Source organism: Calditrichota bacterium, assembly GCA_013112635.1.
Taxonomy (GTDB): Bacteria; Calditrichota; Calditrichia; order Calditrichales; family J004; genus JABFGF01.
On sequence record JABFGF010000002.1, the window covers coordinates 519042 to 576712 of the forward strand.

General features: G+C 36.7%; 47 protein-coding genes and 1 tRNA gene (2 of these 48 cut by a window edge). 21 read left to right on the plus strand and 27 right to left on the minus strand.

Annotation, left to right across the window (positions count from 1 at the left end; all coding sequences use genetic code 11):
- Positions 1-952 carry the 3' portion of a Gfo/Idh/MocA family oxidoreductase gene (locus tag HND50_07420; GenBank protein ID NOG45043.1) on the plus strand. Its footprint begins 305 nt before the window's first position, so only the last 952 of its 1257 coding nucleotides appear in the window; its start codon lies beyond the left edge, outside the window; it ends in the stop codon at positions 950-952.
- A 67-nt stretch (positions 953-1019) separates the two neighbouring features.
- Here the strand turns inward: HND50_07420 and HND50_07425 are convergent, their stop codons facing one another.
- The 6 genes from HND50_07425 to HND50_07450 all read right to left on the minus strand — a co-directional run bounded on the left by HND50_07425 (position 1020) and on the right by HND50_07450 (position 7985).
- Positions 1020-3188, minus strand: coding sequence for a TonB-dependent receptor (locus tag HND50_07425; protein NOG45044.1), 2169 nt, complete (start codon positions 3186-3188; stop codon positions 1020-1022).
- 637 nt (positions 3189-3825) lie between these two features.
- On the minus strand, positions 3826-4014 hold the full coding sequence (locus HND50_07430; protein ID NOG45045.1) for a hypothetical protein: 189 nt from the start codon (positions 4012-4014) through the stop codon (positions 3826-3828).
- A gap of 580 nt (positions 4015-4594) precedes the next feature.
- Complete coding sequence (locus HND50_07435) at positions 4595-5011, minus strand: hypothetical protein (GenBank protein NOG45046.1); 417 nt, start codon at positions 5009-5011, stop codon at positions 4595-4597.
- A gap of 13 nt (positions 5012-5024) precedes the next feature.
- Positions 5025-6407 (minus strand): sigma-54-dependent Fis family transcriptional regulator, encoded by a 1383-nt coding sequence (locus HND50_07440; protein NOG45047.1) that lies wholly within the window; start codon positions 6405-6407, stop codon positions 5025-5027.
- 30 nt (positions 6408-6437) lie between these two features.
- Complete coding sequence (locus HND50_07445; protein NOG45048.1) at positions 6438-7613, minus strand: hypothetical protein; 1176 nt, start codon at positions 7611-7613, stop codon at positions 6438-6440.
- A 213-nt stretch (positions 7614-7826) separates the two neighbouring features.
- Positions 7827-7985, minus strand: coding sequence for a DUF2202 domain-containing protein (locus HND50_07450; protein ID NOG45049.1), 159 nt, complete (start codon positions 7983-7985; stop codon positions 7827-7829).
- Between the two features lie 215 nt (positions 7986-8200).
- On the opposite strand from HND50_07450, the gene HND50_07455 reads away from it, so the two are divergent.
- On the plus strand, positions 8201-8986 hold the full coding sequence (locus HND50_07455; protein NOG45050.1) for a hypothetical protein: 786 nt from the start codon (positions 8201-8203) through the stop codon (positions 8984-8986).
- Between the two features lie 56 nt (positions 8987-9042).
- Here HND50_07455 and HND50_07460 read toward each other — a convergent pair whose 3' ends face one another.
- A complete protein-coding gene (locus HND50_07460; protein ID NOG45051.1) occupies positions 9043-9570 on the minus strand; it encodes a hypothetical protein in 528 nt (175 codons plus the stop codon).
- Positions 9571-9937: 367 nt separating this feature from the next.
- On the opposite strand from HND50_07460, the gene HND50_07465 reads away from it, so the two are divergent.
- The 5 genes from HND50_07465 to HND50_07485 all read left to right on the plus strand — a co-directional run bounded on the left by HND50_07465 (position 9938) and on the right by HND50_07485 (position 15397).
- Positions 9938-10519, plus strand: coding sequence for a TetR/AcrR family transcriptional regulator (locus tag HND50_07465; GenBank protein NOG45052.1), 582 nt, complete (start codon positions 9938-9940; stop codon positions 10517-10519).
- A gap of 65 nt (positions 10520-10584) precedes the next feature.
- Positions 10585-12879 carry an MMPL family transporter gene (locus tag HND50_07470; GenBank protein NOG45053.1) on the plus strand — a complete coding sequence of 765 codons (2295 nt, stop codon included), beginning with the start codon at positions 10585-10587 and terminating at the stop codon, positions 12877-12879.
- Between the two features lie 10 nt (positions 12880-12889).
- The gene (locus HND50_07475; GenBank protein NOG45054.1) at positions 12890-13678 is read left to right on the plus strand and encodes an outer membrane lipoprotein-sorting protein; all 789 of its coding nucleotides are present in this window, start codon (positions 12890-12892) and stop codon (positions 13676-13678) included.
- Positions 13675-15012: a hypothetical protein gene (locus tag HND50_07480; GenBank protein NOG45055.1), complete on the plus strand. Its 1338-nt coding sequence runs from the start codon at positions 13675-13677 to the stop codon at positions 15010-15012. The genes HND50_07475 and HND50_07480 overlap by 4 nt, the downstream gene beginning before the upstream one ends.
- Before the next feature lie 13 nt (positions 15013-15025).
- On the plus strand, positions 15026-15397 hold the full coding sequence (locus HND50_07485) for a hypothetical protein (protein NOG45056.1): 372 nt from the start codon (positions 15026-15028) through the stop codon (positions 15395-15397).
- 53 nt (positions 15398-15450) lie between these two features.
- On the opposite strand, the gene HND50_07490 is transcribed toward HND50_07485, so the two are convergent.
- From HND50_07490 to HND50_07515, 6 genes are all read right to left on the minus strand, one after another.
- Positions 15451-17493 carry a GHKL domain-containing protein gene (locus HND50_07490; protein NOG45057.1) on the minus strand — a complete coding sequence of 681 codons (2043 nt, stop codon included), beginning with the start codon at positions 17491-17493 and terminating at the stop codon, positions 15451-15453.
- Positions 17494-18045: 552 nt separating this feature from the next.
- On the minus strand, positions 18046-18855 hold the full coding sequence (locus HND50_07495) for a hypothetical protein (GenBank protein ID NOG45058.1): 810 nt from the start codon (positions 18853-18855) through the stop codon (positions 18046-18048).
- Positions 18856-19151: 296 nt separating this feature from the next.
- Positions 19152-20681 (minus strand): sigma-54-dependent Fis family transcriptional regulator, encoded by a 1530-nt coding sequence (locus HND50_07500; protein NOG45059.1) that lies wholly within the window; start codon positions 20679-20681, stop codon positions 19152-19154.
- Between the two features lie 35 nt (positions 20682-20716).
- On the minus strand, positions 20717-23311 hold the full coding sequence (locus tag HND50_07505) for a serine/threonine-protein kinase (protein NOG45060.1): 2595 nt from the start codon (positions 23309-23311) through the stop codon (positions 20717-20719).
- 399 nt (positions 23312-23710) lie between these two features.
- Positions 23711-24439 (minus strand): response regulator transcription factor, encoded by a 729-nt coding sequence (locus HND50_07510; protein NOG45061.1) that lies wholly within the window; start codon positions 24437-24439, stop codon positions 23711-23713.
- Positions 24432-25490, minus strand: a complete 1059-nt coding sequence (locus HND50_07515; protein NOG45062.1) for a histidine kinase — start codon at positions 25488-25490, stop codon at positions 24432-24434. Before HND50_07515 ends, HND50_07510 begins: the two co-directional genes overlap by 8 nt.
- A gap of 229 nt (positions 25491-25719) precedes the next feature.
- Here HND50_07515 and HND50_07520 point away from each other — a divergent pair, with 229 nt between their 5' ends.
- Positions 25720-26100, plus strand: coding sequence for a hypothetical protein (locus tag HND50_07520; GenBank protein NOG45063.1), 381 nt, complete (start codon positions 25720-25722; stop codon positions 26098-26100).
- Positions 26085-27965 (plus strand): hypothetical protein, encoded by a 1881-nt coding sequence (locus HND50_07525; GenBank protein NOG45064.1) that lies wholly within the window; start codon positions 26085-26087, stop codon positions 27963-27965. The genes HND50_07520 and HND50_07525 overlap by 16 nt, the downstream gene beginning before the upstream one ends.
- 146 nt (positions 27966-28111) lie before the next feature.
- Here HND50_07525 and HND50_07530 read toward each other — a convergent pair.
- A tRNA-Asp gene (locus HND50_07530) sits at positions 28112-28185 on the minus strand.
- Positions 28186-28341: 156 nt separating this feature from the next.
- On the opposite strand from HND50_07530, the gene HND50_07535 reads away from it, so the two are divergent.
- Both HND50_07535 and HND50_07540 read left to right on the plus strand, forming a co-directional pair.
- Complete coding sequence (locus tag HND50_07535) at positions 28342-29325, plus strand: hypothetical protein (GenBank protein NOG45065.1); 984 nt, start codon at positions 28342-28344, stop codon at positions 29323-29325.
- A gap of 39 nt (positions 29326-29364) precedes the next feature.
- A complete protein-coding gene (locus HND50_07540; GenBank protein ID NOG45066.1) occupies positions 29365-34875 on the plus strand; it encodes an aminotransferase class I/II-fold pyridoxal phosphate-dependent enzyme in 5511 nt (1836 codons plus the stop codon).
- On the opposite strand, the gene HND50_07545 is transcribed toward HND50_07540, so the two are convergent.
- Positions 34872-35093: a hypothetical protein gene (locus tag HND50_07545; protein NOG45067.1), complete on the minus strand. Its 222-nt coding sequence runs from the start codon at positions 35091-35093 to the stop codon at positions 34872-34874. The two genes, HND50_07540 and HND50_07545, sit on opposite strands and share 4 nt — an antisense overlap.
- A 265-nt stretch (positions 35094-35358) precedes the next feature.
- On the opposite strand from HND50_07545, the gene HND50_07550 reads away from it, so the two are divergent.
- Complete coding sequence (locus HND50_07550; GenBank protein ID NOG45068.1) at positions 35359-35508, plus strand: hypothetical protein; 150 nt, start codon at positions 35359-35361, stop codon at positions 35506-35508.
- Between the two features lie 36 nt (positions 35509-35544).
- Here HND50_07550 and HND50_07555 read toward each other — a convergent pair whose 3' ends face one another.
- On the minus strand, positions 35545-38031 hold the full coding sequence (locus tag HND50_07555) for a T9SS type A sorting domain-containing protein (GenBank protein ID NOG45069.1): 2487 nt from the start codon (positions 38029-38031) through the stop codon (positions 35545-35547).
- 235 nt (positions 38032-38266) lie between these two features.
- Here HND50_07555 and lexA point away from each other — a divergent pair, with 235 nt between their 5' ends.
- The 4 genes from lexA (at position 38267) to dinB (ending at position 41110) form a co-directional block, all read left to right on the plus strand.
- Entirely contained in the window at positions 38267-38887 is a 621-nt protein-coding gene (lexA, locus tag HND50_07560; protein NOG45070.1) for a transcriptional repressor LexA, read from the plus strand.
- Positions 38888-38890: 3 nt separating this feature from the next.
- Positions 38891-39328, plus strand: a complete 438-nt coding sequence (locus HND50_07565) for a hypothetical protein (GenBank protein ID NOG45071.1) — start codon at positions 38891-38893, stop codon at positions 39326-39328.
- A 151-nt stretch (positions 39329-39479) separates the two neighbouring features.
- A complete protein-coding gene (locus tag HND50_07570) occupies positions 39480-39734 on the plus strand; it encodes a hypothetical protein (GenBank protein ID NOG45072.1) in 255 nt (84 codons plus the stop codon).
- A gap of 155 nt (positions 39735-39889) precedes the next feature.
- The gene (dinB, locus tag HND50_07575) at positions 39890-41110 is read left to right on the plus strand and encodes a DNA polymerase IV (GenBank protein ID NOG45073.1); all 1221 of its coding nucleotides are present in this window, start codon (positions 39890-39892) and stop codon (positions 41108-41110) included.
- Between the two features lie 54 nt (positions 41111-41164).
- Here dinB and HND50_07580 read toward each other — a convergent pair whose 3' ends face one another.
- The 3 genes from HND50_07580 to HND50_07590 form a co-directional block, all read right to left on the minus strand.
- The gene (locus tag HND50_07580; GenBank protein ID NOG45074.1) at positions 41165-41521 is read right to left on the minus strand and encodes a hypothetical protein; all 357 of its coding nucleotides are present in this window, start codon (positions 41519-41521) and stop codon (positions 41165-41167) included.
- 92 nt (positions 41522-41613) lie between these two features.
- Positions 41614-42159: a metal-dependent hydrolase gene (locus HND50_07585; protein NOG45075.1), complete on the minus strand. Its 546-nt coding sequence runs from the start codon at positions 42157-42159 to the stop codon at positions 41614-41616.
- Between the two features lie 79 nt (positions 42160-42238).
- Positions 42239-42841 carry a peroxiredoxin gene (locus HND50_07590; GenBank protein ID NOG45076.1) on the minus strand — a complete coding sequence of 201 codons (603 nt, stop codon included), beginning with the start codon at positions 42839-42841 and terminating at the stop codon, positions 42239-42241.
- Between the two features lie 177 nt (positions 42842-43018).
- Here HND50_07590 and HND50_07595 point away from each other — a divergent pair, with 177 nt between their 5' ends.
- Together HND50_07595 and HND50_07600 are read left to right on the plus strand one after the other, a co-directional pair.
- Complete coding sequence (locus HND50_07595) at positions 43019-43819, plus strand: MOSC domain-containing protein (GenBank protein NOG45077.1); 801 nt, start codon at positions 43019-43021, stop codon at positions 43817-43819.
- 131 nt (positions 43820-43950) lie between these two features.
- Complete coding sequence (locus HND50_07600; GenBank protein ID NOG45078.1) at positions 43951-44670, plus strand: cytidylate kinase-like family protein; 720 nt, start codon at positions 43951-43953, stop codon at positions 44668-44670.
- A gap of 2 nt (positions 44671-44672) precedes the next feature.
- Here HND50_07600 and HND50_07605 read toward each other — a convergent pair whose 3' ends face one another.
- Positions 44673-45008, minus strand: a complete 336-nt coding sequence (locus HND50_07605) for a hypothetical protein (GenBank protein ID NOG45079.1) — start codon at positions 45006-45008, stop codon at positions 44673-44675.
- Positions 45009-45022: 14 nt separating this feature from the next.
- Complete coding sequence (locus tag HND50_07610) at positions 45023-46432, minus strand: U32 family peptidase (protein ID NOG45080.1); 1410 nt, start codon at positions 46430-46432, stop codon at positions 45023-45025.
- A 164-nt stretch (positions 46433-46596) separates the two neighbouring features.
- On the opposite strand from HND50_07610, the gene HND50_07615 reads away from it, so the two are divergent.
- The 3 genes from HND50_07615 (at position 46597) to HND50_07625 (ending at position 51313) form a co-directional block, all read left to right on the plus strand.
- Complete coding sequence (locus HND50_07615; protein NOG45081.1) at positions 46597-47436, plus strand: DUF4037 domain-containing protein; 840 nt, start codon at positions 46597-46599, stop codon at positions 47434-47436.
- 349 nt (positions 47437-47785) lie between these two features.
- Positions 47786-49888 carry a hypothetical protein gene (locus HND50_07620; protein ID NOG45082.1) on the plus strand — a complete coding sequence of 701 codons (2103 nt, stop codon included), beginning with the start codon at positions 47786-47788 and terminating at the stop codon, positions 49886-49888.
- 120 nt (positions 49889-50008) lie between these two features.
- Entirely contained in the window at positions 50009-51313 is a 1305-nt protein-coding gene (locus tag HND50_07625; protein NOG45083.1) for a hypothetical protein, read from the plus strand.
- Here HND50_07625 and HND50_07630 read toward each other — a convergent pair.
- The 6 genes from HND50_07630 to HND50_07655 all read right to left on the minus strand — a co-directional run.
- Positions 51310-52614, minus strand: coding sequence for an MFS transporter (locus HND50_07630; GenBank protein NOG45084.1), 1305 nt, complete (start codon positions 52612-52614; stop codon positions 51310-51312). The two genes, HND50_07625 and HND50_07630, sit on opposite strands and share 4 nt — an antisense overlap.
- Positions 52615-52633: 19 nt before the next feature.
- Positions 52634-53269 (minus strand): hypothetical protein, encoded by a 636-nt coding sequence (locus HND50_07635; protein NOG45085.1) that lies wholly within the window; start codon positions 53267-53269, stop codon positions 52634-52636.
- Between the two features lie 43 nt (positions 53270-53312).
- The gene (locus HND50_07640) at positions 53313-53744 is read right to left on the minus strand and encodes a hypothetical protein (GenBank protein ID NOG45086.1); all 432 of its coding nucleotides are present in this window, start codon (positions 53742-53744) and stop codon (positions 53313-53315) included.
- 38 nt (positions 53745-53782) lie between these two features.
- A complete protein-coding gene (locus tag HND50_07645; GenBank protein ID NOG45087.1) occupies positions 53783-55138 on the minus strand; it encodes a DUF3380 domain-containing protein in 1356 nt (451 codons plus the stop codon).
- Positions 55139-55356: 218 nt separating this feature from the next.
- Positions 55357-56835, minus strand: coding sequence for a nicotinate phosphoribosyltransferase (locus HND50_07650; protein ID NOG45088.1), 1479 nt, complete (start codon positions 56833-56835; stop codon positions 55357-55359).
- An 11-nt stretch (positions 56836-56846) separates the two neighbouring features.
- A protein-coding gene (locus tag HND50_07655) for an acyl-CoA desaturase (GenBank protein NOG45089.1) crosses the window boundary here: on the minus strand, positions 56847-57671 show its 3' portion. The gene runs 264 nt beyond the window's last position; only the last 825 of its 1089 coding nucleotides appear in the window; its start codon lies off the right edge, out of view; it ends in the stop codon at positions 56847-56849.

The window sequence follows — 57671 nt, forward strand, 5'->3', positions numbered from 1 at the left end:
GATTTGTGAAAAACCTCTGGGGCGAAACATGAAAGAAGCCCGAAGGCTGGTCTCTCTTGCCAAAGAAGTAAATCTAAAAACATCCTATTTTGAAAATCAGATTTTCATGAAACCCATTCGCGCTCAATTGGATCAGCTTCAGCCTCAGGTTAAAACCATGGGCCCATTAACTTTAACACGATCGGCGGAAGAACACGGCGGGCCACATAGTGGTTGGTTTTGGGATCCAACAAAACAGGGTGGCGGCGTTCTCTCCGATATGGGTTGCCATAGTATTGCTGTTGGCTGGTATGCTTTAACACCATTCGGAAAGCAACCTACTTTTTTGGAACCGGTTTCTATCACAACCGAAACTGCGCTTCTAAAATGGGGATTACCTGAGTGGCGTGAAAAACTTAAAAATGAGATGGGTGTGGATTATACTAAAACTCCGGCCGAAGATTTTACAACTGGGATTGTTTCGTTCAGAAATCCTGAAAGCGGGCAAATTGTAAAAGCGCAGTTTACAGATTCCTGGATGTTTGAAAAACAAGGGTTACGTCTTTTTATGGATGGAACCGGGCCGGGATATGCATTTGAAATAAATACACTTGTATCATCTCTCCAGATTTTTATTGGTGATGTGGCGGCTGAAGCAACAGCGAATTCAGAGCTTGCCCTTGAAAAATCCACTGCTTCCCGAGGGTTGCTGGCGGTTCAGCATAATGAAGCTGATTTATACGGCTATACCGATGAAAATGAAGATGCCGCAAAGGCATTCTTATCAGGAAATGATGCTTTGCTAAATTGGGATTATGGTTTGGAAATTACAAAACTGGTGATGGCCGGCTATATGTCTGCAGAGAGAAAACAAACTATTGACCTGACTGATAAAAAAATACTGGAAGAATTAGAAACTTATATTCCACTCATTCAGCAAGGAAAAGGCAGAGAAGTACTTCATGTGCTTTGATGTTAATTTCTGATTTATGAAAATTAAATCTTAAAAAGGGAAACAGTTCTGTTTCCCTTTTTTTCTTCTAAAGCTTTATTTTTATACCACCATTTATAACAAATCCATCTACCGGTGCATAAATATCATTAAAGACTGGGTTTGTTTTTGATCCGCTATAAATTGTTTCGAATTTTGTTTGCCTCGTATCCAGAAAATTTTCAAAGTTTAAGAATAAAGAAAAGCCTTCCCACATTTTTTCAGTCATTAGTCCCATAATCCAATATTCTTTGCCTGTCCTTCCATCGTTTAGTTTTTGCGGACTGAAATAGTAGGCTTCTAACCCAATTCTCAGCTCATCATGAACTTCATACATTAACACATTATTCAATCTGTGTTTGGCGACTAAAGGAAATGAACTTGTTTTTCCGTTGTTATCTTTGTTTACATCAGCATGTGTATAACCGATAAATAATTTATAATGATCGTATGTAAGCTTAATATTTGTTTCAAGTCCTTTGGTGTCGATATAACCATCAATTTGCTGGAACTCGTTTAGTCCGGATATAGCAGACATTAGCTCAATTGGGTCTTTCACTTGTGTATAAAACAGCAGTGTGTTTATGCTAAATGTAACCTCGTCAGAAAGCAAAGTGCGGAAGTTGATATCGAAGTTTGTCCCAATGGACTCTTCGGCCTTCGTTTCGCTTACATCTATTGGCAAAACATTTTTAAATTGCAGTCGCTCTGCATCTTCTGTAAAAACCGTTGGTGTTTTATAACCCATTCCTCCACCAAGCCTGAAAGTTAAGTTTGAACTGGATTTATAAAGAAGTGCAATTCTGGGTAAAACAAAATCACCATATTCATTTTGATGATCAAAACGTAAACCGGATTCCAAGCTGATTTTATCCGTTGCAGTCCAAGTGTTTTGTACAAAAGCACCCAATGTGATATGTTCATAATCGACCGGTTGTGAAGTTCCAAACTTTCTTTGGCTGAATTTATCTGTCCAGAGATTTAGCCCTATAATCCATTCAAACTTGGGGCCGAAATGATTGAAAGCTGCTTCGCTAAATGAAGATAGCTGTTCCCCGGAAAATTCAAAGTCAGGAATTTTTACGCTTCGGTCATAGTAGCTGTAACTATTTTTAAATGATAATTTTGATTTTTCAGATATTTTATAATCTAACCCGGATTGTGCACTAAATCGTGTTGTATTGTTTTTTTCAAAATAGGAATGAAGGCTGTCCGCGTTCCCTTCAATGTAATCAATATCCCCTCCTGTCCGGTCTTCAATTGTTGTATTAAATCCCACGTTTAGAGTTGTGTTTTCATTTAGATAATAAAACAACTTTGGGTTGATTGTATATCTTCTAAATTCAGGGATTGCAGTCAGGCCGATATCTGCCGGATCATATGGTGAGCCCAAATTGTACGAAAGAAAAATCGTTGTCCCGATTTTATCAAATTTTTGAGAGTAAAAGCTGCTTGCGTCAAGTCCCAATGCAGACGTTCCATTAAGCAAAAAGCTTAACTCGCGTTTTTCAGTTGGTACTTTGGAAACAAGATTCACCAATCCGGCTATTGCACCACCGCCATAAAGTGTTGATGAAGCGCCTTTGATAACCTCAACTTGTTTAAGATCGAGCGGAACAATCTGCAACAAACTTAAACCACCGGAAAAGCCTGAATAGAGCGGATAGCCATCTTTTTGGATTTGTGTATACTTTCCATCCAGTCCTTGAATGCGGATACTTGAATTGTATGATGTTGCTGATGTTTGCTGAGTTTGGATCCCGGTACTTTCATTGAGAAGCATCCTGATATCGCCAGGCTTCATGTTTCCTTTTTCATCAAGTTCTTCTCCGGCAATTGCTTCAACCCGGGTCGGATTATCGGCTATTGTGCGGCTGGAACGGGTAGCTGAAATAATTACTGATTCCGTCTCTTCTTCATGATGTTCTAAAAATATTTCTTCTGCAGATTTCTGATTGAGCGGAAAAATATAGTTGACGGTTTTAGCTTCATAACCTATATAACTGAATGTGATTTGTTGTTCACCATCCTGGATATTATCGATTATTATTAAACCATTTTGATCGGCACTACCGCCGATTGTAGTACCAGCCAAAACTGCATTGGCTCCAACAAGCGGTTGATCTGTGTCATGGTCTTTGACAATTGCCTTAAAACTGTTTTGGCTCCATGCTATTGTAACCATTAACAGCAAAAATAATAAAATATACTTCTGCATAATTGCATCTTCCTATTATGTTAATAAAATGTATTATAATTATTGAAACACCAAAAAGAGGATTATTTTCTAAATAGGAGGCTGCCAGATCCGGGCAATAAAATCATTTGGTGTGTAATAAAGATATGGGGATGAAAGGTCGGTTGGAGATTGATACATTCTTGAAATATTGGTATAGGATATTGTAAAACCACTACAACTCCCACAGTTAAAAAATTGAGTGCAATTCTTGTTTGTATCTTCCTTCTCATGTTGATCAGATTTGGATGTTTGCTCCGTATTAGATTCTCCTGGGCAATTTTCTTCATAGCAACAAGGAACAGACGAAATACTAAAGATATAAAAAATTAATAATAGAATTGTTGTCCTTTTCATAGAGCGAAGGTTACAAAAAAAGGAAATCCAAATCCATAATTTGTTTAAGGGAATAGTTGAATACTTTGCAGTTATTGAAGTCCAATTATTCAGAATTGGTCATTAGAAAGAAATAGCCCAAACTAACTTTATATTAGAAAGGGCATACTTTATAGTAATTCGTTCTAAAATATCTAAAAGAAAAATTGTATGTTAGCATACATAACTGTGATAACTGAACCAACAAAACTATTTAGAATGACAATAATATTGAAAGACGTTGTTATACCTCTAACGAAGCATTTACATAATAGTCGTACTGAACTGTTTCATCGTTAAGAGTGCTAACCCTTCCACAACTAAACATAATATCTTGTACCCAAATATCAGTATCATCATGGAATTTGTTTAAAAGTTTTGCGATGCTTGATTCTAGTTCTTCACGTTTTTCAATGAGTTCTTGAACTTTCATTTATCATCTCCATATTAGTTTTTTCGTAATCCTTAGATTCATTCTATTAGATGCTTAAATGTGCAAAATTCCATAAAATTTGTACACGAAAAATTTCTACAAAAAAATGAGATAGTATTTTGAGCAAAATAAATGAGCTTTGACTATAGCAGGAGATTATTAAGACCGATTTTTACGCATTGCTGGTCAAAAGGCATCAATATTTTAGATATTTGATTCTAATTCAATTTGGATTTTTCTATGTGAACTTCTGCCATGATCATCAACAGGCGTTATTATGAAAGTGAAAAAAAGGAATTGATGTGCCAACACTCTGGGAATTTATCAAGAAAAAAAACAGATGGCTTTTAGAGTATGCGGGAATATTATTAAAGTCTTGTTCACTTTTGGGGAAAAGTGTTACTATTCTGTTTACCACAACAAAAAAAGCCCTTGCTAAATTTCATATTAACAAGGACTTAGGGCGACTGGACGAACTTTATTAGTTGATAGGTTTAAACCCAATGACTAACTGGGGACACAACCTTTATAACAAAGTTATCATTAATGGTTTCTATGAAGCGAAGGTTACAAAGGAAGATTAATTATCTTTTCCCTGCCTTTTTTGCTTTGTGCCTTTTGAATTTTTATTATTATTGCCTTCCAGTGCTGATCCGTTTTTATTTAATTGGTTATCCATTTTTTGCATAGTCTTGACATCGCTTTCAAGGTTATCATCAACTCCATCTCCATCAAGGTCAACAAACCGGCGTTTGCCTTTTTGATTACTTTTTTCTTTCTTCAGCTTCTGCCAATCGGGATCTAAGCCATTTGGAATGCCATCCCCGTCATGATCCGGAGCATTATCGTTGTAACCATCTCCATCCTTATCAACAAAAGATGAATTGTGCTGAACCTTTTTTTCTTTGCTTTTGGTCGAATCCTGGGCATATATATTATTTGAAAAACAAATACAGCAAATAAACAGAGAAAAAACCAATTTTCGTTTTGCTTTCATTTTTACCTTCAATCTAATTCAGGCGTTTGTTATTTATAATTTCCAATTTTTGCATTCTTGATCTTAAATGTCTTTCAGAAATCCCAAGTAATTCCGCAGCCCTGCTTTGATTGCCTTGCTTTAACTCAAGTGTTTTTTCAATCATTGCCCTTTCAAAAGCAGCTACTTTATCAGAATAAGACGCGGAAAAATTAAATGGATCAAGAATTTCATTTTCAGTCGAAGAAGCCAATCCCGCCGGTAAATCCCCAGTTGTAATGATTTCTTCCCGGGCCATAACAACAGCCCGTTCTATAATATTTTCCAACTCCCTGACATTTCCCGGAAAATGATAGCGCATTAAATAGTCAGAAGCTTCTTTGCTCAACCCTTCAATATTTTTGTTGTTCTCCGCAGAATATTTACTCAAAAAATGACGTACGAGAACAGGGACATCAGTTTTCCTTTCCCGAAGGGAAGGCAGCATAATCGTAACAACATTGATGCGATAAAACAGATCTTCACGGAATATATTTTTCTGAATCATTTTTTCAAGATCACGATTTGTAGCAGTAATAACGCGGACATCTGTTTTAATTGTCTGTTGACCACCAACTCTTTCAAATTCACCAAATTGAAGGGCGCGTAATAACTTAACCTGGGTTTGCATTGGAATATCGCCAACTTCATCTATAAACAATGTTCCACCATTTGCCTGTTCAAACCGCCCTGTTCGTTGGCTTATCGCCCCGGTAAAAGAGCCTTTTTCGTGACCAAACAATTCGCTTTCCAGTAAACTTTCTGACAAGGCTGCACAGTTTACCGTAATAAGTGGTTTGTCTTTTCGGTCACTTCCATAATGGATCGCCTTTGCAATAAGCTCCTTTCCTGTGCCGCTTTCCCCGCGAACCAAAACCGTTGCTTTACTCTTTGCCACCCTTCCAGCCGTATTCAGTACTTCTTCCATTTCACCACTTTGGGAAATAATGGAGTCAAATTTATACTTTCCTTTAAGCTGTTCTTTTAGCAATTTATTTTCAGATACTAAATAGTTATGCTCTTTTGCTTTGTTTACAAGAGCCTCTAATTCGTCCAGGTTTACAGGTTTAGATAGATAATCAAAGGCTCCCTCTTTCATAACTTTTACAGCATCTTCTGTATCACTAAAGGCTGTCATAACCACTACCGGAATTTCAGGATTTAGACTTTTTACTTCTTTTACAACTTCAAGACCATTTAACCCCGGCATACGAAAATCGGTAAAAACTAAATCAGCTCCGATATTTTGAATAATAGATATTCCCTCCTGCCCGGAACTGGCGGTTAATACTGTAAACTTACGTCTCTTTAGAAAAGATTTGATTGAAATAATCTGTGAAGGTTCATCATCTATTAAAAGTATTCTAAATTCGGACATCTTCTTTCCTTAATTCATTTTGTCCATTTGCTAAAAATTCCATTGGATTCCGCCACCAATAACTGCATTCTTGTAATCATACCAGTAACTGTTCGACTCATTTCGAATATAGCTGTAATCAAGATTAAAGTGAAGCGATTTTACCCAATCCTTTTTTAAGTGAAGTGTTTTACTCAGTTTTAAATAGTAGTATTTTCTTTCATCAAGACGGATTCCACCTTCTGCGGATGTGTCTTGAGAAGAAGTATAAGCCTGTTCACTAATATAATTTTTTGAGAGTAAACTGCCCCCAATTTTTACTTTCATAAACCAGGGCAAAACCCAGGTTAGCTGAGATGACACACTTTCACTTTCATAGCTAAAAGGATCATCAAACAGCTCCTCATCCTGGTAAAAGTTGTTCGAGTTTAGAAAATTTGTTCTATCTGTTAAGCTAAATTGACGGCGGTACTGTAAATAAATTCCAACTTTGTTATGCAGTGATTGCGTAACTCGTGCCAGCAAAACAACCTGGCTTAAACTTGGGATTTCTAAAATGGAAGTATTTGTGCTTGTCTGTAAATCAGAACCCGACATTTTTCCTTTACCTCTACCATTTGATATGGTATCAATTCGTGTTGTAGAAAAATAATCCTGCCCGGTAAAAGATTTATAGCCAAAGTGTGTTTCCAGGATAATTGTTGTCTTTGATTCAAAAGATCTGTTTGCCTGGAGAAAAATAAAGTGCCGGTAATTTGTCAGGTCGGGTATGTTTGTATAACTGCGATATCGAAAATTATACCCTGCTTTTATAAAAAGCCCATCCAGATCCAAGCGGAAATTTGTATAGGCGAAAAGCTGATCATAATCATAATAATTATAATCCTCGCCGTTTTTTCGAAGGGCCCAGTTTGCTCCAAAGTAAAAACTATGATAATCGTCTTTTCCAAAATTGACAAAATTATCAAACCCTAAACTATGCATCGAAAAATTTCTCAGGGCATTATCCTGATAAAACAATAAACTTCCATTATAGAAATAGCTCATATTCGATTTTTCAGCTTTGTATTTTAAACCGAGACTTAAATCAGTAATCAAATCAGAAACCGGATCCGGCGAACGAAAAAGATTGTCATCATAAAAAGACGAGATATCTATACTTTTTGTAAATTGTGCCTGTAAAGTTCCTACTATAAAAAAAGAAACTATTAGGTTTTTAAGTAACATATTTCCTCAAAAAAATATTAATTTTATTTTGCTACTAAATAATATTTCAACTTTTATGCCAAATTTGAACACATTGTTGTTAAAGGGATTAGCGTGTTCATAGCGAGAAAGCTGAAGGTGGTTATTCGACTGTATGGTCATCCATTCGCCCAGATGGGCGATAAAAAGCCCCTGCTAGAAAAAACCAAGGATCGGCTGTAGAACATAAATGTTTTATTTTCCACGTTCATGATCACCACTCATAATTTCCAGATAAGCTTCTTCACTTAAATATTGAGGTTCATATTCAAAACCATTCGAGCTGAGATTTTTTACATATGCCCTTAAATGGTTTCTGGAACCTCGTAAAAGATTTTCATAAACAAAAGAAATATCTTGTTATTCCACTTTGCGTATAACCATGCCAAAATTTAAAGGAGTAGCTAAGCTGCTGTTTTTGTAAGAATTATATATTTGTATTTCTTATGCTGATGAATCGATTTTCGTCCATCAGGGCGAGGTGTGTCCCAACTTGTCGAAATAAAGTACATGATTTTTTTATATATTAGTTGTTCTAAAAAATAATCTTAAAAATTGGACGGAAGACAATGTTATCACGAAATCTTGAGAAAGCGCGAAGTGCATATAAAGCAAAAGATATTGAAGAAATGCGTAAAGCCCATGACGAAACAAACAAAGAGCCGCATAAGAAGGAAAAAGGACAATACATTAAAAGCCTTATTTATGGTGGCCTTGATGGAATAATTACTACTTTTGCAGTAGTTGCAGGCGTTGCAGGGGCATCACTTTCTGCCGGCATCGTTCTCATATTAGGATTTGCCAATCTGATCGCCGACGGCCTTTCTATGGCCATAGGTGACTACCTTAGTACAAAAGCAGAGAATGAATATAACAAAGCAGAATATGAACGCGAAAAATGGGAAGTTGAACATTACCCTGATGGTGAGAAAAAGGAACTTTTAGAAGTTTACATGAATAAAGGCATTAGCAAAGAAGATGCAAACACTATTGTGAACATCATATCCAAGGATAAAAAATTGTGGGTTGATACAATGATGGTTGAAGAACTTGGCATTATTCAGGACGATGAATCTCCAATTAAAAATGCCCTGGTTACTTTCTTCTCTTTTGCTGTTTTTGGATTTGTTCCATTAGTAATTCACTTATTAACATTTGTATTTCCAGCAATTGCCGTTAATCCTTTTGTCAGCGCTAGTATTTTAACAGGTTCGACTTTGTTTTTCCTGGGAGCGTTAAAATCTAAAATTACCGAGAGACACTGGTTTTCTTCAGGAACGGAGATGTTGGTAGTTGGCGGCCTTGCTGCAGTTGCTGCCTATTTTGTTGGTGTGATTTTAGCGGGTTTGGCATAAAAAAAGCCCCGGTTGTTTGCCGGGGCCAGTCATGAAGAAAGAGGTTATGCGAGGAGTTATTTTCCTCCATTACCTTTATTTCTTTTGTTGCCTTTGGGGCCCGTTCCATCACAATCTCCAGTTCCCAACCCGGACCCATTACCAGAACCTTTCATTCCTTTTCCCTGGCCGCCCTTGCCATTTTTATTCTGCCGTCCGCTTCCATCTTGTGGGCGTACAAAATCCGCATCCTGACCATTAGGGATACCATCTCCGTCATCATCCATTGCATTATCATTAATGCCATCTCCGTCAGCATCTACAAATCCCTTGCCGTTGCCTTGGCGCAATTTAGGCCCGGTATAGTCTTCATCCTGACCATTTGGGATTCCATCACCATCATCGTCTGGTGCGTTATCATTATAACCATCGCCATTCTCATCAACAAAACCAAGTGCGCCTTTTTGTCCTTTGTTTTGCTTTACTTCTTTTTTGTATTGATTCTTTTTTTGAACCAGTGAAGAATCCTGGGCAAAAACAGATGAAGTAAATAAAAATGACAGTAATGTGACTGCGAGTGTTAAAATTAAGTTGAAGCGTCTCATAGCTTTCTCCTTTTGGTTTGTATTGTAGTAAGTAACTCTTTTGGGCCAAAGTATTTCAAAAGCTATGCCAAAAATAATAAAAGCCACTAAGTCTATTGTTTTTAGCAGGTTAATAAGTACGTATCCTTAATTTTATTGTGTATTCTTCGACCTAAGCGGCGAGCGTAGAAACTATCTGGTCGCGGTAAGTTTAAAAGTTAAGCCCTTTAATAATATAGTACCTGTTACTTAAAACAATGAGTTTATGAAGCTGCATTTTCCAAAAAAGCAAAGTTTTAGGTTAGTTTAGAAAAATATAATTGACAAAAAGGAATTACTTTGTTTATATTGAGAGTGAACGCTCACTTCACAAAAACGGAAGAATGGAATGTTTTCTGAACGACAAGAACAAATAATAAAAGCGGCTATTGAACTAATAGCAGAAAATGGTATTCAGCAATTGACTATTAAAAACCTTTCAAAAAAGATTGGTTTGGCGGAAGGTGCGCTTTACAGGCATTTTGACAGCAAAGTAGATATTTTGTTGGGAATTTTAACAATGTTTAAGGCGAATAGAACTTCCACACTTGAGAAGATAAAATCTTCTGAAAAATCTGATGCCTTAACAAAATTAGAGTCTTTATTTCAACAGAGATTTGCCCAGTTTACTGCAAACCCATCTATTACAGCGGTCATATTTTCTGAAGAAATTTTCCAGAATGACAAGCGACTTTCTGAACGGGTCTATTCAATAATGCTGGAGAGCCAAGCTGTAATAAAAGAGGTTATTGAAGATGGCCAACAAGCCAATCAACTCCGCGTAGATATTTCAGCAAAACAATTATCACTTTTAATTACCGGGGCCTTAAGATTAATTGTTACCCAGTGGAGACTATCCGGTTTTTCTTTTGATTTGCAAAATGAAGGTGGCAAGCTTTGGGAAAGTATTAAGCAAATTGTAACCAAATAAATTTTTTTATATTTAAGAGAGTGAGTGCTCACTTCTTGTAGGGCAAAATTAAAAATAGGAGAGTTATGGAAAAGATATTAAATAAGGTTTTGGAATATCCATGGTTTGCAATTGCAGCTACCATTCTGATTTCTGCCTGGTTTTTTATGGCAATGAAAGAAAACTCAAGAATGGAAACTGATCTTGATAAATATATGCCACAGGAGCATCCGGCATTTGTTTATAGCAACCAGGCCGAGGAATGGTTTAATATAAATGATGGCATCATCATCGCCATTGAAAGCAAGGAAGGGGTTTATAATAGTAAGACTTTACAAAAGGTTAAAGACCTTACAAAAACCCTGCAAAAAATGGATGAGATTGAAAAAGAAGATGTCACATCTTTATACACAGCAGATAATATTATCGGTACTGAAGATGGAATGGATGTTAAAGCGTTTTTTAAACGTGTACCCAAAACGGATGAAAAGTTGCAGGCAATACAACAAAAAGTCCGCTCGAACGAGATGATTTATAAGCGCCTTGTTTCAGAAGATGAAAAAGTAACTGTCATAATTGCAGAAATTAAAGATGATGTCTTTTCTCAGGAGTTTTATAATAATATTCTAAACCTGGCAAAAGAGTTTGAAGGACCCGAAATTTTACATGTAGCGGGCAGACCTATCGTAGAAGGAACCATGGCACTTCTTGGTCCTGCTGATATGAAACGAATGGTGCCAATTGTACTCGTTGTAATTATTTTGGTCCTGCTTGGGGTAATGCGCAGTATTAAAAATACAATCTTTACAATGCTTGTTGTGCTCTTTAGTACTGTTTGGACTTTTGGGCTAATGGCTGCTGTAAACATTCCTATTTATGCGGTGTCTACAATGATCCCTGTTATGCTGATAGCAATTGGTGTCGCTGATGGAATTCACCTTTACAGCCATCTCGATCTCTTTTTATTATCTAATCCAAATGCGCGTAAATTGGATGCTGTTCGTGATATGATTCATGGTATGTGGAAACCCGTTGTAATGACTTCCATAACAACTGCCGTAGGATTTATCTCTCTTTTAACATCGGAAGTTTACCCAATAAAGTATTTTGGCTTGTTCACCGCGTTTGGTGTACTTATGGCTATGGTTTTTTCACTGGTTTTAATCCCCGTAGGAGTTTTACTTTTTGGGTTGCCAAAACGTAAAAAAATAGCTGAAAAAGAAAAGAAAGAATCAGGCCATATTGCCTTCACACTGGCAGAAAAATTAGTGCAATATAAGTATGTTACTATAATTACTGTTGCTGTTATTTCAGTTCTTTCGATTGTGGGGATCGGTAAAGTATGGATAAATTCCAGCTTTTTAGAAAAGTTCGAATTAGACAGTGATATTGTGTTGACTGATGCCTTTATCAATCAAAATTTTGGTGGAACAAGCACTTTAAATATTATCCTTCAAGGCAAAGAAGAAGATACTTTTAAACAACCAAAAGCTTTAAAATTAATAGATGAAATGCAAAGTGAAGCCGAAACATTGCCTCTGGTCGGTAATAGTTTTTCCCTTGCTGATTATCTGAAACGAATGAATAAGGTGATGCATGCAGACAGCTCAGAGTTTGATGCAATCCCGGAATCTGATGAACTAATTGCCCAATATCTTTTATTATATGAAATGTCTGGGGACCCTGAAAATCTATGGAAAGTAGTTGATTATAAATACAATAAAGCCAATGTAACCCTGCAATTAAAAAGCGATAATTCTAAAGCAATTAATACTGCAATTGATGTTGTCGAAAAATTTAAAGCACCATTAGAAGCTGAAAATATTGAAATCAAATACGCCGGTTCCGGCTATAAAGGATTGGTTTTTACCGATCTAATCCTTGAAGGGCAAATAAAAAGCCTGATGCTATCACTGATAATAATTGTTGTTTTGCTTTCATTTATGTTCAAAAAAGTCTCTATTGGTTTTATCGGCGCAGTGCCAATTGCCATAACTGCCTTAATAAGCTTTGGAATAATGGGTTTGTTTAATATCCCTTTGAGCACAACTACAGCGCTTGTTTCCAGCATAGCTATTGGTATTGGGATTGACTACTCTGTTCACTTTATCGAACGATATAAAATCTATGCCCTACAAACACAAGATAAAGCTATAACTATTCGTAAGGCAATGCTGCATTCCGGAAGGGCAATTATATTTAATGCTTTTGTAGTAATAGCGGGTTTCCTTGTTCTTCTTGCTTCTGTATTTCCCCCAAACCGTTCTCTGGGAGCATTGGTTTCGTTAAATATGTTCACCAGTTTTCTTGGTACAGTAACAATTATGTTCATCATATTATATGTTGGTAATGTTTATTTTAAAAATAATAAATCTAAATAGGAGAAATAAAATGAAGGTCATTAAATTTCAAATCATAGTATTACTGCTAAGTTTTACATTTCCACTTTTTTTAGTGGCGCAAACCAAACCCAGCGGTCTTGAGATAATTCAAAATGTTTACGACAGGCCCGAAGGGAATAATATGCAATCTGAGTTGACTATGACCCTTATTAACTCTCGCCGAGAACAACGGGTTCGGGAAATCAAGCAATTCAGCAAAGAGTTTAATAAGGTTGAAAAGAAAATTATGTTTTTTATGGCCCCTGCTGATGTTCGTAACACTTCATTTATGAACTGGAGTTATGACGAAAAAGGCAGAGATGATGATCAGTGGATTTACCTGCCTGCATTAAAAAAAACCAAACGAATTTCTAGTGACAGTAAAAGTGATAATTTTATGGGGTCGGACTTCACTTATGATGATTTAGGTGACCGCCACCCTACAGATGATACACATAAAATTTTGCGTGAAGAAAAATTTAATGATCAAGATTGTTATGTCGTAGAAAGTTTGCCTAAGGATGAGGAATACATGTATTCCAAAACAATTTCCTGGATTATCAAAGACAAATGGATCGGTCTGAAAAAAGAATTTTATGATGAAGATGAAGAGTTTTTGAAAACACTCACTGTAAAAAAGTACGAAAAAATTAATGGATTCTGGATTATTACAGAATCAGAAATGAAGAATCACCAAAAGAACCATACAACAAATATGAAACTGCAAAACATTACAATTGATGGTGGAATTGCGGATAATAAATTTACAGAGCGGATGATGAAAAGAGGTTTAAAATGAAAAAAGCCTTTTTCTCAGATTTGCGTCATATTGAACTCAAGCGAAGCATCCCCATCAAAAATGGAGATTCTTCTCTTCACTGCGTTTTGTTTAGAATGAAGAACAGGATCAATGTTTTATTTGTTGCAATAGTTTTGATACTTTCTACGGCTTTATCAGCCCAATCACTCAGTTTCAATGGATATGTCCGTAACTACACCGGTGTACTAACCAGCGGTGACAACGAGTATTCAATACTGCAAAATACATTTAACCTTAATGTTGAACATAGCAAGGATATGGTTTCGTTTAAGGCAAACCCATTTCTTTATTATTATACGGATAGTGAACTTGAACTAGGTTTGCGTGAAGTATACATGGATATCTTTTTTGATTCCATAGATTTGCGTATTGGAAAGCAACAAATCATATGGGGAAAAGCAGATGGTGTGTTTATAACTGACATAATATCACCAAAAGATTTACGTGAATTCCTTCTACCCGATTTTGATGAGATTCGAACAGGTGTTACAGCAGTAAAGGCAAATTATTATAACGGCGATAATACTCTGGAGTTTGTCTGGCTGCCGTCATTTACACCAACGGCCATGCCGGAAGAAGGTTCGCTTTGGTTTCCACAACTTGATTTTCCAATCCAGCCGGAGTTTGATAATTCCAAGCGTAATGTTGAAGCCTCCCTGCAAAATAGTGAAATTTTTGCAAAATATTCTGCTCTAACTTCGTTTGCGGATTTTGAAATAATGGCCGGTTATGCCTGGGATGATGATCCAACCATGCATATAACAAAAACAATTGATCCGCAAACAATGCAACTAACTGGATTAACTGTTTTTCCACAACATCACAGATTGACAATTGCCGGTGGTAGTTTCAGCACCACAGTTTCCGGGGTTGTTCTCCGTGGTGAAGGTGCTTTTTATAGTGGTAAATATTTTAATACAGCCGATCCGGCGATCCATGATGCCGTGGTACAAAAAGATTACATCCATTACCTAATTGGTATGGACTATTCGCTATGGGATATAAACATAAGCGGGCAGTTTATACAACAGGCTATTTTAGATTATGACAAGCTAATCGACCAGGATGAGTTTGAAAATACTATGACATTCCTGGCACGGCGTGATTTTCTAAGAGAAACCCTTACTTTTGAATTATTCACGTATGTCGGATTAAATAATAATGATGCCCTAATCCGGCCACGTTTGCTTTATGATTTGTCCGATGGTTTTGAAGTCCAGTTTGGCGCCAATATTTTTACTGGAGATGAAGGGAGCTTTGGACAATACGATCAGAATGATATGATTTATACAAAATTTAAATACAGTTTTTAAAAGGAAACTACTGATGAAAAATATAATAGTTAAGCTTGCTGCAATCGTTGCATTTATTTTAGGTTTGTTAGCCGTAATTATGGGAACACGTGTTCTATCAGGATCGCTTGTTCAGGATTATAATGTTTTAATGTGGTTAGTTAAGTATAATGTTTCAATGGGGGCTCTGTCTATATTTGCCGGGTATCTGATTATGAAAGAGAAGGCAAAAGCACTATTGGTTTCAGGGATTATAACAGTTGGACACATTAGTGTGCTAATTTCCCTGTTAACAATTTTTAGCTCTGTTGTTGCAGATCAAAGTGTAAAAGCAATGGTTTTCAGATCTATGGTTTGGGTCGTAATATTTTTGGTTGTAAGAAAATATAGGGCAAGCTCAGCATAAAAAATTAATCAAAATTGAAGCATCTGTAATTTTTAGCAGGGTCTGTTTTACACTTATTTATCAATCCGGATTGGAAGTTTAATTACGAATGCGCTTCCTTTTCCGGGCTCACTGTTCACAGATATAATTCCCCCATGTTCATAAACAATCCTTTGAACAATACTCAAGCCAATTCCGGTTCCCCTTGCCTTGGTTGTAAAATAGAGATTAAATATATTATTTCGTTCACTTTCAGTCATTCCCTTGCCATCATCTTGTATTATTATTTCCAAAGTTTTTTTATCAAGAGGATTAACACTTAACAATATTTTCCCGCTTTTTTCTACGGCCTCAATAGCGTTTTGGATAATATTTATGAGCACTTGTTTAATTTGACGGTTATCCCAATAAACCTCGCCATGCCAATTAATATCAATGTTTAATTTAATATTTTGTACTTCTGCAGCTGATTTATATTGCAAGCCAACTTGATTGATTAAATCAGTAACAGGAAACAATGAAGGCTGAATCGGTTCAGGCCTGGAAAAGCGTAAAAAATCCTGAACTGTCTCATTAATTCTTTTCACTTCATTATACACCAATCCGGCCAACTCATGATATTCCCTTTTATCCGAAACAGGTTCAAAATCTTTGTCCAATTGTTGAACAATTGTACCTATCGTATTTAATGGGTTTCTTATTTCATGGGCTACTCCGGAGGCCAATTCTCCCATCGCTGTAAGTCTCTCATTACGATGCATTTGTGCTTCCATCAGTTTTTCCTGGGTCAAATCGCGGATTACAAGAATAATATTGTGCAGATTTTTGTCAGCAATTTCATTTTTAGAAATGAGAAGATATTTTTTTTCTCCATCTATGTCGCATTCAAAATGGCGAATAGATGAGGGCATTGAAAAAAGATCATCACAAACGGGAGAATCCAACAGAAATTTTAGCGATTTACCGGAGATGTCCGCTTCATTCTTGTTAAACAGTTTTTTTGCTGCGGAATTGAATACAGTGATACCTTCCTCTTCATGGGCTACAATAATGGCATCACTCACATTTTGAATAATGTTTCCAGAGTAAGTTTCTACAATATCATAGTTCTGACGAAGCAAATCGTACTTTTGGCGGGTAAAAAAGATGGTCAGAAATATTGTGCCAAGAACAATGAGAAATATTGTAATTACAATAATGCGCCTGAAGACCCTGCTGTTTATTGCCTGAATCGGTTCCATTGATAGACCCACTCTGAATAAACCAACCACCTTTTCATGATGGACAAAAGGATGGGCTGCTTCAAAAACCTGGACTGTATCAATATTTATCTGACGGGTATCAAAAATAGAATCCGACAGGATTGTGCTTAAAAAAGGTGAGTCATTTATAGGCTTAAGTTGGTTAACCGAGCCTGCCGCAGCCAAAATATGATTCGAGTCCTGCAACGCAAGGTAAATAATGGATGGGCTTTCTGATACTTTACGGAGCAAAACACCAAATCCGATATTTTTCCGAAAATCCAATATTTCAGCAGCATTTACATTTAAAACAATTGCCGATCTATTTTTTGCAGCGATAGCAATTGCATAACGAATTTCATCATCCTCATAACGCGCCTGTCTGAGGCCAAAAATCAAAGTGTCCTCTTCACCGGTAAATATTGGTCTTAAAACATCTTTTGGTGAGAAATTCTGCTTAGCATTAAAATGGCTCTGTTCATGACTATAAAATATTTTTTGCCCTTTGTTATTAAAAATATTCACCCGATAAATATTATTTTTTTTGCTCAGTTGCCGGAGAACAGAATTATTTATTATCCCTTTTTCAAACATTTCCTTTATTAATACAGCATTATTTAGCAGCCTGTTTCGATAACTTAGCTCAAGCTCTTCATTGGCTAATAGTGAATTTGTAGATGCAACAATTATTGATTCCAATAAAGAATGAGCCTGCTCACGCATTAATGCCAATTGTTCAGATTTGCTTTGATTCAGCTCAATAAATGCGCTCGTAATCATCAAAATAGCAAGGACGAGGAAGATAACTATCAGATTGCCGGCGCGGCTCCAAAAACCTCTTTCTTTTCTATTTTCAAAACTCAGTTTCATTTTCATACGACTATTATTGAGATTTATCAAAGTGCAATAAATAATTTTCAGAAATGATCGGCAGCAAAATCAATGAATAATAAGTATTAGCCTTAAACTAAACTTAATAAGTTCTTCTACACATTTCCATATACAAGAACTGCCCTTAATGAGATTTGACAGTATCCTTAAATAGTATGATGAAAGGTACACCAAATTATTTCATAGAACTATTTTAATTAGCATCCTTTTTTGAAAGAATAAGAAAGTTGATAATCCAAATAAGGTGTAGAATGTAAATATTTTAATAAAACGTTGCTATACCGTTACATGAAACAAAAAAAGCCCTTGCTAAATTTTATATTAACAAGGGCTTAAGGCGGTCCGGATGAGACTTCCCGAAATTTATCGGGACCAGAAATAAAAAAGGGAAGCCTTTTTTTGACTTCCCTTTAAAATTCACGCGGGGTGGACGACGGTCTCGCCGAACTTTATTGATTGACAGGTTTTAAGTTATTGAGAAACCCCAGATATAGATTATTCTTTTATTAATAATTGAGTAAATCGGATTACTGCTCTTTAGTCTATGTCAAATAACCCTCTTGGTACAATCTGATATCCATTGTCAGCAGGATTATCCTCGGTAAACTGATTAACAACACCCGTCAAATTAAACCAACCATTTGGCGAAGAGCTTCCGTCGATATCAGTTTGTTCATCTATAAAAACTTTTGCAATATTTCCACGAGAATCAACTACTCTAATAAGCCCATAGTAACCTTCATTAGGGAATTGGTCACCTTCTACTAACCTTACTTTTTCCAACATTACCAATTGTCCCTCAATTCGTTCCCCGACCTGGTCCGCCAGTTGTGCAGCACGGATTTTTCTGGGTTTTTTGATCGTTCTTTTACCAATAATTTGAAGATCACCATCATATTCGAGACGAATAATAGTACCTCCCTTCCAATGTACAACCCTACCCTTTAAAACAACTTCATCACCCATATTCAGGACCGGTGCTTCTGTAAGATTAGGATAATATTCTGGATGCGGAAAAGCAAAAAGCTGGATGCCCGCTGAGTAGCCTTGGATAAAATGGTGAACAGCGCCGCTATTCGGATCCCACAAATTGGGTGTTGAAATCACCCCTTTAATCGTTACAAAATTATCGGCTAAGTCAGGAACGTAATCACGCTGAATATCAATTCTTGCCTTTGCAATTGGAATTATAGAGTAAGAACCCCTCTTCTCGATTGACAATATTGACCTTTCCTCAGCACCCTGGTTTTCAACCTCGTTCGGTAACTCGTTTTCGCAGCCGATAAAGAACAGAGTTGCAACCGAAAAGAGTAAAATTGCCTTGTGGTATACTTTGTTTATTTGCATAATACTTCCCTCCTAAAATTGTTTGAAGTTTCACCAAGCGGCTTAATACCGCATAGTAACATTGTCACCCATTTAAGCGAAAACAATGCCAAAAAAAGGGAAAGTAAGCTACAAACGACCCTAAACTATGTAATTTCAATAGTTTAAAGAATAAAAATTTAAGACTATATTTTTAAGATTAAACAAAAAAACCTCGCAAAAAATTGAGCGATTTTTTTGGAGTGTTGTTTTTATTGAATTTATGCTCGCAAAAAATTTGTGGATTTAAGATAGGGATGAGGAACTAATTATGGCGATTAATCTGTGTTACGTGAAATACCCAGCTTACCCATTTTATAACGTAAGGTCTGTTCAGACGTTTTCAGAATTCGTGCGGTTTTCGATTGATTCCAATTGTTCGCAATAAGAGCGTCGTGGATTAACTGCTTCTCATATTCAGAAAGGCTTTCGTTTAATGGCCTTATGAATTTATGTGAAGGCATTATTGATACATATTCTTTCATTTCTTTTTTTAGGTCATCTGGTAGCAGACTACTTTTAATTATAGCTTCTTTTTGACTGGCTAAAGCAACAAGCCGCTCTACAAAATTTTCCAGTTCACGAATATTGCCAGCCCAATGACGTGCCTGCATAAAATCATAAATCTCCTCATGAAATAACTCGATCTTTTTGTTTTGCTGCATAGCAAACTTTTCAAGAAAATGATTTGCCAGAATGGGGATATCAACCTGGCGTTCATCCAAAGACGGCATCTGAACAGGATAAACGTGTAAACGGTAAAACAAGTCTTCGCGAAATTGCTGTTCATTTACTAATTTTCTCAATGACTTGCTACTGGCTGAAATTATCCGGACATCAGTAATGCGAGGTTTATTACTACCCAACGGCCGAATTTCTCCTGATTGTAAAACCCTCATCAATTTCGTTTGCATATCCAACGGCAGGTTAGCAATCTCATCCATAAAAAGTGTACCCCGATTGGCCTCTTCAAACAAACCTCTTCGATCTGTTACAGCTCCACTGAAGGCCCCCTTCACATGACCGAACAACTCACTTTCTATCAAATTTTCCGGGATTGCCCCGCAATCAATTGCAACAAATGGTTGGTCCACTCTACCGCTAAATTGATGAATGGCCCTGGCCACCATTTCTTTTCCGGTACCACTTTGTCCTTCTAATATAACTCGAACATCACAACTTGCTGCTGATTCAATCGCCTTAAGCAAATCAACAAAATTTTTACTTTTGCCAATCATGCCTACTGCTTCATATTTTGATAATAGCGTTTTTTGTGGTATTGGAGATTTAAAATACTCTTTTACATTTTGCGCATTACGTAAAAATGGTGCCACTACCACAGCTAGTTTTTCAAGGTATTCAAGAGATAAGTTCAGGTTGTTCGCTTTGCCGCCTATATTAAAAACCAACAAAGTCCCGAAAAGAATATTTTCGATCAGCAAAGGAACACCTAAGACCGATTCAAAGGTATTATCTTTGAAGAGCTTTTTTGAAAATCGGTTGTCGGTTTTAATGTTTTCACTTTTAAATGATTGCTTATTCTTAATTATCCAGCCGCTGATATGGGTTTGTAGTCCGTTAAATTCTGGTTGATTCCCTTCTGCGGGTTCTTTAAAAATAGTTTTAACTGTCTGCCGTGTTCTGGGATTTATCATCATCAGGATAGAATTTTGAGCCCCCAGTAAACTGGATGTTTTTTGAGATACCAGCCTTAATATTTCTTGGTAATCGTTTTGCTGGCCAAGTATCGAAGCCAGTTCAAAAATTCTTTCCAATTTTTGTTTATCTTGTTCTATCGTTTTATTCATAATATATTTTTTTAGCTATTTTATTTAAAGGAAACTTAATTGAAATTCTCAACCAGGAATAAATCACTTCCCTTACGATCTCTCAGACCATAAAGCAGGTAACTGCGATCCGGTGAAACTGTAATTCCATAATCTTCATCTCTATCTAAACTAGAAATGATATTAGTTTTTCCAGTATCAAAATTGAAAAACTTTATATCTCTAAAAAGAACAAAATAGATTCCGTTTTCTACCGGGAAAAACTTCCGCCAACCTTTGAACTGCTCAACTACTTGCTGCTCATTCTCTCCATTTACAGAAACTTTCCATATACTTGTTGGATATGAACGGTCTTTTGCATAGTAGATATGTTGGCCATCCGCTGATTCCACGGGTGCTAAACCGCCATTTCGGGTCAATTGCTTTAGACCTTTACCATCCGGTTTAATTTTCCACAACTGACCTTCGCCCGAACGCTGTGACGTAAAATAAATCCATTTGCCATCCCTGGACCAAGCGGCAAGCCAATCAATATCCGGATGAGTTGTTAGTCGCCTGGGAATTCCACCTTCAACATTTATAATATAAAGATCTTGTTTTCTTTCAAATACCGTATCAAATACTATAAATTTACCATCGGGCGACCAGGAAGGTCCATTTGTGAATAGCTTTTCCAGAGAAGTCAATTGAAAAAGATTTGATCCATCATTGTCACAAATCCAAATCTCCTGTATTCCGGAACGATTGGACAAAAATGCTATCTTTTGGCCATCGGGAGAATAAACAGGCTCTCCATCGATGCCGGTTGAAGAAATTAATCTTTCAGCTGGCTGATCTATAATTGAAGTCTCCTTTAATGACATACGCCAGATATTTACTTCATTTTGATCCTGCCTGTAAACAAGGCGATTGCCCTGCACTGAAATGGCAATGTCTGCAATTTTATTTCCAGTCAATATTTGTGTTGGGTTTGAAGGATCGGATCTGGCAATCCGCCACAGATTGTTGCTGCTATATATGATTTCCGCACCATCATGTGTAAATCCTGTGCCATCAATATACCAATCAGGAGAAGTTATCAGTGTTGGTTTATTGATTGGTTTTAAATCAGAATTTAATTCAAGCGCATATAGATTACTTTTTAACCATGATGTCATTCTGTTAAATACTATGTAATTACCATCCTTAGAAAAGGAAGCGCAGAGGTCACCTCCAGCTGATGAAATGCTATCTGGAAAAGTTAAGCGCGTTTTTTCACCCGTCTCTATCGATAGAAGAAACAAGCCCAAAGGTTCTTCAACCGATTTCTTGTCACTAATTACTAACCATTCTTCATTAGGGTGCCAGGCAATTTTATTGTATCTGTTTTGATAACCATAATTAGGAGTATATATTTCAGCAACTTTTCGCCCTTGACCACCAATAGACGGCATAATATATATCGATGCCTTCTCTCTTGAATCTTGTCTTTGGAAAGCGATCCTTGAACCACCTGGTGACCATGATGGCCGAAAATCTGCTTTTGGATCTGTTGTAAGTCTTGAAATAGATTCCATTCCGATTAGCTTAACATAAATATCATAATTATCCTCACCTTTTCCATTCCATGCAAAAGCTATCTGGTTACCATCGGGAGAAAATGTTGGATGAGCCTCATTGCCACTAAAACTGGTAACTGTTTTAATTTGGGAAGGTGAATATTCCCTATCATTAGTTTGACCCAGAAAAAACCACATCAACCCAACAGCAGACAAAGTTACAATTGCTGCTAAAAGGTACAATGGCTTAAGTTGCTTGACATGTTGACTCGATTCTAAATAGGAGGCAGATATACTTTTTCCTTTTTTCAAAGCCTGCAAATCAGACTGCATCTCTTCAATACTTGGATATCGCTCATCACTGTTTTTTGCCAAGGCTTTTGTGATTATATTTTGTAATGAAAGCGATAAATCAGTATCTGATGCGGAGATCGTTTCAAATTCCGTATTAACAATTGAATAAATTATAGCCACTTCATTCTCACCAGAATAAGGCAGCTTACCGGTTAGGATTTCATACAAAACAACACCCAAGGACCATATGTCGCTGCGGTTATCAATACCTTTACCCTGAACCTGCTCAGGAGACATATATGCAACGGTTCCCAAAGAGCTACCCGCTTTTGTCAATCGATCTTGACCTGCGAGCACAGCAATGCCAAAATCAATAATTTTTACTTCCCCGCGATTTGTTATAATAATATTGCCCGGTTTAATATCCCGGTGAATGATCCCTTCTTCATGAGCTCTTCGCAAACCGGCTGCTATTTGCAAGACTATTTCCATTGCTTCTACAGACTCAATTGGCCCATTCTTGATCTTATCATTTAAGGTTTGTCCTTCATAGTTGGCCATACAGATAAACATTTGCCCGTCATCTGTTTCATTTACCTCATAAATAGTACAAATATTTGCGTGATCCAAGGCTGAAGCAGTTTGGGCTTCATTAATAAAGCGATCAATTGCTTCTGAATTATATGTTAGCTCCGGCGGCAGGAATTTTAAAACTACCAGGCGATTTAGTTTCAGATCCCTAGCCTGGTAAACCACACCCATGGCTCCGGCACCAATTTTTTTAAGAATTTTATAGTGAAGAATTGTCTCGCTAGTCATTAGATCACATTGTTTATTTTTAAGGATTAAAATGACTCCGAATTCCGAATTAATCAAATATTTCACTTTTGATATAGTTAGGAGACTACCTGGAAGAGGAATTAAAGAAAAAGTACAGAATGATTTACCATGATTATCTGAAAATTTAGGATAGACCGTCACACTAAATGCTTTAGAAATAGTTTGAAAAGTTATTAAAACAGTGATACCAACAAAAAAAGGGGATCATTTCTGATTCCCTTAATGCTCGCGGGCTGGACGACGGTCTCTCCGAACTTTTTTGATTGATACCTATAAAACCTGAGAATGACCAGAACCAAAAGGAAGTTGAAAAATTGCCCCTCCTGACAAACTATTCTTCAGTAATTGATGACGAATACACTTGAATTGCACATGTACTCAATAAATAATTGTAGCAATGTTTTCCAATAAATTCAAAGTTGCGTGTTTATAATGATTGCCTATTGGTATGGTTTTGCCCGGTAAAGTTATTTCACTAGCAGTATAAGATTTAATTTTTTCAATAGAAATAATATATGAGCGGTGTACTCTTATAAATCTGTCATCTGGTAATTTTTCCATCATGTATAAAAGTGAGAGGTAGCTGACAATTTTGTCTGTTGAAGTAACTATTTGCAAATACTCTTTAAGCCCTTCAACATAATAAATATTGTTCAAAGCAACTTTGATCTGTTTTTTATTTGATTTTACAAAGATAAATTCTTGTTTGTTTTCTTCTTTAATAATTGAGCTGTTTCCCGATAATTGATTATTAGTGATTTTCCCAATTGCCTTTAGAAATCGTTCAAAAGATATAGGTTTTAGTAAATAATCAATAACATCATGTTCATAACTTTCAACAGCATAATCTCGATAAGCCGTAGTTAATATTATTTTTGGTGGATTACTTAATAATTTCATTAAATCCATTCCAGTGATTTTAGGCATCTTTATATCAAGAAAAATTAAATCAATTTTTAAAGAACTCAATTTGTTAAAAGCTTCTAACGCATTTGAACATGTTGAAATAAGTTCTAATACATCCACTTTATCGATGTAAGATTTTATAACTTTTACCGCCAACGGCTCATCATCAATTATCAAACATCTAATTTTATTTTTAGTCATCACTTATATCCAATTGTAAAGTTATTATAAATGATTCTGAACTTTTTAGAATTTTTAATTCATGTTTATCAGGAAACAATAACTCTAACCTCTTTTTTACATTGTTTAAGCCAATACCATCTTGTTCATTATTTTGTGGTGAAACATTTTCGTCTATGCTATTTTCCACTTTAAAAGTAAGATGATGGTTTTCTTCTTTTAGATTAATATGGATCCAACTGTTTTTAAGTGATTCTCCCGCTCCGTGTTTAAAAGCATTCTCTACAAATGGCAATAGGATTAATGGCGGTATGGTATTCTCATTAGTTTTGATTTTATAGTTAAATACTACTTCCAGTTTGTCAGCATATCTAAATTGTTCTAGCTCTATATAATCATTTAAGTTTTGAATCTCTTTATTTAAAGGAATCTTATCAAAATTACTTTCATACAGCAAATAGTTTAACATGTCAGAAAGTTTCAGGATAGCATCAGGAGCTTTTTTAGATTTTTCAAGAACAAGTGAATAAATGTTGTTGATTGTGTTAAACAAGAAGTGTGGATTTATTTGGTGTTTCAGGTACTTCAACTCTGCTTCCAGCCGCTCTTTTTGAATTTCTAATTGAAGCTTTTCTTTTTTAAACCATTCTTGAACAATAAATATAATTACTGCAACAGCTACAACAGGATAGATATAAACAATATAATGAATAATATGCTTGAGGTCCCAAAACTCTAATAGATTGTGGTTTAAATGTGGGGCAAAAGATGAGATAACTTCAAATATTATCAACCTGCGGACTAATAGAATTCCAACTAAAGAGACTAGAAACCATACAATAGCACCTATGAATTTCTTATGAATTAAATATCTACGCAGTACAAAATAAATAGTGAAATATGTAATAAAAATGCGAATTGGTAATAATATCAGCTGTGCAAAAAATTCTGTATTATCAAATGTATAAAAATATCCTAATAAATATAATCTATACCCAAAATGAATAATCCAGAATAAAATATGAAAAGTAATTATACTTATTTGTTTAGGACTTTTTAGATACGTAATCATTTCCTTTTAAACCTGATTATGCTCTTATCATAATAAATATTTCATTTAAAGGACAGTGCTTTTCAACTAAGCGCCAATTTAGTGCCCTTAAAACTTGATTTCCCCCACTTAATGAAGATTAAGGAACAAAAATTATTACCTAGTGGCCTCTTTCTAATGCACGTTGAATACTTAAAACATAAAAATATTTCTCCCATATTATACACAAAACCCTAAATAAGGAGGAATAATGTTAAGAATAATTTTGCTATTATTGTCCACTATGCCTTTTTCAATTTTTGCTCAATCTTCTGTTCATTCTGATCGTTTAACAATGCCGTCACAAATTCGAATAAAGTTGGACGGAGTGATTAATGAAAAGTTTTGGAATTCTGCGGAAAAGTTTTCTGATTTCAGGCAACTATCACCCGGAATAGATATCCCGGCTACGGAAAAAACTCAAGCCTTTATTGCTTATGATAATGAATATTTATACATCGCGGTGGACATGGATGCAAAAGAGGTTTTCGGTTCCGTTGTAGAGAGAGATACGCGTTTTTTCTTGATGATTATGTTTCCATATATATTGATTCCTACAATGATAAATCCAACGCTTTGGTTTTTTCAGTAAACTCGCTTGGTGCCAGGAGAGATGAAGAACTTATTGATAACGGCTATCGCACAAACCCTTCCTGGAATACTTTTTGGGATGCTAAGGCAACTGAAACTTCTACAGGCTGGTCATGTGAACTTAGAATACCTTTTTCTTCTCTGCGTTTTGAGCCAGGTGAAATTGTAACAATGAATTTTCGTTTTGAAAGATTTATAAAACATACCAATGAGCTGGTTATTAAGCCCTTGTTATCCACCTCGCTAGATAACCTGGAAAAAAATATGTTTAACTCTTCCAGCCTCACATTTAAAAATATATCAGGAGAAACACCGGTTTACTTTACTCCTTATGTAGCAGGTATTGTCTCACAGAACTCCACCTTAAATTCTGATGGAACAAAGTATGTAAAGGAGACAGAGATTCTTAGGGGTAAAGATTATTTTGGAAATGAAACGGTTGATAAAACCCTAAGCTCGGCTGGGTTTGATGTTAAATATAAATTAGACAACAGCAATACGCTCGATTTGACTTTAAACACGGATTTTGCCCAAGCTGAAACAGATGCCCAGGTATTTAATTTAACACGCTACTCTATTTTCTTTCCGGAAAAAAGACAATTTTTTTTGGAGAACGCAGGCTTGTTCAGTGTTGCTATGTTTAATCACAGGCTTTTTCATTCCCGCCGAATAGGTATAGAGAATGGACACATTGTGCCCATATTAGGTGGAATACGAATGAACGGTGTGTTCAAAGGAATTCAATACGGACTGATGAATATGCAAACTAACGGGTTGGCTGCAGAAAATATCGAAGCAAAAAACTTTAGTGTATTCCGTGCGAAAAAAAGTTTAAAACAAGATGACTCCTATATTGGGGGAATTTTTTCCAACAGAAGTTCTACAGAAGGTAATGATTATAACCTGCAGGTTGGTGTTGATGGAATCTATCGCTTAAGCAACTCGATAACCACAACCTTTTTTGGGGCAACAACTTATGATTCCGATATAAAGAAAAATAACAATAGCGCTTTTGGGATTGGTCTGTCAAAGCTATATCAATCTGAAGGATTTGAGTTTGATATCTCTACAACAAATTATGAAGAAAATTTTAATCCTGAGATGGGGTTTTTATCTATACCTAACTCCATTCAATCCAAAGTTAATTTGGCCTATGGAATTCTTATGCCGGAAGATTGGTATGTTTCCAAGATGTTATTTGGATTAAACAACAAGCATTACCGGGTTTCATCATCAAATGAATTACTAAACCATCAATCTTATATCTATGGAGCATTCTTCTTTCGTGATGGAGGAAATTTCCACTTTGTTGCTCCTTGGTATGAGCAGGACGATCTTGATTCTGAGTGGAATTTTTCTGATAACACCACTATACCTAAGGGTAGATACAAAACATGGTTGTATGAAATATATTATCAATCCGGAAAAACTAAGAATTACAACTGGTTCTCAGATATAATTTATGGCGATTTTTTTGGAGGTAAGCGATTCAACTTCTGGACCGGTACCAATTACATTTTTAGTGAAAAGGTAAGGTCGAGCGCTGAGATATATTATTATAATATCGACTTTCCAGATCATTTTTCCCAAAATAGTAATAAAAAGGAAGACGGGACTATCTTAAAGTACTGGTTAACCTATAATTTTGCTCCCGATCTCTCCTTAAAGCTTCTTAGTCAATTTAACAGCAACTCAAAACAAATTGGAAGTAATCTACGTTTGCGCTATAACCCCTTTGAAGGAACTGATTTGTATGTTGTCTATAATTCAACCATTAATACTGAAAGAACCATGTTTAACCCTCACTTAAACTTGATTGATCAACAGAGGCTTTTCATTAAGTTTAGCAAAACCCTTACACTTTAAAATGGTTTGATATATAAACAACCCAATGGGAAAGTTATCATTAAAATGTAAACTGTCAATTTATAAAAAGTAATTATTTTTAATTTACAAAACTACATTTTTTAAACAAAAAAAGGGAAAGCTTTTCAGCTTTCCCTCATAATTCGCGGTCCGGACGAGACTCGAACTCGCAACTTCCTGCGTGACAGGCAGGTGCTCTAACCAATTGAACTACCGGACCATATTTATTACGAGCCATAAATATACAGAGCTTTTTATTATCTGTCAAACATTTTATACTTACTTTTTAAACTCTTTTATTTTTATTCTCTGTGGAAACTTTATCCTTTATAACATAAGTTATCGGCAATCGAACAACTTAAAACCGGGGGAAGATATGGCTTTTACAATTACTGCCATTCTGTTAATCATATTTATTGCAATTATTTTTGAATACCGCATTCGTAAACCGGATCAAATTGTACTTTTTGAAAGTGGTGGAGTTATTAATGCCAGAAATACCAAAATTTATCCAAGGCATTTTTCACTTGCAATTAGCGGTAGTATTCAATCACAAAAAATTGAATTTGAAGTAGAAGCAAAAGGACATTTAATTGTTAATATTGAGATTGCTTTAACTGCCGCTGCTGATAAAGATTGCTTAGAAAATTTAATCCGGACTGGTGGCTGGAATCAAAATTGTATAAATACAGCAATCGCAGAAGAAAAAACATTGCTTGAAGCCAACTTAAAAGAATATTGCGCAAAATTTGAAATTGATGAACTTTCATCTGAAAGGCTAACTGATCATTTAAAGAAAAGATTTATAAATGAAAGTTCTGATTTTGGATTAAAAATTGTTTCAATTACAACTCAATCTATAGAACCGAAAGAGAAAGAAATAATCATTGCATTGCAGCAACGTGAAGAAGCACGCCTAACAGAACAAACAGAACAAACTAAACAAAAGGTCCGCACAAATATTGCTCAGACAAAAGTTTTAGCCGATCAAAAAATTTTACAATCTGAACATGAGCTTGAACTAAAAAAATTAGAATTAAAAAAAGCACGTGAAAAGTTGGAATCTGACCTTGCTCAAAAGAGAATCCAGGATGAATTGGAATTAAAAAACCTACAGCTTGATTTTGAGAAAAAGGAAATGGAGCTCCTTCAAAATAATCCTGAATTGTTAATGTTATCTCCACAACTTGCACGCCTGGCTGAAGCAAGCCAACAATTGCCAAATGCAAAAACAGTCGTCTCGTTAAGTCCGGGAGAACTGCAACAAGGATCTCAAATTGTTGAAACAATTCAATCTGTTTTGCAGACTATTTTCAACAATAAACAGGTCAGTTCAAAACATTCAAAGAAAAAAGATTGATTTTTTTTGCGTTAATTTACAATGAAAAATTGCAAGTAAATGGACAATTCAAATAGCCTGGGCCCTTTAAAACTTCATTCGATTAAAACTGCCAAAGTTTCGGAAATAAGTGAAACTACTGCGGCAGCAAATATCCCCGATGGAGAAAAAATTAACTTTCACATCGGTAACCCTTTGCAGGATGAGCATCTTGTCGATTTATATTTTTCATTATGCACGGGTTTTCCAAAATCCGTTTTAGATGGAGAACTCCCTGAAACTAAAACACCTGATGAAATAAATAAATTATCTTTTATTTACGAAAGCATAAAAAATGCTGTCCCCTATTTACCGCGTGGTGGTTATTCCTCATCAAATCCGCCTGCGATAATCAAAAAAATGCAACATTGGTTGCAGAACCAGGAAGAGCCACTACTTTATTCTTTTGGCGAAAAATCTTCAAGAGAGTGCATTCTATCCACCGGCGGTAAGTATGAATTTTTACGCATCCTTTTTTCTGTCTTGGATCGTTATTCTGCTTCTCTACCCTTCGGTTTAATAACTTATGATTTTGAACTACCCGATCATTTGAAAAAAATTGATTCCATAAAACCTTTGCTTGACCTTACCAAAAAAATTAACAAAATAACGGTAGAAAAAATCCTTGAAAGTAATAGCGGTAATCCATTTCTTGTGCTTATAGGAAAGCAGCCCGATGAAAATGAACGTAGAGTTTTGCGTAAATCCCTGGAAGATAAAGCTGCCCTTTTTGTGGAACTCTTTGACGCACCAAATCACAAATCGCTATCCCGGGAATCTGGTTTAAAAAACTCTGTTTTACGGTTTATATCACCAACGGTTTTTGGAGCGCAGTTTTCAGATAATGCAACCCAATTTGTTTTAGGAAACGCTGCTATTTTAAAGCGGATAGAAGCCGTGCATTTTGAACTAAAAGGAACTCCTTCTTCCACAGAAAGAGATCTCACTGAATACTTAATCAAATTGGGGAATAAGCCGGAAGAGGATCAGAAAGCGCCATCATTAAGGCCACTAGAAGATAATATTTTTGAAAAACGTTTTTCTAATGACAAAGCTGTCCATTACAATAAATTTGAAAACAGGATTGCTTCTTTTTCCAACCGTTTGGAAAAATACTCTTCAACACTTTTAAAAAAATCACAGAAACCGTTGGCAAGATATAAAAAACGCTATGAATCTAATTTGTCGAATGATGAGTATGAGTTTCAAAGTGCCGTTGAGCTTTTTACCAGGTTAAATTCTAACAATTTGCCCGGACTTGAGGATGCTTTTCTTGGCCAGTTTGTAAAACATAATCCCCAATACGACATTCAAAACTGTTGTGCCATCAGTGGATCCTCACGAACAGCCTTAAGTATTTTAGGACATCATTGCAGCATAAAAGAAATAATAACTTTTGATTGGAGCTGGTCCTACGAAAACGGTTTTCAAAAAGTTATAACTGTACCACTTTTTATTAATGGAAAACTCAATACATCGGGTTTGATAAAAAAAGTTGGCCAAAAGCTTAAACAAGATCCACATTGGAAAAATTGCGGTGCCGTGATTATAAATAATCCGCATAATGCCAGCGGTGAAATTCTTGATGAGCATGATTTAAGTAAGCTGCTGATTGAGCTGCTTGATCAAAATATTTGTGTAATCGATGATTTATGCTACAAAGATGTTGCACCTTCAAAAAAAGAAATAAAAGTAAAAACCTTAAAAGAGATTGCGCTCGAAGTGGCACAAAAGGGTCATCTTTCCAGCAAAAAAATTGACAACCTAATTACAACCCATGCTCTGTCAAAGACAGATTGTTTTGCTGGTGCCCGATTAACAGTGGTTGAAATTTCAGTTCCTCATTTAAACGAAACTTTTTTAAAGATCGGAAATTACATTCAGCCAAATAAAATGGCGCTTTTTTTAGCTTATTTATTTTATAGAAACAATCATCAATCCTTGAAACAATTTTGGGCTTTGCGCAACTCAATTTTTGCGGACCGTGCCAATGGAATAAAGCAGGCTTTTACAGAATTCCCTGCTGATAGAAATCCTTTCCAGGTTTCCGTTAAGCTTCCATCCGGAAGTATGTACCCGCACCTGGTAATTAAAAAGTTTCCCAAAGGAGTGTCTACAGATAATATCGGCTTAAAACTTGCCAAACGTGGGATTGGCTTGATTCCGCTGACAACATTTTCTAAAACTGCTGATGGTTTTGCAGAAGCCAGAAATTCTTTTCGCATGTCCCTTGGCGGTAAAGATGATGCTGAAACACTTAAAAATAAAAGCCGACACCTTGTTATTGAAATGAACAGGCTTTTAAATGATGAATCGCGCGATTATCAGCTTTTAAAACACGCCGCTTTTAAGCAAGAAAATGTTTCTCCGGTTTTTGAAGAAGCAACGGTAAACTGGGATTCCCTGATAAACGAAATTAAGATTACTGCGCTGGCAGGATTTAAAAAAATAGCTGAAAATCTGGATTCTGCTGATCAGGAGAAAGAGTTTTACAATACATTTTTACCCTGGCGTTTATCAATTTTAAACAGACGTTTTTCTGATCTTAAATCTTTATACTCCAGATTATTGAACAAAATAAAAGTACAGGATGATGAAATCCTTGCCAGGCAGATAAAAGCTGAATTATATAAAGATGACCTGGAAAACCGGGAAAATCAGTTCAAAAAAAGATTGTTTGACAGAACTGTACATCCTACACAAATGTATTCTTTAAAAGTTGATCTTTTAATTAATGATGTCTTAGAATCTCTATTTTTTGATCAAGGTAAAATAACGGTTATTGCAAAAACAATTGCTGATGAAATTATTTCCGAATTTTTCGGAGTCAATATTCCAATTAATTCAGAGCAAGAAGCATATGAGCTGATTTTTGATTTAAAAACCATGATTAATAATGAGCTTTATTCAGAATCAAAAAATACAATGCTTTCTTTTTGGGGTGATTGGGATGGAAGCACGCGTCCATCAGGTCAAGGACACAGACTTGTTGCCTCGGTTGTCCTGGAAAATGTTAAACAGATGGCCCGTTTACTAGAAACACTTCAAAAACACGATCCTGCAATTTCAATTAATTCAGACCTTGCTGCCAAGCTTAAAAAGCTCCAAAAAGGGATTAATACTTTTTGGGAACTGTTAAACAAAATTACACGTCTGACAAATCAGCTAGAGAAAAAGTATAAAGGATTATTGCCTACAGATGTTAAGGGTGGCCGTTTTCGCAATATTGCTGTAAAAATGAAGTTGAGGCGTGACCCGCTTTCGGTTTTATTTTCACACAACAGCCGTTTAGAAAAAAAAATGTTACATCTTAGGCAGCAGCGGAAAAACTCTCTGGAGTTTTATTTTGAACTTAATAAAACCTTACGGAAAGAACTGCATTTACTGGTTCCCCAAATAATACAACATAAAACTGATCCAAAAATTGCTTTACTTGCAGCCTCATACAGAAATCTGCTAACCCGTTTTGTGCTTACCCCACGTATTCATCAAAAAACTATAACGTCAAAAGATCCGTTTACAATTGAAAACACAGTTCACAACTTATTGGAAATAAATGAGATTGGTGACCGCTTTGGAAATCCGGCAATAATTATGGCCCTGCAAATAAGTATGTCTTCCAGAGCTAAAGCGCTTATTGAGTTAAACCGTTTGATAGCCGGTAAAGCTGAATTGATTAACCGGGAAAATCCCGACAGGACGATCAAAGGCTTTTGGCTCATTCCGCTGTTTGAAGAAGAGAGTATATTAAACAACCTGCAAGAATACCTTGATGATATCTGGTCTTACGCTGAGCAAAGCCGGTTTATTAAACAGCCTGTTAGCGACCGTTTTCAGGAAATTTTGTGTGAGATTTTTGTTGCCGGATCTGACCTAAGCCAACAGATTGGTCAGGCTAAAAGTTGGGATCTGTTCAAAGGAACTAAGTTTCTTTTTTATAAATGGTTAGCGCAAAAAGGTATAATCGGCAAAATGCGTATTAAGCTTGGATGTGGTGAACCTATGCAAAGACAAGGTGGATATTTTAATGATTTTTCCGGGAAAGCCGTCTTGTTTAAAAACAATAATTCAAAAAAGATTTCGAACCATTTGTTAAAACCCGCCGCCCAGAAAAGTTTACAATTTGCAACCAGCCCGCTTAAAGGGCTTCATTCCGGTGGAGAACTGCGGACGGTTCAAAGCAATGCAGCCGAACATATTTTCCGTTTTACAAATTTTGAAGACCGCTCTCAACTTTTTTACCATATTTCGATGCAACAAAAACTCACTGAAAATGATTTGATACGTGTTGGAAAATTATTTCAAAAAACCCGCTTAAACCTGAAAGAAAAAGGCATAAATGAACTTCAAAGGATTAACCGGATTTCAAACAACAAAGTTCTAAGCGAATTTTTAAAAATAAACAAGGAAAGCTTTAGACAAATCCTTTATGGCAAAGATGAGGATGTTGTTGGAATTCATGCTATCACCTATTTTATTTCACAGATGGTGCCAACTCTTCGAGACAGGCCAACGGTCAGACCATCTCGTGAAACGTCACAGCTTGCGGGGCAAAAAATTGTTGAACGAATTGCACAAACCCTGCCGCTTTCACACCATGGAAGTTTACTGAGGGCAATCGGACATAATCGTGCCCAATCAATGATTATTGGAGTGAACCAATTAAGTACCGGGCTTTTCAGAAGTTTAAAACTAATCTCTGATCAGTATGGAATTTCTGGGGTTAAATCAATCTTGTCCGATTTGCCGGTGATGGAAATATTAAATGGCTTGCGTATGTATCAACAAGATGGCGATAAATACATAAAACAACTTGCACCTGCATTTAAAACTGGTAATTCTGCACTGCATGCAATTGATGAGGACTTTGAATATATCCGGGAATTTATTCCCCTATTTCAAAAAGAGCTGGTTGCACGTCAAGGATTAGTGGCTTCTGATTTTTTTGAAAAAAATGTTTTTAAAACTGATTTGCTTCCACTTTTGCGTCCGGATATTGCAGTTCTTTTACAGGACAATTTATTTAACACAAAAATTGACACCCTGGTTTCGTCAATTTCAACAGATATTCCAAAAGAGTGGTTGACGGAAATGATTCAATTGCTTGAGCTTCCTCAGCAGATACAAGAATGGAGGTCAAAAATATGGGAACTGATAGGTAAAAATATATTTCACCAGGTAAGCAGTTTTGTGGATTTAGCAGGAGCTTTAACAACGTTGGCTTCAAATATTTCAAAAACAGAACTTCCGGCAAACTTAGGCCAAAGCAGATCTAACAGGCTAATCAATCAGGTAAATACGCTTTTGCGTGGTGCAGCTGATGATTCGATGCGGCAGTTTTTGTATTCCGTTGTTGAGTATGTTTCGCGTCTTCCTCAAAATAGTGTTCAATTGCCAATTGATACAATGCGCGTTTTGCATGATATAGAACGTATCATCAAAATTGATGAGCAGCTTTTAAGCCAGAAAGAACAGTCAAAATTACGGTTTTATATATTACAGATGGCCCGCCTCGCAGGTGAAAACGGTTAAACAGCCATTTTCATTCTATTATCCAAAACAATACGCAGCGCCCGCCATTCAGCTTCTTCACGGCTTAAACCACCCTCAAACTCCATAATTGAAGCCCTTTCTTCAAACTCTTCTCGTTCACCTTTTTCCAAAGCATAAATTAAACTTTGAGTCTGTGAAAAAATAGACTCTTCGTAGTCTAATGTATCTGGACTGTTGTAATAAAGAATTGCATTCATAGTACCTGCTCCTTATGTTAGTCACGAACGTACACCTATAAAGGTATACAAAAATCAGGACGAATACAAACATATTTTGAAATTTGTAATATATAGCCAGTGAAAAATATTTTCTCAAGAATGAATCATATATATCGAAAAAGTGTATATAATTTGTACAAAACATATTCTTTGTGATGGCTGTCATACTAAATGGATGACAACCATCAATATCTTAAGTCTATATTTTTTATATAATTAGTTCAAATCAATAGAGGAGGAAGGTATGAAACTGAAAATGAAAGTAAAAATCAAATATAAGGCTTTTATGTATGTTCCTGTTACACAGAAGGAAACAATCAAGGTAATTAAACCACAAAAAATTATCCAGGATCTAAAACCTGCATTTATCTTCCCGCAACTAGCACAAGCGTAATCTTCTCAACTTACTCACTTAAGTCACATCAAAAAACTATCTTAACAATAATAGTTTCTTTCCAGATTTAAAATCACCACTTTTCATGATATAAAAATAAGACCCAGAGGCAACCAAACGGCCTTCATTGTTTTTTCCATTCCATAGAAGTACATGGTTCCCGGCGGGTTTTGATTGATTAATTAGTGTCCGAACTTCTTTTCCAAGTGAGTCAAATATCTTAATTTCAACATTTGCAGCCTTAGCCAGTCCAAACCTGATTTGAGTTGTTGGGTTAAATGGATTTGGGAAATTTTGAAATAGCTCAAACCTGTTTGCAGAAATTGGCTTTGGTTCTATGGCACTTAAAACACTATCGCGATAAACGATAACACTTATGTCATCTATAAACCAACCATCCGCTGTTACATAGCCATCTGATTTAAGGTTAAAACGCAAATAAAATGGAGAGCCTCCAACAAATGGCTCCAAGCTAACCTGCTCTTTTACCCACGTAGATTGATTACCATCATAACCAGGTGCATCAAGTGGCTGGACACCACCCTGATTTCCACTTCCGGATGTTGTATATTTTCCAGACAAGCTTGTCCAGGTAACACCATCAACGGACGCTTGTACCTGTCCAAAATCCCACCCTTTTTCAATATCCCATTTTGACCAAAATTCAAGGTAGGCACTGTTTACATTCTGAATATCAATCGGAGTATCGTTATATAAAGATATATCGAGATTGTCGCCGTATTCACCGGAAGGGCTGTCTGTATAATAAAACTCTCCTGTAGGGGCACTGCTATCATTTACTCTTTCCCACGGACCATCAGCAGACCAATCTGCATTTGGGTCGTCAAGATTGTAGCTGTAAATCACCTCTGGTTTTCCAACTATAATCCCTTTTATTGGTTGTAAAGATTTTACTCCTTGCTGATCAATTTCTACATTTAATTCCGGCACATATCCGGATGGCGCAGTGGAATCAATTGTAAAACCAAAGTATGGAGACAAAACGGTGTCCTGAGATTCAATATTTGATATTGTCAAAACGCCATCATCGATAGTGACTAATGAATCCTCACTCACCAAACGGATTTTAATATCTTCAGCACTTCCTAAACCAATATTTTTAATTTCAAAAACAAGCTCCGATCTTCTACCTGCACTAAGAAAGGTTTCATCTCCTGAATAATTTATTTGATAATCTACAAAACGTACAAGTCCACCGGCTGCCCAGGCTACAAACAAGTTTGGATAAACATTTTCCTGAACCTGTGGATATATCCTGGATTGATCGGGCCAAAATCCATCAGCACCAGTACCAACTTCAGGAGTCATTGAAAAAATTTTATTTTTTGATATTTGCTCTCCATACATCCAGTCGTCCGAATCACCATTTACAAGATAGCCGACTGTCTGGTCTCCGGTGCCGGCCAGATAATTGTTATATTGCGTCATATCTGCAGAATACTGCCTGAAGAGAAGCGAATCGGGTGTTTCAAATGAGCCTATATAACCCCATGGATAAATAAGCAAATTAGAATATGTGTGATAGTTTAGTGCAAATTTAAAATTATGAGCATTACACAAATCGCGCATTACCTGTGTTTCTGGTTCAGAAAACCCGCTTGTACCACGGTAAGTATCTGATCCTGGAGATGGACTGGAGCCATCATCATCATAACCCCACTCATGACCATAATTTCTATTTAAGTCCACACCATCTTCATTTTGACTGAATTTTCCATCGTTGTTGTTATCCCTTTTATTTTTGCGCCACATTCCACCACCATCAGGGGCTATTTCGCGATTATATTCATACCCATCCGGGTTTACAATCGGAACAAAATAGAGCTCGCGGTTATCAACCAAATACGTTACTTCAGGGTCAGATCCATAGTTTTCCAACAAGTAATGCATGTAATAAATTACGGCCATCATACCTCCTGGCTCACGGGCATGATGCATGGCATTGTATAAAACTTCCGGTTCGTCTTCATTATCATTCGGATTGTCAGATATTTTTGCCATCCAAATAGTTCGGCCTTCAATAGAAGAACCAATTGAATCTTTTGCAGTAATTATGTCCGGATAAAGCAGATACATAGAATCAAGCTCAGCAATTGCTTCTTCCCAGGTATAAAACCCGGCATGGCTGCCTAATTCAAATCCTTCCAGTGGATCATTTTCATCAAGGTTTTTTTTTTCCAAAATGGACATTTTTTGTCGATCCTGGAATGCTGCTAAAACATCTTCCGTTTCTATATTAAAGTTAATTCCGCTAACACTAAGTATTTCCCTTTCAGTAGAACTAAGCACCGTCGTAAAGTTAAACCTCTGCCCCTTTTCTTTTTCAACCTGCACATGGTCAAAAATCAATCCTGCCTGGGCTAAGCTTTTAAGCTGTTGTTTATTTTCAAAAAAGATTTTTACCTGGGAATATTTTTTCTGTGAGTTTTTCGAAATTAAGTCCCCTGCATAAGCAGCAATAAAAAAGAAAATGCTTGTCAAAATTAATATTGTGCGTTTCATGATTCTCCAAAGGTTTTTTCTGTAAAAAAATTTAAATGTACTATGTCTTCAATTGACATGCCAGACAATGATCACAACAATATCAAATAAAACAGCAGGCTTTCTATGAATTTTGTTCTTGTCACACTGAAAAATATTCGTATGATTTAGTTTCCACTCATTAAATAATTCTTGCATTTTCCAATTAAGCAACTTAGATTTGGTGTACTTTTGTATATTTAACCGGGAGTACACCATGAGCAAACTTCTAACAGATCGCCAAAAAGAAATTCTTGGAATTATTGCTGAGCATATAAAAGAAAAAAGTTATGCGCCTACCTATCAGGAACTGGCCAACATCCTAAAAATAAAATCCAAATATGCTATTTTAAAACATATAGACAGCCTGGTGGCCAAGGGTTATCTGGAAAAAGACTCGTCTGCAAGGGCTTTAAGAATTATCCACCCCGACTATCTCCCGGCAGATAACAGCAATTATGACGTACCGCTTATCGGACGTGTTGCCGCCGGTTATCCAATCCTGGCGCAGGAAAATGTTGAGCGCTATGTATCAATTCCCCGGGCAATGATAAAAGCTGAAGGGCGCTATTTTGCACTAAAGGTTCGTGGTGACAGTATGATTAACGCCGGTATTTTTGAAGAAGATTTGGTGATCGTTCGTTCAGCCAACCAGGCCTATTCCAAAGAAATAATTGTTGCCCTTGTTGAAGATGAAGTGACCGTTAAGCGGTTGATAAAAAAAGATGGTGTTACATTTTTACACGCAGAAAACCAGGCCTACCCGGATATTTATCCTTCAGGTGAATGGTCTATTCAGGGCAAAGTTGTTGGTTTGATCCGTGAGATGGCGAATTAAAAGATGAAATACAAAAACCCAAATATAATCAACTCAACCAAAACACTGGACAAAGAGTTTTACAATATCCCGCTATTTGGTGAGGTGCGCGTTGAACAGGACGGTGCTTTTCAGGGTGATTATGATTTGGGCGAAATTATTACCAACTCGCGTAAAAATGCCCGGCAAAACTTAAACGTCCGCGCAGCCGATGACGGACTTAGTGGCGCCGGTATTTATAAAAATGATTTCCTTAATGTTGAACTTGCTGCTCCTTTGGAAAATGGGGATATAGCAGTAGTAAAACTTGGACCCAAAATTTATATCCGCAAAATATTCTTTGACAAAAAACATATCCGTCTGGAAACAGATTCCGGCACACCCTCCCCATTTATTATTGATCCGGAGACACCGGGTTTTGAAATTGTCGGTAAAGTGACTACCGTAATCCGGGAATTATAGAAGCCTGTTTTCTTTCCTGATTGACATTAAACCAACCTTAGTTTAATCCCTTAATAAAAAAAATTCTTTTTAATTGCACTCCATTATTTTCCTTTATATATTTTGGTGTACGTTTGTAACATTATAAATGGTTTCACATGGAAGTACTTAGATGAAGTTTGAAGACATATTTGAAGACATCGAAGTCATCACTCACTTTAAAGATGGCAAGTTGCGCCCCTTACGGTTTAAATGGAACGGCCGGGTTTACAAAGTAAAACAGTGGAACGGCAATTGGGTTAATCACCAGGGTTATACCAAGCAATATCATTTTTCCCTGCGCGCCGATAGCTCCGATTATGTGGAACTGCTTTTTGATGACTCTAACCTACAGTGGCAAATTGCACGTGTTTGCCTGGAAGGCTGAGAATTTTTGACAGGATATACAGGATAACAGGAGACAAAGCGAAAAGTACGTGAACTACCTTACAACAAATCGGGAATAATTTTCAAAATTGGTTTATGTATTGAAAATAAAAATAAAATATTCGGTCCATCCTATTGATCCGGTCAAAAAAAGTAATGAAAAAAGATAGAATAATAATGCATATAGACGCCGATGCTTTTTTTGCTTCGGTAGAACAGGGCTTTAATCCCCACTTAAGAGGTAAACCGGTTATTGTCGGTGGTATTGCCGATCAACGCGGCGTGGTACATACGGCCAGTTATGAGGCGCGTGCCCGTGGCATTAAAACCGGAATGGCACTGGTAAAAGCAAAGTCTATTTGCCCGGATGCTATTTTCCTAAAAGGCGATTATGCACATTACCGTGCCGTAGGGGATGTTTTTCAGGAAGTGTATCTCAAGTACACACCATGCGTAGAGTTTACTTCTTTGGATGATGCCTATCTCGATTTAAGCGGTACTGAACATATTTATTCCTCACAATGTTATGTGGCACGCATGATTGCCGACGAAATTGACCAGCGCGTTGGGGTTAGTGTATCGATTGGGGTTGGCAGCAGCAAAATGGTTGCACGGATCGCTTCCGGCCTGCACAAACCACGCGGGATACTGCAAATTACCCCGGAACATGAGCAGGAATTTTTACATGATTTGGCTGTTGATCATTTGCCGGGCATTGGGCGTGTCGCCAAAGAGAAATTAACCGATCTGCATATTTTTAAAGTTGGTCAACTGGCCAAACTACCCAAATTAGTTGTAGAACAACTTTTTGGTAAAAACGGCGTTGCCATCTGGAAAATGGCTCATGGCATTGATGAGCGTGAAGTTCAGCGTAGAATTATCCCCCGCCAAATTAGTCGCGAAACCAGTTTTGCCGAAGACACTGCCGACAGCAAAATGATAAGCGGCAGCCTGCAATACCTTACTGAGCGTATTGGTCGCAAATTACGGGAAGAAAACCTGAACTGCCAAACCCTTGGCGTAAAACTGGGCTATTCCGATTTTACACGCATCGCCCGCAGCAAAAGCCTGATTCATCCATCCAATGATGCCGGCGAAATGTTCCGAATGGTGCAAACTGTTTTTGATGAGATGACCTTACGCCGTATCCGAATCCGCCATGTTGGAGTTTCGGCAACCAATATCCGGCCAAACAATTATCAGCATTTTTTATTTAGCGAACAATCACGTAAAGAATCGCTTAACAGCGCCATTGATGAGTTGCGTGAAAAATTTGGTTTCATGTCCGTTATGCCGGCCGATACTTTAAAACTAAAAAGCAAGTACCGCAACGATGCCCACGGTTATATCCTGCACAACCCGGCTCTGACAAGATAAAAGTGGGTGGGGGAAAAACCTTCCGGGTTTTAAAACCCGGAAGGACAAGAAATATTAAAACGGCTTATAAATTCCAAGATATGCAGCAAGGCCGCCCATAACCAAGGCGCCATACCACCAAACTGATTTCAGTTCCGGTTTCTTTTTTATAAACATTATCAGGCTGCCCATAAATAACCAAATAATAATTTTTACAACAACCCAACTGCTAAATTGCATACCAATTTTTGCTAACTGACCAAAGCCGGCGATCAGAATTAATAACAACCCAACTCCATGGTTTATTAAAACCAGTTTTTCGAGACCGGGAGAATCCTGCGCCAGATAGCTACGTACAATTGCGCCTCCAATCCCTAAAAAAAGCATAATAATCCCAATGACATGTAAAACATTATAAAATGCTATTGACATATAAACCTCATATTTGTTGAAACATTAATCTTTAATTCTCTTCATTAAGTCCAAGACAAAACTAAATTCAGATTTATAAAATTTCTAAAAAATTATTTAAATTTAAATATCCTGCGTAATCCTTTTGCAGTAAAAACTAATATGATCGAAGGCAAACCAACCCAAATAAACTCGCTTATCAAAACGCGCATGCCCCATTCAGAAAAAAAATTCCCGATACCAATGGGTGAAACTACGATTGGACGAAATGGAAAAAAATAACGTGTATTATCAAAAGGGGCGAAAAAAGCAATCCCTAACCCACCGCTGGTCATTGCATCTAATACACCATGCGAGGCTGTAACAAACCCAAGGAAAAGTGATATTTTCCAAAAGTCCTTTTTAAAGGGGATAAACTCCCGGAAAAAAACCAGGGAAATAAAGAATCCGTTCAACAATCCAAAAAAGATTGAATGACTAAAACCACGATGCCCAAGCCAATGGGCATAATCAATGCCAAATTTAAAACCAATAACATCTGCATCCGGTAGAATAGAACAAACAATAGCCCAGATAATAAGCTTCTTTTTAGTTTTTTCAGAATATGCTGTTTCTTTAAGTGCAATTGCTGAAACTGCATGTGCAAAAGCTGAGGCCATATTTTCTTTCTAAAAATGTTAAAAAAAAAGACTGCCAAAACCTGACAGTCTATATAATTTATAATAAATTTTATTTTTACTACAGATTTTCTGCATTCTCAACAAGATAATTGGAAACACTTGCAGCATTTTCTTCCATTCCAGAATCACCTTTTTGCCAACCTGCAGGGCAAACTTCACCATGCTGCTCATGAAACTGCATCGCATCAACCATACGAAGCATTTCATCTACATTACGTCCTAATGGCAAATTATTTACTACCTGATGCTGGACAATCCCGTCTTTATCGATTAAAAATGAGGCGCGCATTGCAACTCCATCTTCAGGGTGCTCAACACCATAAGCTTGGGTAATTTCATGTTTTACATCAGCGACTATCGGAAATTGAACATTGCCAATCCCGCCAGCTTTTACATCTGTGCTTTTCCAGGCAAAGTGTGTGTGTTTAGAATCAATTGAAACTCCAACCAATTCAACACCTCTTTCTTTAAATTGTGCTAAACGGTGATCGTGTGCAATAATTTCAGTTGGGCAAACAAATGTAAAATCCATAGGCCAGAAAAACAGAGCAACAGGTTTTCCGCGCAAATCCGATAATTTGAAATCTTCAACAATTGTGTTGTTTGGCAATACTGCAGGGGCTGTAAAATCCGGGGCTTCTTTGGCTGTTAATACGCTCATTTAAATTCCTTTTGTTAAAACTATAGTTTTAGTTAATATTGATTTTCATTATTAAATGCTTTCAGCTAAAAAAGGTAACAAGTGATTTAAATTTAATCAATACAATTAAAGACTTTTTTGTCTAAAAATTTTTAAAACAATTTTTCTCTTCAATCCACAAGCAAGGAGAACAATATTTTGAGGATTAAATCTTTACATTACTACCCCATAAAATCATGCGCCGGGATTGAATTAACCTCGGCCAATCTTTCAAATCGCGGTATTGAAAACGATCGTATATTTATGGTGGTAGATAACAACAATAATTTTATATCACAGCGTGAAAATCACAAATTGGCATTGATCCAGGCTAAAGTATTTCAAAACAATCTTTCTTTAGAAGCACCGGGCATGCCTCCTTTTTCAATTGTCTTTTCAGATATTGGCAACAATGAACAGGTTATGGTTTGGCGAGACCAGTGCCAGGCTATCGATCAGGGAAGAAAGGCAACTGATTGGTTTTCTGAATATTTAGGATCTCCATGTAAACTGGTAATGATGGAAAAATTGTTTCAAAGAAAATTAGACCCGGGTTATGCATTTGCAGAAAATAACCAAACCGGTTTTGCCGATGGTTATCCATTTTTGCTTATCTCGCAAGAATCATTAAATGATTTAAACAGTCGCTTAAAAATATCAATTCCGATGAACCGCTTCCGTCCAAATATTGTTGTTGAAGGATGCCGCCCATATGAAGAAGATAGCTGGCAAAAAATAAAAATTGGGGACATCGTTTTAGAAGTTGTTAAACCATGTGTGCGTTGTGCTATCACAACAATTGATCAATCTTCACTGGCTACCTCCAAAGAGCCGCTTGCTACACTGGCCACTTATCGCATTTCTCCGTTGGGTGGTGTTATCTTTGGCCAAAACTTAATTCATCATAATAATGGCAGATTGAATGTTGGCGATAAAGTTGACATTATGGAAAAAAAGTAGAACAGAAACTCAGGGATTTTATCACCTCCACACCAAATAGTTTCTAATCCATTTACAAACTGCTTGTACTCGCAAAACTTACTTTGTACATTTAGTTAAAGACCCACCAAAACAAATCTGTGAAGTGCATTATGTTTAAAATTAATAAACAGGTACCGATTGAAGATTTACTGTCACGCCAAATGAACTTATGGCAAAAATCCCACAAAAAATCTCAAGCAAAAAAGACAGGACTATATCCCAATATAACAATCTCCAGGGAAGTTGGGAGCCGCAGCGGTGAATTAATTGAACGTATTTCTGCGCGTTTAAAATGGAAAATTTATGGCAAAGAAATTGTTGATTATATTTCTAAAAATTCCAAAATACGCAAAAATATCGTTGAGCTTTTTGATGAAAAAACCCGTAATGAGATGGACACTTTGCTGGCTACTTTAATGGATGGACGAACGATGAGCAACGAAATGTATCTGAACCATCTGGCAAAAACTCTTGTTACTTTGGGAAAACACAGCAACGCAATTATAATTGGGCGAGGTGCAAATTTTATTCTTTCTGATAATATGGCATTTAAAATTAGGATCGTGGAAGACTTAAAAGATCGCCTAAGAAACTTATCCCACCAAGAGCCAAAACCACTTTCTGAAAAAGAGCTTAAGAAAGAAGAAGCAAAACGGAGCTCCTTTATTCAGCGCTACTTCTCTGAAAAAATTGACAACCCGGCTAATTATGATCTGGTGATTAACCTTTCAAAAATGGATATGGCAACCGCGGAGGAAATTGTAATTTGTGCATTGCAAAGAAAATATTGCTTAACTGAAGATGAGCTAAAAGATGATTTAGCAGGATAAGATTACTTTGATGCATCCAGCTTTATTTGCATTTTATTTAAGGCCTGAAGAGCTAACATTTCCCATTTTGATTGATACATGCCTGAAACTACAAACCAGTCTTTCATTGGGGGCTTGTTTTTAAAAGGGTTCAATAATTCAAATTCTGATACACCCGTTTTTTCAATATCAAATTCCCTGCCCAGACGAAATACCATTTTATCATTATAATAGAAAGAAAATACTTTGCCCTTATATGTTATTCCAGGTGAAGACATCATTTTTCCCGCTTCTACATTTTCGTTCTCAGAAGAAAGTTTATTGGTAATACTATTAAATAGTATTTCAAAATCTGCCATCTTTTACTCCCAGATTAGCCGCAGTTGCAATTATCGCCACAATTTTCAGAATCAACATTGCTCAACCCAACCTCATGTGGATTAAACTCTTCTGTTTGCTCACGAAGCAAGGCAAATTCTTCAGGCTTTTCCGGATAAGGTATCCAGCAATAATGCACTCCGCCGTGGATTGCTTCAATCTCACGCATATATTCATTGTAGATTTTTTCAACACGAAAAGAAGTTGTTGAATTTTTTTCCATTAATTGCAATTCCATTCCAGGTCGGATCGGATTGCGGGGTTCCACCTTCATCATCTTTTTTTCATCATCATATTCACGCACAATCCCGGAAAAACGAAAACACTTTTGCTCAGCGCGGGTTCCATCAAACTTTTGAGCGGAGCGTCCCGGATTTCCTTTTAAAAATCCTGCAACATAGCCCTTGTTGGATGCGGCAAATACATCTGTTAAATGATCCGGATTAAAAGGTTTACCGGCATTCATATCATCAATAGCCCCACGATAAGCACGGGCAATTGTTGAAGCATAATAAAGGGATTTATTGCGGCCCTCTACTTTAAAACTATCAACACCTGCTTCTCGCAATTCTTCCAAATACTCAATTCCACATAAATCACGCGCGTTCATTAAATAGGTGCCGTTTTCATCTTCATCGATTTGCATAAACTCACCCGGACGCTCGGTTTCCTGCAAATAGTAATCTCCTTTTACAGGCACATACTCATCGCCCTGTTGCGTAATTGCAGGATTAATCCCGGCTGCCTGCGCTTCATTCAACCAATCTGCCGGTTGGTTATCTTCCTTCTGGTACATTTTAAACTGCCAGCGACATGAGTGCGAACAAGTGCCCTGGTTTGGATCACGGTAAGACATATAATTTGAAATTAAACAGCGTCCTGAATAAGCGATGCAAATTGCGCCGTGAACAAATGCTTCCAGCTCAAGATTGGGGCAATAATCCCGGATCGTTTTAATTTCTTTGATTGAAAGTTCACGTGATAGAATAATCCGGCTGACTCCCATTTTTTCCCAGAATTTTGCTGTGGCATAATTTACAGTATTTGCTTGCACTGAAAGATGAATTTCCTGATCAGGATATTTTTCCTTTGTCATCATAATAATTCCCGGATCAGACATAATCCAGGCATCGGGCTGGCATTGCTCAAGCAGCTGCCCGATATATTTCATAAATGGCCCAACTTTGTGGTTATGCGGAAGTATATTTGCGGTTACATAAATTTTCTTGCCAAGCGAGTGGGCATACTTAACAGCTTCAACTACTATGTCACGTTTAAACCCATTTTCCCTTGCCCGTAAAGAAAACATTGGGATGCCCATATAAACTGCATCTGCGCCAAAAGCATATGCATACTTCATTTTTTCAAAATCGCCGGCCGGCATTAACAATTCTATATTTTTCATTTTAATTCTTTCAATATATTTTTCTATTCTAAAAGCTGGGCAAAATACAAAATTATCAGCCCGCTTTCCAAATAAAGCTGTTTTCCAAAATGGATTTCTTTTTAGTCTGTTTTTCTTTAACCTTCCATATATCAATTAAAATATTTAAAAATTGGATTATACAAATGCCTCAGAATTCAAATCATCTTAAACTGGCAGAAGAGATATTGTTTTATTTTAAAAAATTAGATTTTGTTGAAGCTGTTATTTTGGGCGGTTCGTTAACAGGCAAAATTATTGATCATCATTCGGATATTGATCTATATGTTTATTCAGATCAACGAGTACCACCGGAATTTCGAAAAGATGTTGTTCAGAACCTTGGGGCAAGCGAAGCAAATATTGGGCTTACCTTTTGGGATGATGGGGATGAATGGTTCCATAAAAAAAGCGGTATTGAAATTGATATGATTTACTGGGATAAAAAATGGATTGAAGATCAATTGGAAAATTTGCTCATAAAGCATAAAGCCTCGATCGGATACTCCACCTGTTTCTGGCATACAATCTTAAATTCCAAAATCCTATTCGACCGATCCGGCTGGTTTTCCCAATTACAATCAAAATCTAAAATCCCATTTCCTCAACATTTAAAAGAAGCAATCATTACAAAAAACTATCCCTTATTAAGAAATATAATCCCGTCCTATTATAACCAGATTAATAAGGCAATTGACCGCAATGACATTGTAAGTATCAATCACAGGATTGCGGCTTTTTTTGCCAGCTATTTTGATATTATTTTTGCATTAAACGAAATCCCGCATCCCGGAGAAAAAAAGATTCTTCCATTTGTACAAAACAATTGTTTAAAGATACCGCATTCAATGAGTGAAAATATTAGAGATATCCTTAACAATTCAGGAGATTTGTTGCCAAATCTAGACGAACTTATAAATAACCTAAACGCACTATTAAAACAGGAAGGGTTTAGTCCTGAAGAATTTAGCTGGAAAAATCTATAATCGTAATTAATCGACAACCAAGTGTCGAAATTTTAAACACCCTTTCAAATATTATTTTTAAATTTTCCTAGCAATAAATTATTAATTTTTACAAAAAAAGGGCCGTTTTGGTCATTTACTGGCCGAACTTTTTTTACTGCCTAAATTCCCATCACTTTTTTTATAACTAACCCAAAGCCTCTTTCTCCTTAAAATTTAATAACTTAGCTAACCTCTAAAATTTAGTGCCAATTTTTATCTAAAGAAAACTACCCTTTTTTTACCACCCTTCTTAAAATCACGGTTATTTTAAAAATATAAATTCCGATAACTAAAACTATAAGAGAAAAATAAATCAAGGACGAGAAAAATGACAAGGATGTCTTATTTTCTCATCATGGGTACACTTTTCATCAGCTGTACTATAAATGATCCAAGTCTACCCAAGTGGGACACATCATGGGAAGTTCACCTTAAAGGCGATGTGATAAAAATTTCCGAGCTGCTCGCTAACAATTCAACGATCAGTGGCAGCCTGGATGCAGCCTCGGGTGAAGAAACATATTTTGTTAATATCTCTGATACTTCTGAAGCTCAGCAAATAGCAAAGAGTGACTTGAGTGTAAAAACAGAAGACCAATCTTTTGCAAACCAGCTGGGCATTTTTGAAGTCTCACAACCAACGCCCAAAATTTCTCAGGGTAGCTCATTTTCTGATATATTCTCTGATTATAATCCACAAGTCGGAATACCTTTTCCCATTATTCAGCCACGATTGATAACACCCGACCCAAGAGAAACAACCTTTGATGAATTTCAACAATTAGAGATTGAATCGGCTACACTTAGCGTTGTTTTCCATAATAACCTTATTTTGGGTATTGAAAGTGGAATGCAAATCGTACTTCTCGATCTGCAGCGAATTAACGATCCTGATAGTGGCCTGATTGATACAATAAAATTTACTGCGCCAATTCCTCCTAAAACATCATTAGAAAGTAATACCATTGATTTGGCAGGAAAAAATATTTCAAATCAACTTCAATTATATTACCGGATTCCTTTATCCGGAACGGATAGCGTGATAACCTTGAGCGAGGATGATCTTAATAGCAACTTCTTTACGGAAGTTATTATGTCCCCGGTCCGTGTTAACCGCGCCCTGGCGAAAATTCCCGGGCAAAGTATCATCCGTATTAACACCGCCCCCGTTAATATGGATGATCATTCTATCCGTACTGCTGAAATTGATAATGGCAAAATAAATCTGTTTATTGAAAACAGCATGAATATTTCCAGTGATATTGAAATTGAGCTCCCAAATTTTACAGATAAAAATAGCACCGCTCTTGTGACAACAAAATTTGTAGCTGCACAATCTAGCGAAACAATACAGGTTGACCTGGCCGGGTATTTAATGCAAAACGAAATCCAGGATGGTTCTTACATTGAGAATATTGTTTATAACATTAACGCCCAGACACATGCCACTACTGACCATGTATGGCTTGGAGCTGAAGACCAGGTTTCCGTAACCATGCAAATGGACACACTCTATTTCAAATCATTAACCGGAAATATTTCACCCATGGAAATGGTGATAACACCTATTGAAAATAAAAATATTTTCCAGCTTGAAAATTTTGAAGGCTCATTTAAGCTACCCGATTTATCGCTCACTTTTAATTTTCACAATGAAATTGATTTTGATATTTCCATGGATATGACAGTAACCGGCTATCATCGTGATCCTGTTACAAACATAATTACAGATTCTGTTTCTTTAAAAATGAATGAAGAAATTGAACGTGGTGGACAATCCAATCAAAGCCGCTCAGTAGTTTTAGACAAATCGAGCAGCACACCGTCTATCGTTGATCTTATTGCAATTATGCCAAATGAGATCATCGTGACGGGCAGGGCAGTAATCGAGGGGGAAGGCTCTGTCCGGAACAGCGATAAGGTTTGGGTAGATTACACGATTGATTCTCCGTTTACCGTACAAATTGATGAGCCATTGGTTTACACAAACAAGAAAGAAACCATCAGCGACAGTGAGATTAGCCCCCAGAAACGTGAGAAAATCTCAAAGAATTTCACGGAGGTTTCTATTATAATTCTCAGCGCCAATAACATGCCCATCGGATCTGATTTTAAGTTTTATCTCAGCGTAGATTCAACAAACCTCTTTTCAGATGAGATTGCGGACTCATCCGAAAAAGTAATTTTATATAGCCAGATAACTGCAGCAGGCACAAATGCTGCCGGGTTTGTAAACAGTACAAAGAACGGAGAACATATCCTGAGGCTAAACAATAGTCAGATTGCTATTTTTGAGCAAAGCCCGCTTTATTATGGTGCAAAGGTTTCTGTTGGCAGCACAGAAAAACCTGTACGTTTTCGCAGCAGCGATCAATTACGCTTTGATACCATTTTAAATTTTGACGTGGATATGGATCCGGATGATTTTTAAGGTAGGAGCTGTCTCTGACAGCGAAGATTCTCAGAAAAAATATTTTATTACTGCGATCATACTCAGGAGAGTATTCCTACCAAAAGACGATTGACAAAATTATCGAAATGTAGGAAAACTATGAAAAATATAATTATAATCTTGATCGTCAGTTTCCAACTTTTATCTGCTCAAACTTTCGATGGAGCAAGTTTGGGAATGGCGGGAAATTATTCTGCGCATAGCCGTGGGATAAATGCCATCGCCTGGAATCCTGCCAATCTTTCCATGTACAGGGCAAGTAATTTTGAATTAAACCTTGTTGCAATCAACGCTGCGTTATCGAGCGGTTTATCAATAAGCGATTATAATACATACTTTACCGATGCAGGACACAATGGAAGATGGAGTAAAAATGACCGTCATGAAATAATTGATCTGTTCTCAGGGAAGGGATTAGGCTTGGAAATGGATCTCAATACAAATCTTTTAGGATTTGTTAGTGGTAATTTTGGATTTGGGATTCAGTTTATTAGCAGCGGTAATGCAAACATTAAAGCCGGCAAACCACTTGAGATTTTTTTATTTGGCGAAACCTTTGAGCGTGATTACTCCTTTTCAGAAAAAGATGTTCTTGATGCTTCGTTTTACAGCGCTATCAAAAACTCAATTGCTTATAGTTATATGATAAAACTGGATCGGCGTAAATATACTTTTTCGCATCTTTCATTTGGAGTAAACCTTAACTATTACCTTGGACTTGCTGTGGCCCAATCGCAACAATCATCCGTAAATATGCAAAGAATCGATACAGGTGGTCTGGAGTCCCGTGAAGAGATGTTTCGGTATCAGACAGATGTTGAAGCACGCACGTCTGATCCCACCAACGGATTAGCAGGGAAAGGTTTTGGTCTCGATTTTGGAATAAGCACCCGTTTCGCTCGTGCCTGGCACGTCTCTTTAAGTTTTAGTAATCTATTTGCAAAAATCAATTGGGATGGAAATCCACAAACTGTCAATTATTCCCGGATCGATTCAACTTACTGGTTCGCAGAATCCGGACAGGACACAAGTTATACGACAGAAGTGAAAACACAGGGAAAATCATTTTCCACACCCCTACCAACAATAATGCGTGCGGGTGTCCGTTTACGATTGTTATATAATTTAACTTTAACTGCTGATTGGCATCAGGGCTTAAACAATAGTTTTGGAAATTCTACTGTACCACGGATTGGAGCCGGTGCAGAGTACAAACCATTCAAATGGCTTCCTTTGCGTTCCGGCATGGCAGTTGGTGGAAAAGATACTTTTTTATTTGGAATTGGCAGTGGGTTGCATTTTAGTTTTATGGAACTGGATTTTTCTTACGCTATGCGTAAAGCCTTACTGCCCATTTATTCCGATGGTTTCTACACAGCATTTAGTTTGAAGTTTTTGCTTTAGTTGTTATGCGTTTTTTTATCAATTAACAATAACCTAAAAGCAAGTACAAAAATAACCAGCATTAATATTCCAGGGATCCAAAATGTTGAAATGCCGATAAGACCATATATTATCCCACCGGTAATAAGACCAATAATGCTGGCCAAACTGCCTGTACTGCTGGCATAACCCTGTACTGCACCCTGATATTTTTCTCCGGCAACTTTTGAGAGAATTGACAAAAATGATGGCCACATTAAACCATTGCCCAATGAGAAAAACAGCACCGCAATAAATATGTAAACCTCATTTTTGTTTAGAAAAAGAAAAAAGCTTAACCCTAACAAAATGCTACCAAAAATAATTAGGATCCCATCAGAAAACTTACCTGAAATTTTATTCAATAGAGGACCTTCAACCAAAACTAAAATTAGCCCGATCAATGAAAAGAAAATCCCAAGCTTTAAAAGACTCCAATCGAGGCTTTGTATTGCATGAATGGGAAATGCCACATAAAAAAAATTAAATGCCAGAAAAATGAGAAAATATAAAATCAGTATTAATGGGATATCTTTTAGTTTAAGTATATTTTTTAATGTTGCCTTTTCGGCGCCTTCTAGTTTGTAGCACTCTTTCTGCTCCTGACCAAAAACCTTATTAATTCTCTTTTCATCCAGCTGTTTGGATAAAACACATGGGTTGGACTCGGGCATTTTGAATGCAATAACAAATACTGCTATCAAAGATATCATCATTGCCATAATAACCGGAAGAAGTTCACCCAAAATGGTTCCACCCAAAACTCCTGCAAGAGCCGGCCCAATTATAAATCCTAAATTTGCAGATGCAGCCATCTTGCCAAAATTGCTTTTTCTGTCGTTATCTGAAGTTACATCAGCTAAATATGCATTTGCTACAGATACATTTCCGCCTGTAATCCCATCCAATGCCCTGGCTGCAAACAAGAGAAGTAAGGGAATTGTTAAGATGAAAACTCCAACAAATGAAGAGTCGATGTGTATCAGGGTTGTGTTTGGAATAAGGAGAGCTATAATAAATAATATCCAGGCAAGAAAGGTTCCTACCTGGCTTAATAAAAGGATTTTTTTTCTGCCAAACTTATCAGACCACCTCCCGAGTATTGGAGCACCGATAAGTTGAAAGAATGAATAGGTTGCCCCCATTATACCGTAGATTAATTCATTACCACCTAATTTGATTACCAAAACAATTAGAAAAGGTAATATAATGCTGTAGCCAAGAGTGCCTATAAAATTAACTAAAAGAATCGGGAAAATAGAAAGTTGATTTTTTATTGAAATCGCCTTTTCGGTTTATTCTTTAATTTTTATCATCTTTAAAATTATTATGCCAATGGGTTCCATCGCAGAAAGGCTTGTTTTTAGAACCACCGCAACGGCACATAGTAAAGTGCTCTTCTGATGCTCCTTCAGCGCGTTTTGTATCTAGCAGTTCCGGACCTCCGGAAACTACGTATGGACCGTTTGGAGCAATAAAAATTGATGGTTCGGCTTCCCGGTCACGATGTTCTTTTTCATCGATGGAATAGCTTAATGCGCCGGATGGGCATTTTTGTATTGTTTCTATAATTTCATTAACAGAAGCAGAATCAGGATGAATCCATGGCTCTTCATTCAAATGAAAAACCGCTGCAAGTCCATCTGTACAACGACCGGCATGGGCGCAAATACCCCTGTTATCATGGATGGTAATTTTTTTACCTTTGTAATTATCTCTTTTGTCTTCGATACGACCCTCAAGCTTTGCAGATGAAAATCCGTGTTTAGCATGAGTCCCATCACAAAAAGGTTTATTGGCTGAACCTCCACACCTGCAAAGAGCCATTGTTTCTTTAGATTCTATCAACCCTTTTTGATTGGCAAAATTTTCCAGGTTTTTTACTAAATATGGCCCATTGGGAGTCGGGACAATACTTGGTTTCTTTTTTGAACCCATTTTTATTCCTTTCTTTTTTTATAAAAACACTACCCATGAAAGTTTATCCTTTTGCTGAATTGTTTGAAACAGGATCTGCTGTTCTTGAACCCATGTATTGTTTGGTTATTTTTTCTGCTGATCTACCGGCGACATATCCACCCAAGCCAATTTGCAGCAATAACCAGGCTTCATCAGCTAAAGGATTTGCCAACCAACCAAAACTATCCAGCACAACCAAAACCAAAAATGTTAACATGGTAATCGGGCGCCAACTCCTTTGCAGCCATGATTGCCCCGTTGCCTCTGCTGTTATAATTTTAGTTTTATTTTCAAGCAATTGGCTCTCATAGTCAATCACTTTGGCAAGTAGTTCATTCTCTACTTTTTTTATCTGTGCCTGCATTTGCAATTTCTCTTCATCGCTGGTATGAAGTTCATCAACAAGTTTTACGGCAGGTTCAAATATGCTGCTTATAAAAGAAAATACACTCATAGGTGCCCCCTTTGGGTTAGGTTCTTCATTTATATCTGTTAGCTTTTGATTTGTTTAAAAGATTTATAATGTGATTCGATCCATTTTCCATATTTTACTTTTTGGCCGCTGCCATTATATCCGGCTGCAAAACCTTCAAAATCAAGTGATCTTAATTTTCTAACCATCGGATCAGAGAAAAAATCAAACAATCCGTTAATATGTGCTGAAATATCTGTGGCAAAACTGTTAAACATTTCTTTTATGGATTGATAGCCAATCCGTTCAAAGTGAAATCCCATTATTTGTGGTGCTCCCATACTTATAGAAAGCATTGCACTATCTGCATCAATACTTCGCGCAAATTCAAAAACCTGCCATTCTTTGGATTGGTTTCCATGAAAACCCTGCCACTCCTCGTTTTCAGTTTTTCGCCATTTATGCTTCGTCCAAACTTTATCAGAATTATATTGGAAATGCTTACGGAAATCTGCAGGGTTTTTCTTTCCCCAATACTTCCAAAACTTGTGGTTTTCAAAACGAATTATCATCCGATTATCATTGTTTTGCTCAAATCCTTTTCCTGAACTTTCTACACATAAAACTGCAACAGCACAAGCGACATCAATTTCATTTTTCTTGCTAAGCCGGTTAAGCAAACCACCATATCTGTTCCAGGTCATCGCCACTTTCTTTTGCTCAGATGTCCCGGAAACCGGAAGTATTTGTAACGGTTGCAATTTATCAGTTAAAGATTCTGCAACTTCAGGTTTGGTCTCATTTTCTTCATCAGCGTTATCTGCAACAGTTATTTTACCTTGTTCTTCATCAGGTTCAATTCTTTTCAGAAACTTATTGAAGACATACGCGCTGGATCCGTTAAACAATATTTCACTCCAGGCACCAATATCTGCTTCAACTGTAAGTTTCATAGCATTTTTAACCTGCCCCAAAATCTGTGCTTTTTTATCTGGTTTTTGTCTTACGTTAAGTGTGGCTGCAATAACATCAGCTTGATATGATTTTGTTTGAGCAAAAAGATCTACATATTTAGAAAGTACAAAACCGATGCCGTTATTAAATTCTATTTCCAACCAATCAGGAATTTGTGAAACAATAGAAACTTTTGTTCCACTAAATAGAGTACCTAAAATTAATCCCGATGCAGTTGGTACATCCCTTACGTTTAAAAGGGCTGTATTTACAAATCCATACAGCTTAGAAACTTGAGGTTGAATTTCCATATATATTTTTGAAACAAACCCAATTGAATCATTAAATGGGATTTGCAACCAATTGTTATCAACCTCTGTAACATCAACAACAGAGCCTTCGTTTAAAACGCCAAGGATTTGACCGGAAATATTTGGAATAGAGCGGACATTTAAAGCGGAAGCAGAAACGGTTGCTAACATATTTTTATCTCCTATAAATTTTTTAAGAGATTTACTATTTTTATGATTATATCGTTAAGTAGAAATCCTGTTGTCTGTAGGTCAAAAAAAACAGGGTTTTTAAAATTGATGTACTAAAATCAGCCATAATTTGTTTTGGTTAGATTAAACAATAAACCTATACAAAATTAATCCCATTAAGATATATTATCTTAAACTAACTTGGCCGTTTTGTTATTCTAGGAGTTTTGGTTATTTAGCCCACGTGCTTTTAAAACGAGTTTGGATTTTAAGTCGTGTAGATTCTTTTCAAGACCAACCGGGTATTGATGCGGGTTAACAAAACGTTTTATTCCCCGATGAAAAGATTGAAGTTCTTTTTGTGCAAATTTGCGAATCGAATGAATATCCGGAGAATCGTAAACGCATTCCCCATTTTTAAAAACCGGTATTAATAAATCTTTATGGGAAGCTGTATTATCAAACTTTTTTCTACGTGTAAAATCTATAGGGTCAACAATGGTGCAGTCTTCTGTAATTCCAAGACGAGTATCATAAATAGCATCGCCCACGTATTCTCCATAATCACTATAACGGCGTACCTGTAGAATACCTGGGTTTGAAACTTTTATTGCCTGCTCTGATAATTTTAATTTATAACTCCACTGATTATTATTTTTAAGCGCCGATAGTTTGTACACGCCGCCAAGGGCCGGCTGGTCGTAAGCTGTAACAAGCTTTGTCCCTACGCCCCAGACATTTATTTTGGCCCCCTGGTCCTTCAGGCTTTGAATAATGTTTTCATCCAGGTCATTGCTGGCATAGATATTTGCCTTTTCAAAACCGGCATCATCCAGCATTTTGCGTGCTTCAATACTCAGATAGGCAAGGTCACCTGAATCAAGCCGGATGCCAAGCATTTCATGGCCTTCATTTCGCAATTTTCGACCCATTTCAATGGCGTTTTTAATGCCTTCAATTGTATCATAAGTATCAACAAGAAATACACAATTTTTGGGCATTGCTTTAGCATACGCTTCAAAAGATTCCATCTCAGAATCAAAAGTCATAATCCAGCTATGTGCATGCGTACCTTTCACAGGAATATCGTAAACTTTACCGGCCAAAACATTTGATGTCGCAGCACAACCACCTATATATGCCGCCCGGCTAACAGCCAATCCACCGTCTATTCCATGTGCGCGTCGTAAACCAAATTCTAAAACAGGTTCGCCCTGCGTAGATATACAAACCCGAGCTGCTTTTGTGGCAATTAATGACTGGAAGTTAACCAGATTGAGTAAAGGCGTTTCAAGAAGTTGAGCCTGAATAATGGGGCCGCGAATTCTTAAAAGCGGTTCATGCGGAAAAACAACCGTCCCCTCAGGGATGGCATCAATTTCACAGGTGCATTTTAAGTTGGTTAAATAATTAAGGAAAGCTTTTTCAAAAACGGGTGATCCATCTTCTTCTGATAATGTTGCCAGATAAGCGATATCGTCTTCAGAAAATTTAAAATTCTGCATGTAATCAATTACATTGGCCAATCCTGCAGCAATGGTAAATCCACCATTAAATGGATTCTTACGAAAATAAAGGCCAAAAACACTTTCTGTTTCGGCTTTGCCCGATTTCCAAAAACCATAAGCCATATTTAGTTGGTAATAATCGGTAAGCAAAGAAAGCGATGTTTTGTATAGCGACTTTAGTGTGTTCATCTTTTTTATAGCTATTTTGATTGAACAGCAACAGGTTTTTTACCCATTGTATAAAGCCATTTCCAATGTATCATAATTGCTTTAAAAATATTGGAATATGAAGTGTACTGGATATTAAAATCTTTACAAGCATTACTTACAATTTTGCTTATTTTGCGGTAATGTACGTGGCTTATCTTTGCAAACAAATGGTGTTCGATTTGAAAATTTAGGCCACCGAGATACCAGTTGGCTAACCGGCTTTTGGGCGAAAAGTTTGCTGTGGTTTCAACCTGATGAACAGCCCATTCATTTTCAATGGCGCCGCTTTTTTCGTCAACAACAGGGAAATCATTTTCTTCAACTGTATGGGCAAGTTGGAATACAATCGAAAAAGTGAAACCTAAAATCAGATGTACAAGAATAAATCCACCAATAACGTAAAGAACCGGATTAAAAAACATTGGAATTACCAACGTGTATAAAAAGTAAAAAACCTTGGCCATAAAAAACATGGTCGTTTCGCCGGCAGTTGGTTTTGGCATTTTGTAGGGGCCAATGTGTCCGCTAAAGAATTTCTGAAAATCCGTAAATGTAATCATGGAAAGTGTGAGCAAACTATACATTGGAAATGCATAAAGAAACTGTAATCTGTGCCAAGGCCGCCATTTCTCATTCGGGCTTAAACGAAGCAATCCACCGGAGTCTAAATCCGTATCCATCCCGGCAATATTTGTATAGGTATGATGCAGAATATTATGCTTATGGTACCACAACCTCTGGCTACCACCAATCAAATCCAAAGTATAACCAAGCGTTTTATTAAGCTTTCTATTTTTCGAAAAACTGCCGTGAAC

What these genes read in the sequence shown, in the direction of transcription:
- HND50_07425 (NOG45044.1), bottom strand. Translation starts at nt 3,188, where the DNA reads ATGCAGAAGTATATTTTATTATTTTTGCTGTTAATGGTTACAATAGCA.
- HND50_07430 (NOG45045.1), bottom strand. Translation starts at nt 4,014, where the DNA reads ATGAAAGTTCAAGAACTCATTGAAAAACGTGAAGAACTAGAATCAAGC.
- HND50_07435 (NOG45046.1), bottom strand. Translation starts at nt 5,011, where the DNA reads ATGAAAGCAAAACGAAAATTGGTTTTTTCTCTGTTTATTTGCTGTATT.
- HND50_07440 (NOG45047.1), bottom strand. Translation starts at nt 6,407, where the DNA reads ATGTCCGAATTTAGAATACTTTTAATAGATGATGAACCTTCACAGATT.
- HND50_07445 (NOG45048.1), bottom strand. Translation starts at nt 7,613, where the DNA reads ATGTTACTTAAAAACCTAATAGTTTCTTTTTTTATAGTAGGAACTTTA.
- HND50_07455 (NOG45050.1), top strand. Translation starts at nt 8,201, where the DNA reads ATGTTATCACGAAATCTTGAGAAAGCGCGAAGTGCATATAAAGCAAAA.
- HND50_07460 (NOG45051.1), bottom strand. Translation starts at nt 9,570, where the DNA reads ATGAGACGCTTCAACTTAATTTTAACACTCGCAGTCACATTACTGTCA.
- HND50_07465 (NOG45052.1), top strand. Translation starts at nt 9,938, where the DNA reads ATGTTTTCTGAACGACAAGAACAAATAATAAAAGCGGCTATTGAACTA.
- HND50_07470 (NOG45053.1), top strand. Translation starts at nt 10,585, where the DNA reads ATGGAAAAGATATTAAATAAGGTTTTGGAATATCCATGGTTTGCAATT.
- HND50_07475 (NOG45054.1), top strand. Translation starts at nt 12,890, where the DNA reads ATGAAGGTCATTAAATTTCAAATCATAGTATTACTGCTAAGTTTTACA.
- HND50_07480 (NOG45055.1), top strand. Translation starts at nt 13,675, where the DNA reads ATGAAAAAAGCCTTTTTCTCAGATTTGCGTCATATTGAACTCAAGCGA.
- HND50_07485 (NOG45056.1), top strand. Translation starts at nt 15,026, where the DNA reads ATGAAAAATATAATAGTTAAGCTTGCTGCAATCGTTGCATTTATTTTA.
- HND50_07490 (NOG45057.1), bottom strand. Translation starts at nt 17,493, where the DNA reads ATGAAAATGAAACTGAGTTTTGAAAATAGAAAAGAAAGAGGTTTTTGG.
- HND50_07495 (NOG45058.1), bottom strand. Translation starts at nt 18,855, where the DNA reads ATGCAAATAAACAAAGTATACCACAAGGCAATTTTACTCTTTTCGGTT.
- HND50_07500 (NOG45059.1), bottom strand. Translation starts at nt 20,681, where the DNA reads ATGAATAAAACGATAGAACAAGATAAACAAAAATTGGAAAGAATTTTT.
- HND50_07505 (NOG45060.1), bottom strand. Translation starts at nt 23,311, where the DNA reads ATGACTAGCGAGACAATTCTTCACTATAAAATTCTTAAAAAAATTGGT.
- HND50_07510 (NOG45061.1), bottom strand. Translation starts at nt 24,439, where the DNA reads ATGACTAAAAATAAAATTAGATGTTTGATAATTGATGATGAGCCGTTG.
- HND50_07515 (NOG45062.1), bottom strand. Translation starts at nt 25,490, where the DNA reads ATGATTACGTATCTAAAAAGTCCTAAACAAATAAGTATAATTACTTTT.
- HND50_07520 (NOG45063.1), top strand. Translation starts at nt 25,720, where the DNA reads ATGTTAAGAATAATTTTGCTATTATTGTCCACTATGCCTTTTTCAATT.
- HND50_07535 (NOG45065.1), top strand. Translation starts at nt 28,342, where the DNA reads ATGGCTTTTACAATTACTGCCATTCTGTTAATCATATTTATTGCAATT.
- HND50_07540 (NOG45066.1), top strand. Translation starts at nt 29,365, where the DNA reads ATGGACAATTCAAATAGCCTGGGCCCTTTAAAACTTCATTCGATTAAA.
- HND50_07545 (NOG45067.1), bottom strand. Translation starts at nt 35,093, where the DNA reads ATGAATGCAATTCTTTATTACAACAGTCCAGATACATTAGACTACGAA.
- HND50_07550 (NOG45068.1), top strand. Translation starts at nt 35,359, where the DNA reads ATGAAACTGAAAATGAAAGTAAAAATCAAATATAAGGCTTTTATGTAT.
- HND50_07555 (NOG45069.1), bottom strand. Translation starts at nt 38,031, where the DNA reads ATGAAACGCACAATATTAATTTTGACAAGCATTTTCTTTTTTATTGCT.
- lexA (NOG45070.1), top strand. Translation starts at nt 38,267, where the DNA reads ATGAGCAAACTTCTAACAGATCGCCAAAAAGAAATTCTTGGAATTATT.
- HND50_07565 (NOG45071.1), top strand. Translation starts at nt 38,891, where the DNA reads ATGAAATACAAAAACCCAAATATAATCAACTCAACCAAAACACTGGAC.
- HND50_07570 (NOG45072.1), top strand. Translation starts at nt 39,480, where the DNA reads ATGAAGTTTGAAGACATATTTGAAGACATCGAAGTCATCACTCACTTT.
- dinB (NOG45073.1), top strand. Translation starts at nt 39,890, where the DNA reads ATGAAAAAAGATAGAATAATAATGCATATAGACGCCGATGCTTTTTTT.
- HND50_07580 (NOG45074.1), bottom strand. Translation starts at nt 41,521, where the DNA reads ATGTCAATAGCATTTTATAATGTTTTACATGTCATTGGGATTATTATG.
- HND50_07585 (NOG45075.1), bottom strand. Translation starts at nt 42,159, where the DNA reads ATGGCCTCAGCTTTTGCACATGCAGTTTCAGCAATTGCACTTAAAGAA.
- HND50_07590 (NOG45076.1), bottom strand. Translation starts at nt 42,841, where the DNA reads ATGAGCGTATTAACAGCCAAAGAAGCCCCGGATTTTACAGCCCCTGCA.
- HND50_07600 (NOG45078.1), top strand. Translation starts at nt 43,951, where the DNA reads ATGTTTAAAATTAATAAACAGGTACCGATTGAAGATTTACTGTCACGC.
- HND50_07605 (NOG45079.1), bottom strand. Translation starts at nt 45,008, where the DNA reads ATGGCAGATTTTGAAATACTATTTAATAGTATTACCAATAAACTTTCT.
- HND50_07610 (NOG45080.1), bottom strand. Translation starts at nt 46,432, where the DNA reads ATGAAAAATATAGAATTGTTAATGCCGGCCGGCGATTTTGAAAAAATG.
- HND50_07615 (NOG45081.1), top strand. Translation starts at nt 46,597, where the DNA reads ATGCCTCAGAATTCAAATCATCTTAAACTGGCAGAAGAGATATTGTTT.
- HND50_07620 (NOG45082.1), top strand. Translation starts at nt 47,786, where the DNA reads ATGACAAGGATGTCTTATTTTCTCATCATGGGTACACTTTTCATCAGC.
- HND50_07625 (NOG45083.1), top strand. Translation starts at nt 50,009, where the DNA reads ATGAAAAATATAATTATAATCTTGATCGTCAGTTTCCAACTTTTATCT.
- HND50_07635 (NOG45085.1), bottom strand. Translation starts at nt 53,269, where the DNA reads ATGGGTTCAAAAAAGAAACCAAGTATTGTCCCGACTCCCAATGGGCCA.
- HND50_07640 (NOG45086.1), bottom strand. Translation starts at nt 53,744, where the DNA reads ATGAGTGTATTTTCTTTTATAAGCAGCATATTTGAACCTGCCGTAAAA.
- HND50_07645 (NOG45087.1), bottom strand. Translation starts at nt 55,138, where the DNA reads ATGTTAGCAACCGTTTCTGCTTCCGCTTTAAATGTCCGCTCTATTCCA.
- HND50_07650 (NOG45088.1), bottom strand. Translation starts at nt 56,835, where the DNA reads ATGAACACACTAAAGTCGCTATACAAAACATCGCTTTCTTTGCTTACC.